The organism is Embleya sp. NPDC055664 (assembly GCF_053618075.1).
In genome coordinates this window covers 56350-103890 of record NZ_JBSHGZ010000040.1, presented here as the reverse complement: position 1 = coordinate 103890, position 47541 = coordinate 56350, and the positions used below count along the sequence as shown (strand labels likewise).

The 47541-nt window shown below is 71.4% G+C and carries 39 protein-coding genes and 1 pseudogene (1 of these 40 only partly in view); 16 read left to right on the top strand and 24 right to left on the bottom strand.

Features of this window, described 5'->3' with window-relative positions; all coding sequences use genetic code 11:
* Positions 1-91: 91 nt before the first annotated feature.
* The 3 genes from ACWGR4_RS40540 to ACWGR4_RS40530 form a co-directional block, all read right to left on the bottom strand.
* Complete coding sequence (locus ACWGR4_RS40540) at positions 92-757, bottom strand: GNAT family N-acetyltransferase (RefSeq protein ID WP_452134312.1); 666 nt, start codon at positions 755-757, stop codon at positions 92-94.
* A gap of 61 nt (positions 758-818) precedes the next feature.
* A complete protein-coding gene (locus ACWGR4_RS40535) occupies positions 819-1772 on the bottom strand; it encodes an N-acetyltransferase (protein ID WP_452133516.1) in 954 nt (317 codons plus the stop codon).
* A 112-nt stretch (positions 1773-1884) separates the two neighbouring features.
* The gene (locus tag ACWGR4_RS40530) at positions 1885-2685 is read right to left on the bottom strand and encodes a TauD/TfdA dioxygenase family protein (protein ID WP_452133517.1); all 801 of its coding nucleotides are present in this window, start codon (positions 2683-2685) and stop codon (positions 1885-1887) included.
* 123 nt (positions 2686-2808) lie between these two features.
* Between ACWGR4_RS40530 and ACWGR4_RS40525 the strand changes: the two genes are divergently transcribed.
* Positions 2809-3453, top strand: a complete 645-nt coding sequence (locus ACWGR4_RS40525) for a TetR/AcrR family transcriptional regulator (RefSeq protein WP_452133518.1) — start codon at positions 2809-2811, stop codon at positions 3451-3453.
* Between the two features lie 193 nt (positions 3454-3646).
* Positions 3647-4159: pseudogene (locus ACWGR4_RS40520) on the top strand (AAA family ATPase); the annotation flags it as partial.
* Here the strand turns inward: ACWGR4_RS40520 and ACWGR4_RS40515 are convergent.
* From ACWGR4_RS40515 to tap, 3 genes are all read right to left on the bottom strand, one after another.
* Positions 4139-5539, bottom strand: a complete 1401-nt coding sequence (locus ACWGR4_RS40515) for an SMI1/KNR4 family protein (protein ID WP_452133519.1) — start codon at positions 5537-5539, stop codon at positions 4139-4141. The pseudogene ACWGR4_RS40520 and the gene ACWGR4_RS40515 sit on opposite strands and share 21 nt — an antisense overlap.
* Before the next feature lie 103 nt (positions 5540-5642).
* Positions 5643-6209: a telomere-protecting terminal protein Tpg gene (gene tpg / locus ACWGR4_RS40510; protein ID WP_452133520.1), complete on the bottom strand. Its 567-nt coding sequence runs from the start codon at positions 6207-6209 to the stop codon at positions 5643-5645.
* An 8-nt stretch (positions 6210-6217) separates the two neighbouring features.
* Positions 6218-8551, bottom strand: coding sequence for a telomere-associated protein Tap (gene tap, locus ACWGR4_RS40505; RefSeq protein ID WP_452133521.1), 2334 nt, complete (start codon positions 8549-8551; stop codon positions 6218-6220).
* A 196-nt stretch (positions 8552-8747) separates the two neighbouring features.
* On the opposite strand from tap, the gene ACWGR4_RS40500 reads away from it, so the two are divergent.
* Complete coding sequence (locus tag ACWGR4_RS40500) at positions 8748-10568, top strand: sugar-binding protein (RefSeq protein ID WP_452133522.1); 1821 nt, start codon at positions 8748-8750, stop codon at positions 10566-10568.
* 11 nt (positions 10569-10579) lie between these two features.
* Here ACWGR4_RS40500 and ACWGR4_RS40495 read toward each other — a convergent pair whose 3' ends face one another.
* A complete protein-coding gene (locus ACWGR4_RS40495; protein ID WP_452133523.1) occupies positions 10580-11620 on the bottom strand; it encodes a methyltransferase in 1041 nt (346 codons plus the stop codon).
* 374 nt (positions 11621-11994) lie between these two features.
* Between ACWGR4_RS40495 and ACWGR4_RS40490 the strand changes: the two genes are divergently transcribed.
* From ACWGR4_RS40490 to ACWGR4_RS40470, 5 genes are all read left to right on the top strand, one after another.
* Positions 11995-12513: a GNAT family N-acetyltransferase gene (locus tag ACWGR4_RS40490; protein ID WP_452133524.1), complete on the top strand. Its 519-nt coding sequence runs from the start codon at positions 11995-11997 to the stop codon at positions 12511-12513.
* 88 nt (positions 12514-12601) lie between these two features.
* Positions 12602-13609, top strand: a complete 1008-nt coding sequence (locus ACWGR4_RS40485; RefSeq protein ID WP_452133525.1) for a sigma-70 family RNA polymerase sigma factor — start codon at positions 12602-12604, stop codon at positions 13607-13609.
* Positions 13610-13768: 159 nt separating this feature from the next.
* Positions 13769-14191 carry an SgcJ/EcaC family oxidoreductase gene (locus ACWGR4_RS40480; RefSeq protein WP_452133526.1) on the top strand — a complete coding sequence of 141 codons (423 nt, stop codon included), beginning with the start codon at positions 13769-13771 and terminating at the stop codon, positions 14189-14191.
* 153 nt (positions 14192-14344) lie between these two features.
* Complete coding sequence (locus ACWGR4_RS40475; RefSeq protein WP_380007614.1) at positions 14345-14608, top strand: hypothetical protein; 264 nt, start codon at positions 14345-14347, stop codon at positions 14606-14608.
* Positions 14609-14741: 133 nt separating this feature from the next.
* Positions 14742-16070, top strand: coding sequence for an FUSC family protein (locus tag ACWGR4_RS40470; protein WP_380007617.1), 1329 nt, complete (start codon positions 14742-14744; stop codon positions 16068-16070).
* 68 nt (positions 16071-16138) lie between these two features.
* On the opposite strand, the gene ACWGR4_RS40465 is transcribed toward ACWGR4_RS40470, so the two are convergent.
* Together ACWGR4_RS40465 and ACWGR4_RS40460 are read right to left on the bottom strand one after the other, a co-directional pair.
* The gene (locus ACWGR4_RS40465) at positions 16139-18451 is read right to left on the bottom strand and encodes a HelD family protein (RefSeq protein ID WP_380008060.1); all 2313 of its coding nucleotides are present in this window, start codon (positions 18449-18451) and stop codon (positions 16139-16141) included.
* A gap of 179 nt (positions 18452-18630) precedes the next feature.
* Positions 18631-19251, bottom strand: a complete 621-nt coding sequence (locus tag ACWGR4_RS40460) for an L-threonylcarbamoyladenylate synthase (RefSeq protein ID WP_380007620.1) — start codon at positions 19249-19251, stop codon at positions 18631-18633.
* Positions 19252-19533: 282 nt separating this feature from the next.
* On the opposite strand from ACWGR4_RS40460, the gene ACWGR4_RS40455 reads away from it, so the two are divergent.
* From ACWGR4_RS40455 to ACWGR4_RS40445, 3 genes are all read left to right on the top strand, one after another.
* Entirely contained in the window at positions 19534-19701 is a 168-nt protein-coding gene (locus ACWGR4_RS40455; RefSeq protein WP_452129367.1) for a hypothetical protein, read from the top strand.
* Positions 19702-20312: 611 nt separating this feature from the next.
* Positions 20313-20843 carry a pyridoxamine 5'-phosphate oxidase family protein gene (locus tag ACWGR4_RS40450; RefSeq protein ID WP_452134311.1) on the top strand — a complete coding sequence of 177 codons (531 nt, stop codon included), beginning with the start codon at positions 20313-20315 and terminating at the stop codon, positions 20841-20843.
* A 109-nt stretch (positions 20844-20952) separates the two neighbouring features.
* A complete protein-coding gene (locus ACWGR4_RS40445) occupies positions 20953-21912 on the top strand; it encodes an ROK family protein (RefSeq protein WP_452129369.1) in 960 nt (319 codons plus the stop codon).
* 10 nt (positions 21913-21922) lie between these two features.
* On the opposite strand, the gene ACWGR4_RS40440 is transcribed toward ACWGR4_RS40445, so the two are convergent.
* From ACWGR4_RS40440 to ACWGR4_RS40405, 8 genes are read right to left on the bottom strand one after another with little or no spacing between them, the layout of a single operon-like run.
* Complete coding sequence (locus tag ACWGR4_RS40440; RefSeq protein WP_452129370.1) at positions 21923-23473, bottom strand: GMC oxidoreductase; 1551 nt, start codon at positions 23471-23473, stop codon at positions 21923-21925.
* A 56-nt stretch (positions 23474-23529) separates the two neighbouring features.
* Positions 23530-25002: a GMC family oxidoreductase N-terminal domain-containing protein gene (locus ACWGR4_RS40435; RefSeq protein WP_452129371.1), complete on the bottom strand. Its 1473-nt coding sequence runs from the start codon at positions 25000-25002 to the stop codon at positions 23530-23532.
* Positions 24981-25433 carry a hypothetical protein gene (locus ACWGR4_RS40430; RefSeq protein ID WP_452129372.1) on the bottom strand — a complete coding sequence of 151 codons (453 nt, stop codon included), beginning with the start codon at positions 25431-25433 and terminating at the stop codon, positions 24981-24983. The genes ACWGR4_RS40435 and ACWGR4_RS40430 overlap by 22 nt, the downstream gene beginning before the upstream one ends.
* Positions 25430-26848, bottom strand: a complete 1419-nt coding sequence (locus ACWGR4_RS40425; protein WP_452129373.1) for an aspartate aminotransferase family protein — start codon at positions 26846-26848, stop codon at positions 25430-25432. Before ACWGR4_RS40425 ends, ACWGR4_RS40430 begins: the two co-directional genes overlap by 4 nt.
* Positions 26845-28233 (bottom strand): NAD(P)/FAD-dependent oxidoreductase, encoded by a 1389-nt coding sequence (locus ACWGR4_RS40420; protein WP_380007643.1) that lies wholly within the window; start codon positions 28231-28233, stop codon positions 26845-26847. The genes ACWGR4_RS40425 and ACWGR4_RS40420 overlap by 4 nt, the downstream gene beginning before the upstream one ends.
* On the bottom strand, positions 28230-29204 hold the full coding sequence (locus ACWGR4_RS40415; protein WP_380007646.1) for a glycosyltransferase family 2 protein: 975 nt from the start codon (positions 29202-29204) through the stop codon (positions 28230-28232). Before ACWGR4_RS40415 ends, ACWGR4_RS40420 begins: the two co-directional genes overlap by 4 nt.
* Positions 29205-29223: 19 nt before the next feature.
* On the bottom strand, positions 29224-30459 hold the full coding sequence (locus tag ACWGR4_RS40410) for a DegT/DnrJ/EryC1/StrS family aminotransferase (protein WP_380007649.1): 1236 nt from the start codon (positions 30457-30459) through the stop codon (positions 29224-29226).
* A 44-nt stretch (positions 30460-30503) separates the two neighbouring features.
* The gene (locus ACWGR4_RS40405) at positions 30504-31754 is read right to left on the bottom strand and encodes a GNAT family N-acetyltransferase (protein WP_452129374.1); all 1251 of its coding nucleotides are present in this window, start codon (positions 31752-31754) and stop codon (positions 30504-30506) included.
* A 414-nt stretch (positions 31755-32168) separates the two neighbouring features.
* On the opposite strand from ACWGR4_RS40405, the gene ACWGR4_RS40400 reads away from it, so the two are divergent.
* The gene (locus ACWGR4_RS40400) at positions 32169-32480 is read left to right on the top strand and encodes a hypothetical protein (RefSeq protein WP_078982114.1); all 312 of its coding nucleotides are present in this window, start codon (positions 32169-32171) and stop codon (positions 32478-32480) included.
* A 132-nt stretch (positions 32481-32612) separates the two neighbouring features.
* On the top strand, positions 32613-35816 hold the full coding sequence (locus tag ACWGR4_RS40395; RefSeq protein WP_452129375.1) for an amino acid adenylation domain-containing protein: 3204 nt from the start codon (positions 32613-32615) through the stop codon (positions 35814-35816).
* 77 nt (positions 35817-35893) lie between these two features.
* On the opposite strand, the gene ACWGR4_RS40390 is transcribed toward ACWGR4_RS40395, so the two are convergent.
* Positions 35894-37117 carry a hypothetical protein gene (locus tag ACWGR4_RS40390; RefSeq protein ID WP_452129376.1) on the bottom strand — a complete coding sequence of 408 codons (1224 nt, stop codon included), beginning with the start codon at positions 37115-37117 and terminating at the stop codon, positions 35894-35896.
* A 171-nt stretch (positions 37118-37288) separates the two neighbouring features.
* Here ACWGR4_RS40390 and ACWGR4_RS40385 point away from each other — a divergent pair, with 171 nt between their 5' ends.
* The gene (locus tag ACWGR4_RS40385) at positions 37289-38599 is read left to right on the top strand and encodes a hypothetical protein (protein WP_452129377.1); all 1311 of its coding nucleotides are present in this window, start codon (positions 37289-37291) and stop codon (positions 38597-38599) included.
* Positions 38600-38699: 100 nt separating this feature from the next.
* On the opposite strand, the gene ACWGR4_RS40380 is transcribed toward ACWGR4_RS40385, so the two are convergent.
* From ACWGR4_RS40380 to ACWGR4_RS40355, 6 genes are all read right to left on the bottom strand, one after another.
* Positions 38700-39368, bottom strand: a complete 669-nt coding sequence (locus ACWGR4_RS40380; RefSeq protein WP_380007664.1) for a DUF5825 family protein — start codon at positions 39366-39368, stop codon at positions 38700-38702.
* Entirely contained in the window at positions 39358-41256 is a 1899-nt protein-coding gene (locus ACWGR4_RS40375) for a RiPP maturation radical SAM C-methyltransferase (RefSeq protein WP_452129378.1), read from the bottom strand. Before ACWGR4_RS40375 ends, ACWGR4_RS40380 begins: the two co-directional genes overlap by 11 nt.
* Positions 41257-41261: 5 nt before the next feature.
* Positions 41262-43028, bottom strand: a complete 1767-nt coding sequence (locus tag ACWGR4_RS40370; RefSeq protein ID WP_452129379.1) for a multinuclear nonheme iron-dependent oxidase — start codon at positions 43026-43028, stop codon at positions 41262-41264.
* On the bottom strand, positions 43025-45043 hold the full coding sequence (locus ACWGR4_RS40365) for a B12-binding domain-containing radical SAM protein (RefSeq protein WP_452129380.1): 2019 nt from the start codon (positions 45041-45043) through the stop codon (positions 43025-43027). Before ACWGR4_RS40365 ends, ACWGR4_RS40370 begins: the two co-directional genes overlap by 4 nt.
* A gap of 25 nt (positions 45044-45068) precedes the next feature.
* Complete coding sequence (locus ACWGR4_RS40360; RefSeq protein WP_380007676.1) at positions 45069-45236, bottom strand: hypothetical protein; 168 nt, start codon at positions 45234-45236, stop codon at positions 45069-45071.
* Between the two features lie 62 nt (positions 45237-45298).
* A complete protein-coding gene (locus ACWGR4_RS40355) occupies positions 45299-46084 on the bottom strand; it encodes a Stf0 family sulfotransferase (protein WP_452129381.1) in 786 nt (261 codons plus the stop codon).
* 281 nt (positions 46085-46365) lie between these two features.
* Here ACWGR4_RS40355 and ACWGR4_RS40350 point away from each other — a divergent pair, with 281 nt between their 5' ends.
* Entirely contained in the window at positions 46366-47310 is a 945-nt protein-coding gene (locus ACWGR4_RS40350; protein ID WP_452129382.1) for a carbohydrate-binding protein, read from the top strand.
* A gap of 99 nt (positions 47311-47409) precedes the next feature.
* Positions 47410-47541, top strand: the start of a protein-coding gene (locus tag ACWGR4_RS40345; RefSeq protein ID WP_452129383.1) for a 2,4'-dihydroxyacetophenone dioxygenase family protein. Its footprint extends 402 nt past the window's final position; the window shows 132 of its 534 coding nt (coding positions 1-132); the start codon lies at positions 47410-47412; its stop codon lies off the right edge, out of view.

The window sequence follows — 47541 nt, the reverse complement described above, 5'->3', positions numbered from 1 at the left end:
AGCTACCTCGCCGCCCTCCATCTTCGCGCCGCGATGATCTGGCTCAACGCCCTCACCCACACCACTCATTGATCACGACTGGATACGCGGCCTAGTCGGCGAACGAACCGGCTCCGCCCGCGCGGGCGGGCGGAGCCGGCAATTCTTGGCGGCCGGCGTCCACCTTTGCGGACGTCGGTTCGCCATCTCCGCGCTCGTCGTCGCCGACACGGGACTCGTCCTCGGGCGCGTCGTGGTCGAACGCGCGGTTGATCACCTGGTACATCACGAAGTCCTGCCAGCGTCCGGCGATCCTGAGGTATTCGGGCGCCAGGCCGTACCGCGTGAAGCCGTTGCGTTCCAGCACCCGCTGCGACCCGACGTTGTCCGTCAGCGTCTCCGCCTGCACCCGGTGCAGCCGCAGGTCGTCGAAGGCGACCCGCACCGTCTCGCGCACCGCGGCCGTGGCGAGGCCGCGGCCGTTGGCGTGCGCGCTCACCCAATAGCCCATGGCGCACGACTGCAGCGCCCCGCGCACGATGCCGTTCAGCGTCATCCGGCCGACCACGTCCCCGGCCTCGTCCACGATCACGCGCAGGTGCACCCGGCCGGCCGACGCCTCGGCCAACGCCTCGCGGATCTGCGCCGCCTGCGTGTCCAGGGTGAAGAAGTCGTCGGCGCGCAGCGGCTCCCAGGGGGCCAGGAACTCGCGGTTCCGGACCACCAACTCGGTCAGCGCGGGTACGTCGTCCATGGTCAGCCGCCGGGTCACAAGCACGAGCCGAGCATGCCACGAACCCTGCCACCGGCCGCGACCGGGGCATCGGGCGCGGCGACGGTCAGGTCGGGTACGTGAGCGAGCCGGCGTGGAGCCGGTGTTCCCAGCCTCGGTCGGTGCGGGCGAGTTCGCGGAAACCGGCGGCGGTCAGCCGGGTGATCCACGTGGTGTCGGCGGCGGATTCGTAGTCGAGCACGCGCTCCGTGCCGGCGAGGTGCAGCCATTCGGCCGCGTGGGCGAGCAGGTGGCCGGTCAGGTCGTCCGCGTCGGTGTCGGGTGCGACGTGCAGGTTGCCGATGTCGGCCAGGCCGCCGCCTCGGGCGCGGCGTTCGGGTCGGTCGAGCATGGTGTCGACCTCGATGTAGCCGAGTTCGCGGTCGCCGTGACGGGCGGTCAGCCGGGTACCGCACTCGCCGACGGATCGACTCACGACGAAACGTTGCGCCGAGGGGTCGGCGGGCGCTCGGCGGAGATCGGCGACCTCAGCGATCAGGACGACCTCGGTGTCGCCCGTGTGGTGGAACCCGGCACGCTCGAAGACGGCCCGAACGTGCGGCCACGGTCGCGGCAGGCCGTACACGCCGGGCGCCGGCAGCGCGCCGTCCGCGTACCGCGCCCGCACGCCCCAGCGGGCCGACTGCGCCAGGCACGCCTGCATCAGCAGGTCGGCGGCCCGCTCGGCGTCGGGCCGCAAGGAGGCGGCCGGCCGGCAGACGAACCAGTCGACCACACTCGCGTCCCGGTAGTCGGTGCCGACCTCGGCATCGTCGCGATAGCGCAGCAGGTGCGCCGCGGCCACCACGCACCGGTGGTGTTCGGCCACCAACGTGACCCGTTCCGCGACCCACGGATCGGTGACGAACTCGCCGGGCCGCCGGGTCAGGCAGTCGAGCACTGTGTTCACGGACACGGAGACACCGGGGACCACGGCGGCGACGTGGGCGTTGACGAGGTCGGTGAGTTGGTCGCGGTCGTCGCGACGAAACAGGCGCACCGTGGGAGCGGACGAAGGCATGCGGAGGACTCCGTTGAAGATCCGACAGAGAAGCCGCCATGCGATGCGGTACCCGGCCGACGATACCCCAGACTCGGACCGAACCGGCCGACCACGCCTCGTTCCACCGGGCTCAGCGCGGTTCGTCGCCCTCGATGACGATGCGGTGCATGACGCGCGGGCCCCGGTAGTCGTACACCGCGTAGTGCTGGGTGCTGCGGTTGTCCCACAGCGCGATGTCGCCCGGCCGCCACGCGAACCGCACCTGGAAGTCGGGCCGGGTCACGTGCTCGAAGAGGTGGGGCAGCAGCAACTCGTTCTCGCGTTCGTCGAGTTCGACGATCCGGGTGGTGAAGATGCGGTTCACGTACAGGCATCGGCGACCGGTCACCGGATGTGTGCGCACCACGGGATGCACGACCGGCGGCAGCGCCCGCGGGTCGCCGCCGCGGTGCGAGCGCGACTTGGTGACGTCGTGCTCCGCCGTGAGGCCGTCCAGCAGCGCGCGCATCGGCGCGGAGAGGGCGGTGTACGCGCTCTCCATGTCGGCCCACAGCGTGTCGCCGCCGAGCGGCGGCAGCGACACCGCGCGCAACATCGTGCCCATCGGCGGGCGGGCCAGGAACGTCGCGTCGCTGTGCCAGATGTCGGCGTTGGAGACCTTGGGCCCGTCGCCGTCGGTGGCCAACACCATGACCTCCGGCAGGTCGGCCTCGGGCGGCTCGCCGAACGGAAAGCGCTGGAGCGCCCCGAATCCGGCCGCGAAGTCGCGCTGGCGGCGCGCGGAGATGTCCTGGTCGCGGAAGAACAGCACCTGGTGGGTGTGCAGCGCGTCGGCGAGGCCGGCGTAGGCGTCCGCGCCGAGATCGCGGTTCAGGTCGATCCCGGCGATCTCGGCGCCGATGGCGGGTGTCAGGGGGCGGACGTCGAACACGGGTACTCCAAGGTCTTGTTTGTTCGATGCGATCGATGCGATCGATGCGATCGATGCGATCGAGCCTTGTGAGACAGACTGTCTTAATCAATCGACTGAGACGGAATGTCTTACACTCCTCCCGTGGATGTCAAGACCCGAACCCGCGCACGCATCCTGGACGCCGCCGAGCGCCTGTTCGCCGAGCGCGGCATCGCCGCCGTGTCGCTGCGCGAGATCGGCGCCGCGGCGGGACAGCGCAACAACTCCGCCGTGCAGTACCACTTCGGCACCCGCGAGGCACTGGTCCGCGCGCTGTACGAGGACCGCCTCGCGCCGCTCAACCTGCGCCGCCTCGACCTGCTCGCCGCCCTCCCCGACGAGCGCCGCAACGACCTCGCGGCGCTCGTCGACATCCACCTGCGACCGCTCGCCGAGGCCATGCGCGACGGTGCGCGCGAGAGCCACTACGCCCGGTTCGTGCATCGCTTCACGCTCGAAGGCGAGGTGCTGTCCCCGCCGCTGGGTTCCGACGTCGCCGGCGGCGTGCGCGCCGTCACCGCGCTGATCGAGGACACCCTCACCGCCGCCGAGCCGGACACCCCACCCGCCGTACACGCGACCCGGCTGCGGCTGATGTTGCTCCTGGTCACCGCGACCCTCGCCGACAGCGAACGCCGCCTCGATCAGGGCGCCGAACTCCCCCTGCCCTTCGAGGACTTGCTGACCGAACTCGCCGACGCGGCGGTGGGCGTACTGGATCCCACGGGAGCCGTGCGCCGATGCTGATTCCGCGGGGCGGCCGGACACACCGCGCGCCGTGCCGTCGCCGAGGACACCGCGATTCCTCTCCTGTGGCCTGTGACATCCGGATCAGATCACCCAGCTGCGCGGCGGACGAGAACGACGTGATCCGCGAACCGTGGTGGCGCGACTGACAGGTGCGGCGCGCCTCGCGAACCACACCGGTACCGTCGAGCCCATGATCGTATGGCTCAACGGCACGCACGGCGCCGGCAAGACGACGACCAGTGCGCTCCTGCAACCACTGCTCCCGAATTCACGGGTGTTCGACGCCGAGAAGGTCGGCGAGACGCTCATGGACATCAAGCCCGGGCTGCCGGCAACGGACAACTTCCAACACTGGCCGCCGTGGCGCGAGTTGGTCGTCGAGACCGCCCACCGCGTACTCGACTACACCGGCGGCACCCTGGTCGTGCCGATGACCGTCCTGGTCGAGCGGTACTGGCGCGAGATCAGCACGGGCCTGGCCCGACACGCCGTCCCGATACGGCACTTCGTCCTCCACGCCGACCAGGACACCCTGCGCCGGCGCATCGAGGGCGACACCCTCCTGGGCCCCTCCCCCTTCCGTTTCAAGTACCTGGAGCCCTACGCCGAGGCGGCCCGCACCTGGCTGCACGCCGAGGCCGAGGTCGTCGACACCACCCACCTCACCCCTACCGCGGCGGCGCTACAGATCGCCGAGGCCGTCGGCCGCGGGGCCGAGGTCGCCGGTGAGGGCGGTTCGGGTGATCGGCGGGCGACCCCACAGGGCGAGGAGTTCGTCGGCCAGGGCCGCGACGGGTAGTGGGTCGTCGTCGTGGCTCGCCTTGATCGAGGCCGCCTGCAGACCGCGCGGGACGACTCCCGCGTCGAGGAGGACACGCCAGTCCCGCGGCGCGAGTTCGAGGTATTCCAGCCCGGTGAGCCCGGCGATCTCCCGTGGGTCGGCGATCGTGTCGGGGTAGGCGGTGAGGGTCCGCAGCCGCGGCAGGCCGATCAGCGGTGCGAGGCTGAGCGGCGGGTCGTTCCACACACCGATGGACACGACTTCCAGCCCGGGATGGGCGGCGGCCTCCAGGCTGCGCACGCTCGACGCGTTGACCCATGCCACCGCCGGTGACTCCCGCCCCGCTCCGCGCAGCCCGGATTCCGCCCGCCGGCGTCGGTCGAGCATCATGTCGGTGAGGGAGTCGGCAACGAGCCCGGCGCCCACGCTCTCCTCGTGGGAGAGGATGATGACCTGCCCGGTGTGGCCGCGGGGACCGGGGGTCAGATCGACGGCCAACCGGTCGCCGCCGCCGTTGTCCCCGAAAACGATCCAGCCCGGGGAACCGACCAGCCCCTGTACGGCGGCGTCGGGCCGGAGGTCGATCGCGTCCATCGCCGCGAACCGCCAGAGGAAGTAGCGGGTTGCCGCCTCGGCGACATACAGGTCCGCCAGGCCGAAGAGTTCGCAGCGGACGGCCTCGGACTGGCGCCGCGCCGCTTCGTCGTCGTCCTGCCAATCCTCCCAATGCGACCGCGTCACCCGATAGAGCGCTTTGAGTTCGTCGGGCAGGGCGATGCCCAGGCGCGTCTCGGCGGCGGCGATCTCGGCCTCGGTGGCGCCGACCGCGTCGGGCAGTCGTTCGCGAAGTGTGCGCTCCAGCAGTTCGGGGTCCGCCGACGGTGCCGGCCGCGCCCCCGGCACCGCATCGGGCAGGCGGTGCCAGGGCTGCGGCAGCGAGCCCTCGACCAGGACGAGCGCTCCCGGATGCGGTCCGACGCCGGACTCCACGGCCGGGCCGTACTCGAGTATGTGCAGCAGCGCCCGTCCCGCCGGATCGACCTCCACGGTGAACGAAACGGTGTCGATGCCGTCCTCTGCCAGAGCATCGCGCACCCGCCCCACGGCGTCGTGCTCGTCCCGACGGGTCCGCGACACCCCTTGCTTGATCGGTACGCTCCAGCCGCCCCGTCCGATGTGGCCCGCCACGCGGGCGCCCGGGACGGCGAGGCGCTCCGCCCGGCTCGCCCGCACGAGGCGCAACATGGGCTCCCAGGTCGCGAAGTCGTCGATCGAGCGAGCCGGGTTCCGGTGATCATCCATGCCCGGACCGTACGCCGAGCCACCGACGCTCGACCACGATTGTGCCTCGGCGCGACGGTGCTCGGTCGCGGACGGCGCTCGGCTCGGCGCGGGTTCGGCTCGGTCAGCCTCGGATGTCGAACTCGCAGTAGTCGACGTCGGTGAGTTCGACCGCCTCCAGGTCTTCGGCGCGGGTGCCGCTCTCCTGGAAGTAGGCCTGGTGCAGGCCGGCGGCGACGATGCGCTCCAGGTCGCGTTCGGGGGCGCCGGCGTGGTGGGCGTCGAACAACTCCCGGGCGCGGTCGGGGGGAAGGGGTTGGGTGATGCGGCGCATGCGGGGGTCGTCGGTGGACCCGGCGGCCGAGGAGAATCCGAATCGGGCCCTGGTCTCGACGATCACGGCGCCCGCGGCGGCGGCGCGTTGTTCGGCGCGGCGGCGGACGCGGGGTTGCCACAGGCGGCGGACCTCCGCGTCGATCCGGGCGTTGACGGGTCCGGGCGGATTCTTGCGGTCGCCCTTGAGATAGCGCTCGACGGTACGTTGGCTGACGCCGAGGAGCGCGGCGACGATGCGGGTGCGGTTCTGGTTCTTGCTCATCAGGAACCGTACGCGGGCCTTGGTGGACCGGGGCGGTTTGCGGGTGAGGACGTGTTGGGCGGCCTGGTCGAGGCCGTCGCCGATCTTGCCCATGCGGGTTCCTATTCGCCTTCGGCGACGGCGTCGACGCCGTCCTTGATGTGGCGGGCGGGGTTTTGTCCCTCGACGAGCATGCGCAGGGCCCATTCGAGGGGGCGGGTGCCCTCGTGTTTGACCATGCCGGGGCTGACCCCGAGGCGGAAACCGCCCGGGATCGGCTTGCCGTCGGCCGTGCGCGGCAGGACGTCCAGGGGGGAGGGCCCCTCGGAGAGGTAGACGACGCAGTCGGAGAGCACCGCGATGGGGTACAGGTCGGCGGTGGTGGCGAGTTTGCGGATCTTGCGGTGCATGCCGACGCGGGCGTTGGCGATCACGGCGGCGCGGATGTCGGGGCGCCAGGTCGGTCGCTCCAGCGCGGGCCAGCGGTCGCCGGGGCGGTAGCGGGCGCCCTGGGGGCGTTCGCGGAGCTTGCCGATGCCGCCCTTGACGGTCGCCTTGATCGCGGCCAGGACGATCGCGCGGGCGGGGTCGGCGCGCTTGTGCTCGGCCATCGCGGCCAGGAACGCGGTGTCGTCGAGGTCGGGGGTGACGCCGAGGTCGGCCATGGTGGCCAGATAGGCGTCCCGCAGGCGGGTGTACCAGGGGTCGAGGTAGGCGCCGTGCTGCGGACGGATCCACGCCTCGAACGGGTCGATCTCGGCGCCGAGTTCGGCGGCGTAGGCGACGGTGGGGGTGGCATACCAGCCGGGGCCGGTCGGGGGCAGGCCGGTCGGGGTGAACGGGTTGGGCAGGCGGGGGTCGAGCTCGATGCCGGAGAGGTCGACATACCAGCAGCCGGGGAGCTTGCGGTCGAAGGTGGGTGCCTCGACGTGGACCGGGGCGCCCAGGCCCACCGGCAGGCGGGAGGCGGCGGCGAGGAAGGCGGTGTTGACATCGAGGCCGACGGCGTATTCGCGATTGCCCTCGTCGTCGCCGACCAGGTGGATGGGGCGGTGCCAGTCGTAGGCCTCCTCCACCAGCACGTCGGCGCCGCCCCGGTTCTGCGCGACCGGGTGCTCGTCCGGGGCCTCCGGCGGCGCCGGGTCGACGGCCTCGGTCAGCGAGCCGCCGACCGGGCCGGAGCGCCAGTTGCCGGTGCTTTCGTCCTTGACGGCCTGGGTCGGCGGGCGCAGCTCGGTCATCAGGGTCAGGCCGGCGACGGCCGTGGAGCCGCGGGGAGTGACCACACGGGTGGCGTAGGTGCCCAGGAGTTCGGCCAGTCGCGGTGCGGGCAGGTCGGCGGCGCCGGCCCAGGAACGGGTGTCGAGCGCGTCCCAGCCGAGGAAGGCGAACTGCACGCACTGCCGGCGGCCACCGTCGGCGGGCGGTCGGTAGACCTTGGTCCAGGGGCCGAAGCCGCGCCGGGTCAGCCGCCAGCCGTCCTTGGTGACCTGCTTGACCAGCTTGTGGTCGTCGGGCAGGCGCAGGTTGCGGCGGTCCTCCAGGTCGGCGGGTACACCCAGCCGCTCGCCGGCGGCGGCGGTGACCACGACGAGCGGGTCGGCGTCGCGGCCGGCGCGGTGCAGGCGCTCGGCGCCGAGGCCGACGTCCAGGGCCCAGGCGACCACGGCGGGCAGCGACTTCGCGGGACCGGGCAGGACCCGACCGTCGACCAGGTACGCCACGAGCCGACCCTTGTCGGCGTCGAGGACGGCGAGGGGGCCGGCGGGGAACCGGGCTGCGGGCGGCGCGTCGGAGGGGGGCGTGTCGGCCTTGGCGGCCGTACGGGTGCGGGGCGGCGACTTGGGGGAGGCGGCCGAGGGGGGCGTGGTGGAGCGAGCCGCCACAGGCGGGGCGGAGCGCGACGGCCGCCGGGCGGCGGGCGGCGGGGCGGCAGGGGGCTTGTCGACGGCGGGCAACTCCGCTGCGGGCGTCTCCGCCGCGAGCGTCGGCGGCACGGCCGGCGACGGCGGCGCGCTACGTACCCACGGCGCGGCGGCCGTCCTCGCCCCGGCGCCGCCCGGGTCGAGCGCCGCCGTGAAGGTGGTGTCCGCGGCGGCGGCCGTGTCCGCTGCGGTCCCGGCCTCGTTGGACCCGTCGTGTTCGTCGACCGGCCCGGTGGCGCCCTCCGCCGCGTCGCCCCCGCCCGGGGCCGGTCGCGGCGCGGGGTAGCGCTCGGCGAGCCCCGCCAACAGGCGGGCGTACGCCTGGCGTTGCGGCGGGCGCGGATCACTGCGCCCGGCCTCCCAGGCCACGACCGTCACCCGCTGGACCCCCAGCGCGTCCGCGACCCGCTGCTGCGTGAACCCGGCGGCCTTGCGCAGCCTCGCCCGCTCGACCGGCGACGGGAGATCACCGGGTGCCTCGGCCAACAACGCATCCACGGCGTCGAACAACGCCGGTTGGGGCTCGGACATGCTCCACCTCCACCGGCGAATCTATCAACGAGCACACTCCGGACCCGACATAGACCTTACATTGCGCCCGACCTCGCGACTTCGAGCGCAACGGGGGCCGCCGAGTCCCCCGCAAGGGTGAGTCCCGGCATGGGGCGACGCATACCCAGGGAAGCTGCCGACAGCCACTGTCTTCATTGCAAGAAGGGCCCCTCCGATGCCGTACCAGCCTCGGCGTGTCCTGCGCTCCGCCCTCGCCGCCATCACCGTGACGGCCGGCGTCCTGTGCGCGGGCGGCTGCGTCATGCGGGCGGACCCGGTCACGCGCGCCGGTGCGGCGGCGGCCACGAGGGCGGCCCACACCGACGTGTTGTTCGTCGGCGCGCATCCCGACGACGAGTACCAGTCGCTGGCGACCTTCGGGCAATGGCGGGAGCGGGACGGGCTGAGCACCGGGGTCGTCACCATCACCCGCGGCGAGGGCGGCGGGAACGCCGTCGGCCCCGAGGAGGGCGCCGAACTCGGCATGATCCGCGAGGGTGAGGAACGCGAGGCCGTCGGGCTCACCGGCATCCGCAACGTCTTCTATCTCGACAAGCCCGACTTCTGGTACACACTCAACGCACCCCTGGCCGGCAGGGTCTGGAACCGCCCGCCCCAACAACCCACCGACACGCTCGAACGACTGGTCCGCCTCATCCGCGCCACCACCCCGAAAACCGTGGTCACCATGGACCCGCGCCCCGTCAACCAGCACGGCGCCCACCAGCAGGCCGCACGACTGGCCATCGAGGCGTTCCACCTGGCCGGCGAGCCACAGGCGTTCCCCGAGCAACTCACCGAGGAGAAGTACTCCACCTGGAAACCCGATCGCCTGCTCACCCAGAGCTGGGGGTTCCGGGGACCGACCGGCGAGCAGTGCTCCACGCAGGAGGCCACGGACCCGAAGTCCGGACTGCCCGTGATCGGCGTCTGGTCCGGCGCGCGCTCCGCCGAGCACGACACGACGTGGGCCCAGGTCGAACGAGACGCCGCCCGCACCTACGTCACCCAGGGCTTCGGCTCCCTGCCCGCCACCGTCGACACCCCGCCGGACCAACTCCCCTGCGAGTGGTTCACCGTCCTGGCCGACGGCGGCACCACCAACACCGCCCCGGAACACGACCAGCCCGAACTGCTGCCGGTATATGCCGAGTTCCGCGACTGGACCTGGAAAGTCAACATGCCGTGGCTGGCCAACGACGCCCAGCCCACCCACCCCGAGTCCCCAATCACCACCATCCCCGAGGTCGACGGGGCCCCCTCGGTGGACGGCACGGCAGGCGCGGGCGAATACCCCGGCGACACCCTGAGGTTGACGCACTGGGAGGGCTCCGAGTGCGCCCCCGCGGACTGCTCGGCCGAGGCCCACCTCGCCCGCCACGGCGACGACCTGTACGTCCTCGTCCACGTCACGGACGACACGAAAGGCGCCGCCCTCGACGCGCAGGCCGACTGCAAACGCCACTGGCGCACCGATTCGATCGAGATCGACCTCGACCCGCAGGGCCGCTCCGACGACACCTCCACCACCTTCAAGGCGGCCGTTTTCCCCTTCACCGCCCCCGACTCGGGACCGTGCGCCGAACGCGACGGCGACAACCGCCAAGGCCCCGCGAACACCACCGCGCCCGGAATGACGATCGCCTCCACCGTGACCGAGCCGTATACCGGCTACACCGTCGAGGCGAAGATCCCCCTCGCCGACCTCCCCGCCGCCGTCGACCCCGAGCGCCTGACCGCCAACATCCTCGTCTACGACTCCGACACCCAGGACAACACCGGTCGATCCCGCCTCGCCTGGTCCCCCTACGGCAGCGCCCAGGCCGACCCGTACGTATGGGGCACCGCCCACCTCCCCGCCTACATCCCATCCCCCGGCCAACCGGAAATGCCCGCCGAAATCCCTCTGGAAGCGACCCAGAGTGCAAACTCCCCCGCCTCCGTCGCCCAGTCCCGCCGCACCGGAATCCCCCTCGCGGGCGGCCCACGCCGATAGCCGACCGCCGCCTACGCGCCCTCGGAGGCGGCCCCCTCCACGATCGACAACACGGTCGGGGTGGGCACGACCCGGACCAACCGCAGGCCCGCCGCGTCGAACAGTCGGGCGAAGTCCGCCTCGGTGCGCTCTCGGCCGACCAGGGACGCCATCATCATCAGGTCCAGTGCCTTGCCCTGGTGTGGTTCGTTGCCCTGCGGCAGCACCGCGTCGACGACGAGGACCCGACCGCCGGGAGCCATCGCCCGGCGGCAGTTGCGCAGAATCCGCACGCACTGCTCGTCGTCCCAGTCGTGCAGGATGCGCTTGATCAGGTACACGTCTCCGGCGGGAACCGAGGCGAAGAAGTCGCCCTCCGCCGTGGCCCAGCGGCCGGCCAGTTCCGGGGCGTCCAGTCGGTGGCCGGCCAGGACGTGGGCATGGTCGTACAGGATGCCCCGCAGCCGCGGGCCGGCCCGCAACGCGGCCAGCAGGAAGCCGCCGTAGCCGCCGCCCACATCCACGAGCGTGGCCGCCTCGGGGAAGGCGTAGCCGGCGGCGATCGGCACGTTCTCCGCCTCCGACATGGAGTCCATGCCCGCGTGGAAGACGGCGGCGGTCTTCTCGTCCCGGGCGAAGTGCTCGAAGAACGGCACGCCGAAGATGTCCTCGAAGGCCGAGGAACCCGTTTCCAGGCAGCGGGTCATCTCCCCGCTCGGCAGCCACATCGTGCGATCCGTCAGCATCAGGACCGCCGCGCGTGCCGAGACGGGCGCGTCCGAACGCAACGAGTCCCCCGCCGGGGTCAGCCGGAACCGGCCCCGGTCGTCCTCCTCGAACAACCCCCGGGTGGCCAGGAGTCGCAGCAGCCGATACAGGTTCTGTTCCCGAGTGCCCGTCAGTCGTGCCAGTTCCGCCACATCGAGGGGTCCGTCGGCCAGATGGTCCGCGACCCCGACCGCCGCCGCCGCGCGCAACGCGGCCGGATACAAAAACCCCAGGGCCTCCTCGACGAGGAGGGCGGCACTGCGCCGCCCGGCCTCCGCACCCGACTCGCGGGAATCACCGTTCATGCAATCGCCTCCGAACGCCCGAACCATCCGAGTCACACATCGAGCACGACAACAACTCGCCCACTCACGGCGGGTTCCCCGCCGCCGCACTCTTCCCCTCCATCACGATACGAAGGTCCATCATGACGTTCCGTGAGGCCCGACGGGACCCCGACGCACACAACCGTTGCCGCCGCCCGAAGGCCGCCTCCGACCGGAAAGCCTTTGCCCGAGCCGGCCCGGGTTGCTACCGTCACCCCCGCGCGGGAGGCGCGCGATCAGCGGGACAGGGAGGTTGATGAATATGGCCGCCGTCGGCTCTCTTCGGCATTCCCTCGTCCGTCCCGCGTACTGACAGAGCGCGGGGCGGGTCGTTCAACGACCAGGAGTGACACGTGACTTCCTCCACTTCATCGGCCCGCACGCAGCCGACCACCGACCGCCTCGTCCTTCGGCCCTGGACCGCGGCCGAAGTCGGCGCCGTCCTCGACGGCACCGGATCGGCCCACTGGGCCGACGACTTCCCCGCCGACGGCGACCGCGTCATCGCGAGCCTCTTCGACGACAACCCCGCCTGGCTCGGCGAACACGGCCACCGCCTGATCATCGAGCGGGACAGTGGCCTTGTGGTGGGCTCGATCGGCCTGTTCTGGCCGCCCCACGAGGGGACGCTCGAAATCGGATACGGCATCGTGCCCTCCCGCCGCGGCCGTGGCTACGCCCCCGAAGCCACCTTGGCCTTGGCGGAGTTCGCCCTCGGAGTACCCGGCGTCCACACCGTGTCCGCCACCGTGGAGCTGTCGAACCCGTCCTCGGTCCGCGTGCTGGAGAAGGCCGGCTTCCGCCGCTGGACCACCGACGAGAACACGGCCCGGTTCCGACTGACCCATCCGGACGCCGGCAACCGGCGCTGACCCCCGGGCCCCGGAAGCACACACGGCTTCCGGGGCCCATCCCGCATCCCGAAACCGCGTGGTGGCCGGCGCCGGCAGGGCCGGGTGTTTGCGATATGGTTCGCGGCCGGAACAGCGGGGACATCGGCCGGGGGCGACCATGGTGGAGGACTTCGGCGGGCGGATCGAGCCGTATCGGCAGGAACTGCTCGCCCACTGCTACCGCATCCTCGGTTCGGTCCACGACGCCGAGGACCTGGTTCAGGAGACCTGCCTGCGGGCCTGGCGGGCCCGGGATCGGTACGACCCGGCCCGCGGTTCGCTGCGGACCTGGCTGTATCGGATCGCGACGCATGCCTGCCTGACGGCGTTGGAGACCCGCAGTCGCCGACCGCTGCCCTCGGGAATGGTCGCCGACAGTCGGCCGCTCGATCCGCTGGTCCACGGCGGCGAGGTCACCTGGCTGCAACCGATGCCCGACGCGCTGCTGCACCTGGGGGATCCCGCCGGCGCGGCCGTCGATCGCGACAGCCTGCGGCTGGCCTTCGTCGCCGCGTTGCAGCACCTCTCGGCGCGGCAGCGCGCCGCGCTGATCCTGCGCGAGGTGCTCGCGTTCTCCGCCGCCGAGACCGCGGACATCCTCGGTACCTCGGTCGCCTCGGTCAACAGTTCGCTGCAGCGGGCGCGGGCGCGGCTGAACCGGGCGGGTGTCCTGGAGGACCGGGTCGACGAGCCCTCGCAGGCGGAACAGCGGGCCTGCGTCGATCGCTACATGGCGGCGTTCGCGAACGCCGACGTCGAGGGGCTCAAGCGGCTCCTGACCGACGACGTGCTGATGGAGATGCCGCCGATGCTCAATTGGTTCGTCGGGCGCGACAACTACGGGCGGTTCATGGACTGGGTGTTCGACAAGGCGGGCACCACATGGCGCCTGGTCCCCGTCGCGGCGAACGGCCAGCCGGGGTTCGCCGCCTACAACCTCGGCGCCGACGGCGTGTTCGAGCTGCACACGCTCCAGGTGTTCACCGTCACCGCCTCCGGCATCGGCAGGAACACGGTGTTCCGGGACGCCGAGGTGTTCGCGTCGTTCGGCCTCGCGCCGCGGTTCGGGGTCTGACGGGCGGCGGGGCGTGTCTTCGATCCCGCCGAAAAAAGTTCGTCCGGGCGCGATGAGTTCGGATCCCGCCGCCGGTATGTATCCGCGGAGCCACACACGACTCCCCGTGCGTCGCACAGCGCGACGATCCGCGGCAGTACGACCGGAACGAGGGACACCATGACCACGACCGCCAACCACCCGCAAACCGCGGACGAGACCGCCGTCCTCCAGGTTCTCGAGGGCGTGTACGACGCCTGGGACGCGCACGACGCCGACGCGTTCGTGGCCGACTACACCGAGGACGCCTGCGCGATCCTGCCGGGCTCCTACCGCCGGTCCCGCGAGGACGTGCGCCGGAGCATGGCGGCCGGCTTCGACGGCTTCCTGAAGGGCTCGACGACCGACAACAAGATATTGGGCATTCGCTTCCTCAACGACGACGTCGCCCTCGTGGTCAGCGAGTCGAACGTCATCTTCCCGGGCGAGACCGAGGCACCGGCCGACCGCGCCGCGATCGCGACGTGGGTCCTGACCCGCCGGGACGGCAGGTGGCTGCTCGCGTCGTACCAGAACTCCCCCGCCGTCGTGACCACGGGCTGACGACGGCAGCGGCGACGCTGAACACATGACCTCGGGACGTTCCCGCCGCGTACCCCACCCGGGTACGCGGCGGGTGGGGCCTCGGCGACGGGCGGGACGGGCGGGACGGCCGCCTCGCCGGCGCGATCCCGTCGATCGACGCAGACTCGAAGGATGGAGATCCGCCAAGCGCACGGCCACGTGACGCTCCCCGACCGCGACGACGTCGAGGTCACGCTCGACCTGTACGACTGGCCGGTCGACGGTGACACCCTCCCCCACAGGTGGACCGCCGTCATCGACGGCCCACCCGTCCTGGAGGCGGGCGTGGAGGGCGTCCTGCACCTCGACACCGAGCCGACCGCCCTCGGCCACCGCTTCGTCGTCGTAGCCGGCGGCGACCACACGACCCGACTCCTCGGCCGAGACCCCCGCTGACCCACCCCACCGAACCGGCGACCCGCCCGTCGCTCGGGGTCTGCGGACAGGTGTGACGGTCGCGGACAGGGCATACGTGGGGGATCGAAAGCTCACCGTCCGACCGCGTGGAGCACGTGGAGAAGGGAGCCGAATGCCGTCCGACGTCGATCTCTCGGCGGCGCTGTCCAGGGTCAAGGAGAGCGAGACCTCGCTGGTCGCGCAGGTGCTGCGGACCACCGTGGCGGCGGTGACCTCGTACGTCGCCGCGCTGCTGTTGACCGGCCCCGATCCGCAGCCGATCCTGTCCCCGCTCACCGCGCTCCTGGTGGTCCAGGTCACCTCGTACGCGACGTTCACCACGGGTGTACAGCGAGTGGCCAGCGTGGTGGCCGGGGTGCTGATCGCGGTGGTGTTCAGCGAGGCGGTCGGGCTCAACTGGTGGAGTCTGACCCTGCTGCTGTTGGCCTCGCTCGGTCTGGGGCACCTGATCCGGCTCGGCGATTCGATCAACGAGGTGGCGATCAGCGCGATGATCGTGCTGGGCGTCAGCCAGGTCGCCGACACCGCGTGGGACCGGATCGCGGAGACCCTGATCGGGGCCGCGGTCGGCATGGTGTTCTCCCTCGTCCTGGCGCCGCCGGTACACGTCCGGCCCGCGAACGAGGCGGTGATGTCGGCGTTCGACGCCCTGACGCAACTGCTGGACACGATGGCCCGGGAGATCGGCGAGGACGTCAGCCACGCCCGGGCGCACGGCTGGCTGGAGGAGGCCCGCCGGATCGACCGGGACATCGTGCGCGTGGACGCCACGCTGTCGACGGCCGAGGAGGGCACCCGGCTCAACCCGCGCGGCAGACGGGCCACGGTGCGGGTGCTGGCGCTGCGCAGCGGCCTGGACACCGCCGAGATCAGCGCGGTGGCGCTGCGCATGGTGTGTCGGGCGCTGAGCGGGCTCTACGCGCGGGGTGAGCACGGCGAGCCGGCGTACACCGAGATCCCGTTGGCCACCGCGCAGTCCCTGCGCAGCCTGTTCCACTCGCTCGCGGCGCTGTTCGCGGCGTACGGCCATCTGGTCGTGCTGCACGGGCGGGCCCTGCCGGAGGAGGCCGCCCGGGCCGAGAACACCCTGCGCGAACGGCTGGCCGAGGCGCTGGTGGACCGCTCGCGTACCGAGGCGATCCTGCTCGCCGACTCGATCGAGAACCCGGATCGCTGGGAGCTGTACGGCACGCTGCTGACCGCCGTCGACAAGCTCGTCGACGAGACCCGCCCGGCGGGCACTCCGGGCGACCTGGCGCAGCGCATCGAGGAGCGGCGGCGCCGACTGGCCGAGGAGCGCCGGTTGCGCGCCGTGGTCGTCCGGCCCGGTCCGGTCCTGCGCGAGCGCATCCGGCGGGTGGTGGCGCCCACCGACCGCCTCCTCCGCGCCCCGCGCCGGCTGCCGCGGCCCCTGCGGCACACCCTGCGTCGCCGGACCTGACGGCCGGGGGTGCCGGGTGGGGCGCCGGCCACGCGCGTGTCGAGCCCGTGGCCGGCGCCCCACCCCCGTCACCCCGCCTGGGCGAGGCCGGTGAGGCCGGGCGGCAGGTCGCGGGTGTGCACGACGCCGAGGCGTTGCGTCGCCCGTGTCAGGGCCACGTACAGGTCCGCCAAGGCGAACGCGGCCGGCTCCACGACGATCACCGCGTCGAACTCCAGGCCCTTGGCCTGTTTGGGGTCGAGCAGCACCAACGGCCGGGTCAGGTCCGGCTCGACGCCTCGCTCGGCGTGCGGGATCGCCGTCGCCAGTGCATCGATCAGCTCGCGCGGCGCGATCACGGCGACGCGGCCGTCGACGGGAACCCGCGCGTCGGCGCCGCCGGTCGCGTCACCCGGGCCCGCCTCCGGGGCGACCCCTTCGTGCGCGACCGCCCACGCCACCGCGGCCGGCAGGTCCGCGGTGTGCCGCGACCACGGCTTCACGCCGGTCGAGCGCACCGAGTCCGGCGGCTCGAATCCGGGGTCGACGGCCCGCACGACATCGGCCGCGACCTCCATGATCTCGGTCGGCGTACGGTAGTTCACATCCAGCCGCACTCGCTCCCAGCGGCCCTCGACGAACGGCACCAGGATGCGCTCCCACGAGCCGCACCCGCCCGGCTCCGAGGTCTGCGCGGGATCGCCCACCAGCGTCATCGACCGGGTGGGGCTGCGTCGCATCAGCAACCGCCAGGCCATCGCGGACAGTTCCTGGGCCTCGTCGACCACGATGTGGCCGTACGCCCAGGTGCGGTCCGCCGCCGCGCGTTCGGCGGAGGTGCGATGGTCGAGTTCCTCCTGGCGTTCGGCGAGTCGTTCGGCGTCCACGAGGTCGTGGGCGCTCAGCACCTCGGACTCCTCGTCGTCGCGATCCTCGAACTCCTGCGTGCGCGAGCCGTACGACAGGTCGAGCACACCCTGCGCGTACGCGATCCGCCGCCGGCGTTCGGCCGCCGCCAGGGCCTTCGCCAACGAGTCGTCCTCGCCCAGGAGTTCGGCGGCCTCGTCGAGCAACGGCACGTCGGCAACGGTCCATTCGACGGCGTCGCGGGTCCCGAAGACCGGGTCGTACCCGATCGGCCGGCGGATCGCCGCCGCGTCCTCGTCGGACAGGTAGACCGGTTCGGCGAGGTAGTCCGCGACCAGTTCCTGCGGCGTGAGGCGCGGCCACAGTTCGTCGATGGCCGCCTGTACGGCCGGACTCTCGGCGACCGACATCGACAACTGCGCGATCTCGCCCGAGCCGAGGAAGTTCGGTCCGCCGAACGGGTCGGCGCCGAGCCGGTCCACCAACTGCTCGGTCAGGCCGTCGATCACGCGCGACGCGAACGCCGGGCGGGCGAGGTTGTGCGGCAGCGGCGTCGCCCGCGCCTTGCTCCGGGCGGCCTCGGCGATCGCCGCGTCGAGGTACAGGTCGCCGTCGTCGTGCTCGATGAACAACGGCGTCTCGGGCACCGTCTGCCGGTCGGCCACGAAGCGGCGCAGCACCTCGGCCATCGCGGCCCGGCCCTTGACCTCGGCGGCCTCCGGGGTGTCGACGGCGGTCGCGGTCACGCCCGGGAACAGCTCGCCGGGGGTGGCGAATTGCACTCCCGTCTCGCCGAGAGAGGGCAGCACGTCCTCGATGTAGCCGAGGAAGGCGGGGTTGGGGCCGACCACGAGCACGACGCGGCGGGTCAACTGCTCGCGGTTCGCGTACAGCAGGTACGCCGCGCGGTGCAGCGCGACGACGGTCTTGCCGGTGCCCGGGCCACCCTCGACCACGAGCACCCCGCCATGCGGCGCGCGGATGATCCGGTCCTGCTCGGCCTGGATCGTCTGCACGATGTCGTGCATGCGCCCGGTGCGGGCCGCGTCGAGCGACGCGAGCAGCACGGCGTCGGCGTCCGAGCCCTCGAAGCCGGTACGGGTGGCGTCGGTGAGGTCCAGGATCTCGTCGTGCAGCCCGGTGATCCGGCGCCCGGACGTGGTGATGTGCCGCCGGCGCCGCAGCCCCATCGGGGTGTGCCCGGTGGCCAGATAGAACGGTCGGGCGACATCGGCACGCCAGTCGATGACCAACGGCGTGTGCTCGGCGTCGTCGCGGCGGATACCGATACGCCCGATGTGATGGTCGGCGCCGTCGCGGAACAACAATCGGCCGAAACACAGGCCGTTCGCACCGGCGTCCAACGCCGCCAACAGGCCCGACTGCTCGAAGACCGCGATGTCCCGCTCGACGCGTGCCTGCCGGGTGCCGTCGTGCTCGCGCCCGAGCGCGCTCTTGACGGCGACCTCCGTCCGGGCACGCAGGTCCGCGAGGTGCGCATACAGCACATCGACGAATTCCTGCTCGTGTCGCAATTCGGCGTTTGACAATTCGACTCCCGGACGGATATCATGTCGTCATTGAGCTTTCCGAATACCATTCGGAATCGGTATTCAGAACCACCAAATATACCTCGCGAAAAGCCCCGGACGTCAAGTCGTCCGGGGCTTTTCCGTGCGCCGCCTCGTCCGCCGTCGGGGCGGCCGGTGCGCCGCTACTCGAAGCGCGCGGTGTCGCCCGCCCCGCGGCGGACGATCTCGGCCTCGTCGCTGGAGAAGTCGATGACGGTGGTCGGCTGGGTGCCGCATTCGCCCGAGTCGACCACGGCGTCCACCACGTGGTCGAGCCGTTCCTTGATCTCCCAGCCCTGCGTCAGCGGCTCCTCCTCGCCGGGCAGGAGCAGCGTGCTGGACAGGATCGGCTCACCGAGTTCGGCGAGCAGGGCCTGGGTGACGACGTGGTCGGGAATCCGCACGCCGACCGTCTTCTTCTTCGGATGCAGCAACTGCTTCGGCACCTCCGACGTCGCACGGAGAATGAAGGTGTAGGGGCCGGGAGTCGACGCCTTGATCGCCCGGAACACGTCGTTGTCCAGGTGTACGAACCGGCCCAGCTGGGCGAAGCTCTCGCACACCAGGGTGAAGTGGTGCCGGTCGTCCAGCTCGCGGATCGCGCGAATCCGGGCGATGCCCTCACGGTTGCCCAATTGGCATCCCAGCGCGAAACACGAATCCGTCGGATACACGACGAGCGACCCGCCGCGGATCAGGTCGACCACACTGCCGATGGTGCGTTGCTGGGGGTTCTCGGGATGCACATCGAAATACTTCGCCATGCGCAGACCTTACGGCGACCCGGACCCGCCCCCGACCAAAGCCCACCACCCGACGGCGGCCGTTCCGTCGGAGGTCGAGGGACGGGGGGCTTGTCCGGCGTCACTTGTGGGGCCCGCCGCACGATCCGAGGCGTAGCAATCCGGTGACATGGCGGGACCCAATTCGTCGAGTCTTCCGGACTAACGTCGATCTTGCACGGCGCGCCACCGCCTCCCGTCCCAACGCCTGAGGCAGTGGGCAACGTGCGCGTCCTCGACACCAATTGCTCGGGAGAAAATCGCATGTCCCTCGTAACGACCCGCCGTACGAACACCGTCCGTACGCTGGCCGCCACGGCCAAGGCGGGCGACAACACCCCGCCGCCCGTCCCGGCCACCCCACCCGCGACGGCCGCCGCCCCCAATGGGCCCGCCACCACCGGGCCCGGCCCGCGTACCGCCCCGCGGTGATCGTGTACCTGCCTGGCGCGGTCGAGCCCTCCGAGGCGATGCGGGCCACCACCTGCCCGCGGTGCGCCGCGACTTTCACCGGAACGAGACCCTCACGCACGCGGAACCGGCCGACCGTATCGGCACGTTCGGCTACGCCAACGCGCTCCCCGAAGCCGAGCACGAGGTCTTCTTCGCCCACCTGCGCACGCACCTGGCCCCGGGCCCCGGACCCCGACAGCGGCGATCACCAGGAGATACAACGGGAGTTGCAACGCGAGCTGCAACGCGAGCTGCAACGCGAGCCGCTACGGGGAACAGGACGAAGGCTGCGACGTGAGCTGCAACGGAAGCCGCGACCCGCGACATCCGGACACCCAGAGTAGTCATACCGCAACAAATCGTCGCCGACGCCACGCCCATCCTGTGGGAGTTTCACACGCCGGCTCGGAATCAGGCCATTCGACCGCCGCTCCTTGATCGATTGCGCAATGCACAGGAATGGAGCAGCAGCGTTCCGGATTCCACGACCTCGGCAGGCTTATGGTGATACGCGCCCGTTGTTAGAGTGACACGGTAAATGCAGCGAGCCGGGCGGGGATTCTCTTCGCCGAATCAGCCAGCCGACGGAGGTGCACGTGTCGTTGTCCGATGAGGATCTTCGAGTCATCGCCGGAGACGTTCTGCGATCTGTTCGCTATCTCACCCTGGGGACCGCCTCTCGGGGCGGTGAATCGTGGATGACCCCATTGGCGCACGCCTGGGACTTCGAGGACCACTTCTATTGGATATCGGCCGCCGACTCCCGGCACTCGCGCAACATCGACGAGAATCCGGCCGTTTCGGTGCTGGCCTACGACCTCGGCACGACCGGGACGGACCAGGCCCTGTTCGGCAGCGGAACCGCCCGGCTGCTGAGCGACGACGAGGTCGCCGAGGGCTGCGCCGTCTACTACGCGCGGCGCTACCCCGACCCGGAGGTGCGGGTGAAGCGCGAGCGCCCGGCGGACGACTTCCGCGGGGCGTCGCCCAATCGGCTCTACCGCGCCCGCATCGACGCCTACTCCCTGCTGCACCCGGACGGCCACCCCGTGCACGGTGGCCTGGTCAGTCACCGCGTGACCGTTGCGTTCAGCACCGCGCAGCTGCAAACCACCGGCTGAGCAACCGGACGAATCGGGCGCCCGGGCGGCTCGGGCGCCTTGTATCGTGACGCCCTCGGGGACGCGCGGGTGGGCCGGGACGGGCCGCCCCGAGTGAGGAGTCACGGTCATGCGGACGTATGCCGGTGAGAACGTCGTGCTCGGTCTCGACCTCGGAGGCACCGCCTTCAAGTCGGCGTTGATCGGCCGCGACGGCACCCACGAATTCGTCGGCCGGCACCGCAGCGGGCGCGAACTGGGCCCCGACGCCGTGGTGGACCACGTGCTCGAGCACGCCGCCGCCTCGGTGGCCGAGGCGACCCGGCGCGGCGCCGTGGTGCGCGCCGTCGGGGTCGCCGCCTGCGGGGTGGTGGACGAGGCGGCGGGGGTGGCCGTGTTCTCCTCCGCCCTCCGGTGGCGGGACGTGCCGCTGCGCGACCGGGTGGCCGAGCGGCTGGGCCTGCCGGTGGCGCTCGGGCACGACGTGCGCGCCGGCGGTGTCGCCGAGGCCCGCCTCGGCGCCGGCGTCGGCCACGACGTCTTCCTGTTCGTGCCGATCGGTACCGGCGTGGGCGCGGCGATCATGATCGGCGGACGGCCGTTCGTCGGCGCGCACTGGCGGGCCGGCGAGATGGGCCACACGATCCTGCGGGCGAACGGCCGCGTCTGCGGATGTGGTCAGCGCGGATGTGTGAGCACCGTGGTCGGCGGGCCCGCCATCGCGCGCCGCCATCACGAACTCGCGAACCACGGCGACGGGTCGGCCGTCGATGCCGTCGACGTCGCACGCCTGGCGGCCGAGGGCGATGCGATCGCGATCCGGGTGTGGTCCGAGATGATCGACGGCCTGGCCGACACCTTGGTGACGTCCGTGACGATGCTCGATCCCTCCGCCGTCGTGCTGGGCGGGGGGATCGGGCGCTCGGGTGACCTGCTGCTGCGCCCGTTGCGCACGGAACTCGAACGGCGATTGACCTTCCAGGTGCCGCCGCAACTGCTCGGCGCGCGCTTCGAGGACGAGTCGGGCTCGTTGGGCGCCGGCCTGCTGGCCTGGGACCTCCTGGCCGGCGATCCCCCGTCCGGCGCCTGAATACCCGCCCTCAACCGGCGAGTTCACCGTCCGCGGCGATCCGGAAGGCATTCGCGGCGATGGTCAGGCCCGGGTTCACCGCGGCCGAGGACGGGAACACCGCGCTGTCGGCCACCCACAGATTGTCCAGGTCGTGCGCCTTGCCGTAGGGGTCGACAACGCTGGTGGCCGGGTCCTCGCCCATCACCGCCGTACCGCACTGGTGGGAGTTGACCGCGACACCCATGCGTCGGGTGAAGACCATCGGGTATCCCGATCGCCGCATCGCGTCCGTGGTGCGCCGCACCAGTTCCCGATGCGGCGCCAGGTTGTTCGGCGACCAGTGCACGACCACCCGATCCGCCCCGTCGACGGTGATGCGATTGTTCGGCGTGGGCAGGTCCTCGCTGGTGAGGTACAGGTCGACGCTGTGCGCGGCCAGCGCGCCGAGGATCGGCGCCGGCACCCGATCGCCGAGCACGCGGGCCATCGGGGCCTGGAGCTTCCCGAGCGTTTGTACATTGCCCAGCGGCCCGTGCGGACCCCCGTCGCGATACCAGTCGTTCCAGCCGAGGGTCTTTTGGAAGACCGTGTCGTTGCGGCGGCGCGGGTCGACCGCGACCACGAACGTGCTGTTGTGCACCATGTAGTTGCGGCCCACCCGCCCCGAGCCGTCGGCCAGACCGCGCCCCGACCCGGCCCCGGACCGCAGGAGCAGCGCGGCGGTGTTGACCGCCCCGGCTGCCAGCACGAATCGTTCGGCCACGACGCGCAGTTCCCGGCCGTCCCGGGTGGCGACGGCCTCGGTCACGCGGGTGCCGCTCGGGTCGGTGCGCAGCCGTACCACCGTGGTGCGGGTCAGGAGTTCGACGTTGCCGGCGGCCAGCGCAGGGCGCATCGCGCACACGTCGGCGTCGCTCTTGGCGTCGAGCAGGCACGGGAACCCGTCGCAGGTGGCGCAGCGCACACAGCCTCCCCCGGTACGCAGATCCACCCCGATCGGCATGTCGAACGGCGTCAGTCCCTGGCCGCGCAGGGAGTCGGCCAGTTCTGCGATGGCGGGTTCGTGGGCCACCGCGGGAAACGGGAAGTCGCCCGACCGCCACGGCTCGGTGGGGTCCTGCCCCGGGGTGCCGTGCACCCGGTAGACCCGCTCCGCGCGGGCGTAGTGCGGCTCGATGTCGCGATAGTCGATCGGCCAGGCCGGGGAGACGCCCTCGTGCAGGTCGACCGCGCCGAAGTCCGTTTCCCGAAATCGCGGCAGTGTGGCCCCATATACCTTGGTGTTTCCGCCCACGTAGTAGTGCACGCCCGGTCGGAAGGGCCGGCTCGTGCCGTCGTACCAGCTTTCGCTGTTGCGATAGCGGCCTTGCGTGAAAACGGCTTTCGGCGACCAGTTCTCGTATTCGCGCGGCAGGAAATCCCCCCGCTCGATCACCGTGATCCGGGCTCCGAGATCACGCAGCGCGTAGGCGAGTGTTGCGCCTCCCATGCCGGAGCCGATGATCGCGATATCGCACCGAATCTCGTCGGAACGCGGTGCCGGCAGGCCGGGCAGCTGTGCGGGAGGGGTATTCGACACGTGGGTGTTTTCCTTTCCCGGATTCCGCGTCGGGGCAGTCTGGGTAGTCGGGGCAGTCAGGGCAGCCTGGGCAGTGCCAGATACCTGGCGGTGATCTCGTGGGCGAACGCCATGATGGTCCCCTGCGGGCTCACCCCGGTCGCGCCGGGCAGCACCGACGCGTCGCACAGGTGCAGTCCGCGCAGGCCGTACGGTCGGCCGTATCCGTCGCACATGCCGCCGCGTTCGGGCAGGCCCATCGGGCACGACGCCATGGCGTGCACCGAGACCAGGTCCCAGCGTCGCGGGTCGGCTCGCGGGACGAACGCCTCCGCCTCCGCGTCGGAGCGCAACACGCGCCGCTCGGGTGCGTACAGCTCGACCGCGCCCGCCGCGAACAGCACCCGCGCCGCCTGCCGCAGTCCGTACCGCAACAACTCCCGGTCGCTCGCCCGCAGATGATGCCGCAGAAGCACGCCCCCGCCGGGCAACGCGGTGACGCGGACGCCGCCGGACACCCGGACCTGCACCGTGTACGTCCCGACGTGGTCGATGTCCGCGAGCAGCCGGGCCGGCACATACGGCGGATGCCCGGCGAGGCTCGCGGCCAGGGTGCCGGGGGTGAGGTTGGCGGGCATGACCAGGATGCCCAGGTCGGCGAACTCGTGGAGCTGGGTGGTGAAGATGGTCCCGTCCCGGGCCGCGACGGGGTCGGCGAAGCGCGCGTTCACCCGCAGGTTGACGTGGATCGCGGTGTGCCGCCCGGCCCGGCGCGCATGGATGCCGCTGCGTTGCAGCAGGGCGGGGGTGCCCAGGGCGCCGGCGGCGAGGAAGACGACGTTCGGCCGGTAGGTCGTCCGCCGTCCGTCGGGGCCGACCGCGTATACCGCCGTGACGGTGCGCCCGTCGTGCCCGATGCGGACCGCGCGGGTGCCGGCGTCGATGTGCGCGCCCCTCCGCCGGGCCTGCGGGAGATAGGTGAGCGCCATGCTCTGCTTCGCGCCGGTCGGACAACCGGTGGCGCAGCGGTTGCTGTGTCGGCATCCGCGCACCGCGCGGCGGGCATCCTGTCGGCGCCAGCCGAGGGCGTCCGCGCCGACGGCGAGCAGCCGCGAGTCCCGGTTGGCCGGCGGGCGTTGCGTGTGCGTGATCACCGACAACCGGCGGGTGATCCCGCGCAGGTGTGCGTCGAGGTGTTCGGCCCGATATCCGTCGATGCCCGAGCGCAGCGCCCAGCGGTCGAGCAGGTCGGCGGGCGGGGGCCACAGCAGGCCGCCGTTGACCACGGTCGTGCCACCGACACAGCGCCCCTCGCCGAAGGCGATCGTCGGGCGCCCGTGGATCGGGGACAGTCCCGCGTTGCGGTACAGCCGCCGCATGTTCTCGGCGGGCGACGCTTCGGCGATGTCCGCGACGGACACCTCGGGCCCCTCCTCCAGCACGATCGGTCGCCGGCCCGCGCGCGCCAGTTCGAGCGCGGCGACGGCCCCACCGGCGCCGGAGCCGATCACGAGGGCGTCGCAGTCGATCACCGCGGGTCGTTCGGCCATGCCCGCTCCGGAAGTTCGGTACCCGCGGCCCGCGCCGGCACCGCCGGCCGCACACCGTCCAGCGCCCCGTAGCAGGCGAGGGCGCCGGCGGTCCGCATCACGGTGCCCAGCACCGGCAGCCGTTCCAGCCGCGCCGCACCCACCAACAGCACGTCCGGGGACGCGAGATCGAGCCGACGCCCCGTCACGAGCCAAAAGACGGACGGCACCAGGCGCAGCAGCACGCCGAACGCGGCCCGATGGGGCGGCGCCAGCGCGGCCAGGCTGCCCGCGACGTGCACGTCGGCGAGCGCGGCGGCCTCGGGCTCGCGCAGCGGCGGATATCGGACCACCCACACGCGCGCCAGGCCGCTCGCCCGCAACGCCCGGGAGGTCCGCGCGAGTGCGCGCCGGCCCGCCGCCGGGTCGGGGGCGGCGTCCCCGCCGCTCACGCGGTCACCCTGTCCTTCACGAAGGCGGTGACCAGCCGGGTGATGCCCTTGTCCAGGACCCGGTCCAAGGCGGTGAGGAAGAGGTCGATCTCCTCGTCCTCGGCGATCAGCGGCGGTGCGGCGATCAGCGGCAGTCCGTGGTTGGAGCCGTAGTAGGTGAGCACGTCGTGGTCGTGGTAGAGCGCCGAGATCACCGCTCCGGTGACCAGTTTCGCGCGCAGTTGCGGGTCCCGGGCGAAGGCCCCCGGGAGCAGCCGCGTGATGCGGTCGAGCCGGGCCGGGCCGGCGTTGAGGAACACCCCGTGCAGCGCGCCGCGTCCGGTGCTCGCGGCGACGAGGCGGTGGTGTACCTCGGCGAGTTTGGCCAGTCCGTTGCCGAGGCGTTCGCCGATGTGCCGGGCCCGGGCGGGGTAGTCGTCCTCGACCGCGATCGCGACGGCTTCCAGGGCGGTGACGGTCTCCTCGCCGAAGCCGTGGTAGGTGGTGCTGTGCAGGGTGGCGTCGGCGAGGTTGTCGTAGGCGCGGCGGAAGACGTGTTCACGGGCCACGTAGCCGGAGATGGACGCCTTGCCGCCGCCGAAGGACTTGGAGGTGACGAGCACGTCGGGGATCAGGTCGCGGTGGCGCATGAAGTGGAACAGCGAGCCGGTGCGTCCCCATCCGGTGAAGACCTCGTCGAAGACGAGCACGATGTCGAGTTCGTCGCACATCCGGCGCACTGCGCGCAGGAACTCCTCGGAGCACTCGCGCAGTCCGGAGGCGCTGAACGGTTCGAGCACCACCGCGTACACGTCGCTGCCGCCGTCGCCGGTGCGGTGTCGGTCCAGGGCGAGGGCGAAGGAGTCCACGTCGTCGTAGGCGAAGCGGTCGGTGCCGGGCAGGCTCGGGAAGGGGAAGTGGATCTCCGGCGACGCGGTGAGGCTGCCCGCGCCGAGGAGTTTGCCATGGAATGCGATGTCGGTGTGCAGCACCGTGCCCCGCCGGCCGCGATGGTATTTGTACGCCAGTTTCAGGGCGCCTTCCACGGCCTCCGCCCCGGAGTTGGGGAAGTAGGCGATGTTCAGGTCGCCCGGCAGGAGCATCGCGAGGTTGTGGCCGAGCGCGGCGACGTACGGGGAGAGGTAGTTCTTGTGCACCTCCATGCTCTTGCGTTCGGCGAAGCGGCGGCGTGCGGCCAGGATCCGCGGGTGGTTGTGGCCGTGGTTGAGCACACCCACCCCGCCGGTGAAGTCGAGGACGCGGCGGCCGTCGCGCAGGGTGATCCAACAACCTTCCGCGTGATCCACGAGGTCGCGGCCGAATCCGAACGAACCGATCAGGGTGACCTGGCTGCGGCTGACGTGGCGCCGGTGGAGATCGTGCACCTCGTCGATCGACAGGCGCTCGCAGGCCTCGGCGTCGAGCAGTTCGCTCACGTCCCGTCTCCCGTTCGTAGACTGGCCAGACCGGTGCGTTCGTGGGCCCGCACCCGATCGGCGACGAGCCTGCCCGCGTTTCTGCCGTGTCGCACCGCGTAGTTGGTGCCGCGGTCCTCGGGGAAGACCTGCGCCATGCCGGCCATGTACAGGCCGGGTACCGCGCATTCCACGCCGGGCACGATCCTCGAGTAGTTCCGGGTGATCACCGGTTGTGCGTGATCCGCGCGCCAGACGTGGTAGCCGCGCACCCATTCGTCGCGAAAGCGCGGGAACATCCGGCGCAGGTGGGGCAGGCTGTACCGGAACACCTCCTCGTCGCTCATCCGGTACAGCGCCGAGTCCTCGGGGAGGTATTTGGAGAGGTAGACGATGTGTCGGCCGCCGTAGTGGCCCGGATCGTCGAAGTTGGTGTGCTCGATGACGCCGACGTAGGGGAACGTGGGGTCGGTGACGTTGAGCCAGTAGGTGTCGGAGAGCGCGTGGGTGTTCTCCAACACCAGGCAGATGTTGGCCAGGTAGGGGATGCTGCCCAACTGGCGGCGCAGCGCGGGTACGGCGAGGTGTTCGTCGTCCTGGCCGGTCAGCATGTCGGCGAGCACGCTCGGCGCGGTGGTCACCAACACCCGCCGGGCAGAGACCACTTCGTCGCCGACGCGGACCCCGGTGACACCGCCGTGGTCGACCAGGACGGCGGAGACCGGGCTGTGCAGCCGTAGTCTGATGCCCAGTTCGCACAGTCGGGGCCGCCAGGCGTCGAGCAGAGCGCCGCAACCACCGCGCAGGTAGTGCAGCATCTCGCGCCCGGATCTGCTGCGGCTGCCGCCGCGAAGGTGCAGTTTGGTCCACATCCATGTGGCCCCGACCTGGGGGGCGTAGGTGCCGAACTTGCCTTCCAGGAGTGGTTGCCACACCAGGTCGAACACCCGGCGTCCGCCGATGCGTACGAGCCATTCCTCGGCGGTGAGTGCTTCGAGTTGGCGCCAGTGGCGTACCCGCGCGGCGCGCATCACCATCAGTCCCAGGCGCACCCGGTCGGCGGGCGGCAGCGGGGCGAAGCGCAGCACGTCGAGCGGGCTGGACAGGCGGTGGATGGTGTTGGCGTGGTAGAAGCCGGTGCGGGCCGGCCGGCGCTCCACCAGGTGGCCGCGGCCGAGTTCGGCGCACAGCCGGAACATGTCGTGATCGGACTCGAACCAGTGGTGGTAGAAACGTTCGAGTTGTCCGTCGCCGACGTCGAAGGTGCCGGCCAGGCCACCGATGCGGTCGTCCGCCTCGACGATCAGGGTTTTCAGGCCCGCGAGTCCCAGTTCGTGCGCGGCGGCGAGGCCGGTGAATCCGGCGCCGACGACCACCACGTCGAACCGGGTGTCGTCGCGGCTCACGACGCCTGCTCCTCGGGTTCGGCGAGCGCGGTCACCGGGGTGACCGCGTGTTGCCGGTCGCGCCGGGCGACCACGTAGGACGGGCGGCCGCGCGTCTCGTGGTGGACCAGGCGCAGGTATTCGCCCAGCACGCCCAGGAGCAGCGCTTCGCCGCCGAAGGTCCACGCGGCGACCGGCATCGGCCGCCGGCGCACCGCGGAGGTGAGCGCGACGCCGCCGAGCCAGGCGACGCCGACGGCGGTCGGGAGCCGGGCGGGCGTGGCCGTGCAGGTCATCACGCCCCGGTGGGACAGGCTCGCCATCTTGCGCAGCGTGTACTTGGATCGGCCGGCCGAGCGCGGGGCCCGCCCGTATTCGATGCTGGTCTCGGCGAAGCCCGCCCAGCCGACGAGGCCGCGCAGGAAGCCCGGGTCGCCGGACAGTTCGGTCAGGGTCTGCACGACCGAGCGGTCGAGCAGCCGGAAGTCGCCGGTGTCCAGGGCGACGGGATGGTCGGCGAGGGACTTGAGCAGGCGGTAGTAAACGTAGGCGGTGGCGACCTTGAACCGGGTGTCGCCGTGCCGCGCGACGCGGCGACCGGAGACGACGGGCCAGCCCTCACCCCAGCGTTCGACCATGGCCGGGATCAGTTCGGGCGGGTCCTGGAGGTCGGCGTCGAGGGTGACCACGGCGTCGCCGCGGGCCTCGCGCAGTCCGGCCATCATGCCGGGCTGGTGGCCGAAGTTGCGGGTCAGTTGTACGAGTTGCACGTGGTTGTCGGCGCGGGCCAGGGAGGTCAGGACGTCCCAGGTGTGGTCCCGGCTGCCGTCGTCGACGAAGACGATCTCGTGGTCGTATCCGTCGAGTGCCCGCATGACGGTGGAGATGCGGCGATGTGCCTCGGCGACCACCTCTCCCTCGTTGTAGCACGGCACCACCACACTGATCAGCGGCGTGTGCGGCGCGGGTCCGTCCGCCTTTCGCTGCGACACGGTGCGGACTCCTTCCGGTTCAGCCCAGGACGGCGTCGCGCGTCGCCCGGAACTTCTCGGCGGCGGCTGCGACGTCGTGCGGGCGGCTGAAGACGTCGACTCCGAAGTCGGCTCCCAGGTAGGTGTCGGTCAACCCCACCGTCAGGGCCACGGACCTGCTCAGGACGTCGTCGGTACGGGGCAGCGCGCCGGGGCGGTAGGTGTGTCCGCGGGCCGGGGGTTCCACCGGGCGGAAGGGGCAGGACGGGTGGTCGGGATCGGCCAGGGCCCGCAGTTCCGGCAGGCCCCCGTAGTGGTGTTTGGGCGAGTGCAGCAGGGTCTTGGAGCCGAGGCCGGAGGCGACCTCATCGGCGGCCTCGCGGTCGTCGAAGACGTAGACCGCGACGGTGGCGCAGTCGCCTGCGGCGTCGTGCAGGACCCGTTCGGCGACGCCGTCGCGGGTGCCGATCGCGTCGGTGAGGTCGCGTTTGAGCGCGCGTGTGCGGGCCAGGACGTCGTCCAGGCGTGCCAGTTGCGCGCGCGCCACTGCCGCGCCGAACTCGCCCATCCGCAGGTTGAGACCCAACAGCACGTCGCCGGGGCCGGTTTCGCGCGCGTAGGGGAACCAGCCGTGGTGGTGGAAGGAGTAGGCCCGCTGGAACGTGGCGGCGTCGCGAGTCAGCAGGAGACCGCCGTCGCCGCCGGTGACGACCTTGAAGACGTTGAGCGAGAAGGCCCCGGCCTCGCCGATGCCGCCGAGCGGGCGGCCTCGGTAGGTGCCGCCGCACGCCTGTGCCGCGTCCTCGATCAGGAGCAGGTCGTGCTCACGGGCGATGCGGGTCAGGGCGTCCATGTCGCAGGAGGCGCCCAGCATGTGCACGGGCATGATCGCGCGGGTGCGCGGGGTGATCCTGGCGAGCACGTCCGCCGGATCGAGGGTGAGCGATTCGTCGATCTCGGCGAGCACGGGCGTCGCGCCGCTGTAGGCCACGGCGGACAGGCAGGCGACGTACATGTATCCGGGGACGATCACCTCGTCCCCGGGTCCGATGCCGAGCGCGGCGAAGGCGGTCAGCAGCGCCGAGGTGCCGCTGTTGACCGTCAGGCAGTGCGGGGACGCGAGCCGGCTCGCCGCCTCCCGTTCGAGCCGGCGGCACTGCGAGTCCTGTGCCACGGGTTGGGAGTGCACCCCGACCGTGTTCTGCCAGGCGTCGAGGACCTCCGCGATGTTGCGTCGTTCCTCGTCACCGAAGGACGCGTACCCGGGACCGGGCATGCGACCGCCTCCTCACGTCGTGTTCGTGGCCGGTGCGGTGGGACTCAGAACACCGTCGGGCAATACGGCGCCGGGTCGTGGTGGAACGCCCGGGTCGCGGCCCGGAGCGCGCCCGACCGGTGTTCGACCACCCGCCCGGCCGCGGCCAGTTGCGTCAACGAGGTGCCGCCGAGGTACACGGCACCCAACTCGCGTACGGTCAGGGCCAGATCGGCCGGGGCCGAGGTACGCGCGCACTCGGCCTCGTGCGTGCCGGTGCGCAGTCGCCAACGGCCCTCGTTCCACGGGCAGATCGGGTCGGCGACGTCCAGCACCAGATCGACCTCGGCGCCGTATCCGCGTCCGGCGAGGGCACGTTCGACGTCCACCGGGCGGGTGTAGAGCTGATCGCGCGCGACGGGCGCGGCGCTGCGCGGGTCGTCGAGCAGGGCCAGGATCGCGTCGTCGACCGGGCGGTCGGCGATCACCGTGCCGCCGAGGTCGATGTCGAGCAGGGCCCGCCACAGACTCGCGTACGCGGCCGGGTCGTTCGCGAACAACTCGCGGACGTGCACCTCGTAGCGCGGGTAGGAGTTCTCCCATCGGGCGGTCAGCGAGTAGAGGGCGTATCCCCTCGCCGGCTCGCCGTCGTCGGCCCCGGCCAGCATGCACAACAGCCGTCCCGCGCCGCCGCGCCGCTCCGGCAGGTCGAGCACCGCCCGGCGCATCCAGGTGCCGTCGCGCCGGGGCATGCCCGGCCGCCGATCGATGGCGTGCTCGTAGATTCGGGTGATGTCCGCGCCGCATCGAGCCGGGTCCAGGACGCGCACGGACAACGGCGGGTCGGCGGGCGGGGCGGTCAACTCGCTTGAGGAGCGGGGTATTTGGATCCGGACGGCGCGGGTGGCGGAGCCGAATCCGAAGCGTCCGTAGATGGCCGGCTCGGTGGTGTGCAGCGCGGCGACCGCCTCCTCACCGCGGTCGTGCAGGCCGGCCAGGGTGCGCCGGATCAGGCCGCGCATCAGGCCGCGCCGGCGGTGCGTGGGGTCCACGGTGACGTAGCCGATGCCCGCGATCGGCTGCCGACCGCCCGGGACGCTCATGTCCAGCGAGTACAGGGCGAGCGTGGCGCAGGTCTCGCCGGCGCGGTGCGCGAGCAGCGAGCGCTTCGGCTCGAATATGTCGCCGATGATTTTTCGATATTCCGGAACCGCCTCGTATCCGCCGTAGGCGAGGGCGACGACATCGGCGAATTGGTCCCATGAATCCGGCGCACGGAAATCGTACCCGTCGACACGTGATCGGCTCTGATCCACAGGCAAAGGCACCTCGCAGGCATGCGAAAGAGTTCGGGGTGCACGTCTCAACGACGACCCGAACGGGAGAATTGCCGAATTGCGGCGGCCCACGGCCGACCGACCACCGAGTGATCTTTATCGACCGCCGGCTGATCTTTACAGGCCATCGGCCAACAATCATGCTTCACGTCGGGCCTGCGACTGTCAAGGCTTGTCGAGGATTCGTTCGGGAAGCGACCGTGCGGGGTTCGCTACCGATCGATCGAGCGGGAATTGATCCTTCCGTTCCGGTGCTCCGAAATCGGAACAGATCATTCTGCCGAATTCCATGAAGATTGCCGGGGTGCCTTGTGATCTACGGAACCGATCGCTAACACTCGAACGCGACGCCGACGTGCGGATACGCGTCTTCGCTGCGACCGAGGAGATCACATGAGCAATCCGAGGTTTATCGCCGGCAACACCGCCATCGACGACTGGCAGCAGCACGTGGAGGAGGACAACGGCACCGGGATCTACATCGACGTGGACACCAGCGCGGGCAACTTCTCGGAAACCCCGGTGTACACGGCGAATCTGTGCGGGCGCGACTCCATGTGGACCACCACCGGTGGAAACACCATTTACACGCCGACCGCCAAGGGCTTCCGCATCTACGTGCGCTGGCAGGACGGTCGGCCGCTGCCGGTGGAATACGCGGTGAGCCACGGCTGGTATATCAGCTGGGTGGCGACCGAGGTCTGATCCGGCGTTTCGAAATTACTGACGGGAAAGCCCTCGGCGACCCATCGGCGAGGGCTTTCCCATCTTTTTCGGCGTCGCGGCCGCCGCTTGTCACGAGTTGTTCGCACCCATGCGACAGGGGACTTCATCGACATGCAGAGGTTGCGCGAGACACAGGTTGCACAATTCCTGGGCCGAGCCGTCTCCCTCCCGCCCGACCGGACCGTCCTGGACCTCGTCGAGGATTGGGCATCGCGAGCCCCACACGCCCCGGCCGTGGAATGCGCCGGCCGGGTCCTCGACTACGAGCGCATGACTCGGATGGCGAGCGCGCTGGCCCGTGATCTGCACGAACACGGCGCCGGACCCGGCGACCTGATACCGCTCGCCGCCCGCAACGGCCTCGGCCTGCCGGTGGCCATGCTGGCCGTCCTCAAGACGGGCGCGGCGTTCGTGCCCCTGGACGCGACCTGGCCGGAGCAGCGGCTGCACGGCATGATCCGCGCGTGCGACCCGAAGGTCGTGCTGTCCGTCGCCGGCCCGGACACGGAGCGGGACACCGGAGCCGGCACCGCGCGGGACACCGGAGCCGGCACGAGCCGGGACGCCCGGCCGACGTGGGGGGACGACTCCGACGCCCCCGTGACCCTCGCGGTCGACCTCGACCGGCTCGGCGCCCCGACCGCCGACCGCTTCGGCCCGCCGGCCCGCCCCGACGACCTCGCGTACGGCTTCTACACGTCCGGGTCCACCGGCGTACCCAAGTGCGCCCTCAACACGCACCGCGGCCTGCTCAATCGATTCCTCCACATGACCCGCCGGTTCGTGACCGACGACCCGGAACGGGTGCTCCAGAACAGCCGGCACACATTCGACTCGTCGCTGTGGCAACTCCTGTGGCCGCTCACCCACGGCGGAAGCGTCGTCATCCCGGAACCCCGCGGCATGCTCGACCTCGCCGCCACCGTCGACGTGATCGCGCGGCACCGGATCACGATGACCGACTTCGTCCCGACGATCTTCAACAGTCTGGTCGAACTGCTGCACTCGCAGCCGGAGTTGGTGCCACGACTCGGCTCTCTGCGACGGCTGCTGATCGGCGGCGAGGAGATCAACGCCCGCGCCGTCCGGCTGTTCCACGAGATGTTGCCCGACGTTGCGCTGATCAACACGTACGGCCCCACCGAGGCCGCGATCGGGTCGGTCTTCCACGACGTGACCCGCGACCGGCGCAGTCCGCTGCCGATCGGCCGTCCCATCGACAACACGTGGGCGATCGTCCTGGACGAGCACAACCGGCCGGTCGCGCCGGGCGAGATCGGCGAGATCCACATCGGCGGCGAGTGCCTGGGCCTCGGCTATCTGGGCGATCCGCAGCGCACCGATGCGGCTTTCGTCGCGAACCCGTTCACCGAGCTGCCCGGGTCGCGCATGTATCGCACCGGCGATCTCGGGCACCACGACGCGGACGGCGTGCTCTTCTTCGGCGGCCGACGCGACCAGCAGTTCAAGGTCGGCGGGGTGCGGGTCGAATCGGGCGAGGTCGAGCAGGCGATCGCCACGCACCCCGGCGTGCGCGAGGCGAAGGTGGTGGCGCACGAACACGGCGGCTCCACGTACCTGGCCGCCTTCGTCACCGTCGGCCGCGACACCTCGACCGACGACCTGATCCGCCACGCGCGCGCGACGCTCCCGGCCGAATTGACCCCGAAACGCTTCGTGATCCTGGAGAACATGCCGCTCAACGGCAATGGGAAGGCCGATCGCGGCGCCCTGAAACGACTGCTCGACCGCCCGGCGCAGGCCGGAGCGCCCGCCGCCCCGGTTCCGCCGGGCACCGCCGGCGGCGCGACCCGGCCCCTGTCGACCGCGGAACACGCGCGGCAGGCATTGCTCGACCTGTGGGCCGAGGTGCTCCCGGAACCCGTCGTACACGCCGACAAGGACTTCTTCGACAGCGGCGGCGACTCGCTCAGCGCCCAGCGACTCGCCCTGGCCATCGCGGCCCGCTTCCGGACCCGCTTCTCCGTACGCGACGTGGTCGCGGCCCCCACCGTGACGGACCAACTCGCGGCGCTGCGCGGCCGAACCGGGCCGAACGGCAACGGAAACGGCGGCGGCACCGGCGCCTCGACCGCCGCACGGCGGACCCGCCCGGGTCCCGCCGAGCACTTCGGCCACGATCCGGTGCTCCCGCCGGACATCCGACTCCCGTACGCGCCACCGGAACCGCGCGTCGAGCACGTGCTGCTCACCGGCGTGACCGGCTTCGTCGGCGCACAACTGCTGTACGACGTGCTTCGCCTGCCCGGGGTCGCCGCGTACTGCCTGGTCCGCGCCGACGACGCGGAATCCGCCCGCAGGCGCGTCGCGGACAACCTGCGCCACTACGGCCTCTGGCGCGACGAGCACGCCGAGCGCCTGCGCGTCGTGGTCGGCGACCTGTCCGCCCCGGGCCTGGGCCTGGACGACGCGGACGCGCGCCGCCTCGCCGAGCGCGTCGACACGATCGTGCACGCCGGCGCCCTGGTCAACCTCGTGCGCGGATACTCGGCGCACCGCCCGGCGAACGTCGAGGGCACCGTGGAGATCCTGCGGTTCGCGACGCGGTGCCGGCCCAAAGCGCTGCATTTCGTGTCCACCCTGGCCGCGCGCGGCCGGGCACCGGTCCCCGACGGCCCCGGGTCCCGGGCGCCCGAGGCGCCGTGGCCCGCCGCCGACGCCGCCACGACCGGGTACGGGCGGTCCAAGTGGGTGGCCGAACGACTCGTCCTCCAGGCGGCGGAGCGCGGCCTGCCGACGGCGGTGCACCGGCTCGGCGAGGTCATGCCCGCCACCGACACGGGTGTCCCGAACACCGGCTCCCGTACGGACCTGTTCATCCGGGCGTGTCTGCGGGTGGGCGGGTATCCCACGAACCCGCTGCTCCTGGACTACACGCCCCTGGACACCGTCGGCGCGCTGCTGGCCGCCGCCGTGGCGCACCACGAACGCGGCTGGTTCCACCTCCTGCATCCCACGCCCGTGCAACTCGGGGGGCTGCTGGGGGCGTTCGGCGCGGCCTTCGGGCTGGAGCCGGTCGGATACGAGACGTTCTGGGCGGCCCTGCACGACGCCTCGCTCGCCGCGCCGGGAGACCGCACTCTGGCGGGGGCACTGGCCGTACTGCCGGCGCCCGACGGGGATCCGCAACCGCACCGGAATCGGCTGGCCGACGTGTTCCAGGACGGCACGGCGCTGTTCTCCGTCACCCGCGCCGAACGGCTGGCCCGGCGGATCGGCCTGCGACCGCCCGTCATCGACGCGAACGTCTTCGACCGCTACGTCCACTACCACCGGATGTCGACGCGCTCGTGACGCGGCCGACGACCCGACGGGGGCACCGACGCGAGCCCCACCCACCGCCCGAAACCGGTCGGTGGGGCTCGAACAGCTCAGCGGATGGCCCGCCCGGGCTTGCGCACCAGGACATGGCCGGTGCCGGCCGCCGCGTACACCGGGGGACGCGGCCGGACCCACGTGTGGGCGAACGGCATGTCGTAGGCGCCGACGGAGCCCACCAGGACCAGCTGCCCCGGGCGCAGCGACGAGGGTCCGTCGACGGCTCGGGCGAAGACGTCGCCCTCGTAGCAGTTGTTGCCGTACACCGCGTACGGCTCCCGGGCGGAATCGGCGGCGGGCGCGTCCCGCGTACCGCCCGCGTCGTCGGTGTCCGAAGGCACGAACTCGATCGGGTGGTTGCGCGACTTCACCGTCCGGGCGAGGTTGGTGCCGGCGTCCAGCACCAGCAGGTCGGGGCCCTCGGCGCGGCGTTTGCGGACGGCCACCCGGGCGACGAGCACGCCGTGTTCCTCCGCCAGGCTGCGCCCCGGCTCGACGATCAGGTGCACGTCCCGGGGCCGCAGCCCGAGCAGCCCGCACTCCTCGGCCACCTCGGCCGCGAACTCCGCCCAGGGCGCCGCCGGATCGGCCGTGTCGCCGCGCGGTGGAAACCCGCCGCCGATATTCAGGACGAAGGGCTCCGGGGCGTCGTGGGCCAATTCCGGCAACGTCTCGCGCCACAGTCGTATCGCGGCGCGGTACGTCCGCGGGCCGCCGACCAGGGTTCCCACGCCCAGATGTACGCCCCGCACCCGCACTCCCGCATCGGCCAGAATGCGCCGGGCCCACGGCACCTCGTCGGGCATCAATCCGAATCGCGACCACTCCCCCGAATCGGTCCTGATGGCCAGGCGTAAACATACGCGCGGTCGTGGACCGCCCTCGGGAATCGCGGCGGCGACGTGTTCGATCTCCGCCGCCGAGTCGATCTGTATGCCGACCCCGAGCGTCAGGGCCCGGGTCAATTCCGCGGCATGTTTCACCGGCCCGTCGAAGAGAATGCGATCGGGCGGGAAACCGTCGTTCACGGCGGTTTCGAGTTCCGGGCCGGAGACCACTTCGGCGGTCGCCCCCAGTGTGCACAACAGCCGCGTGAACGCGGTCAGTGGATTGCTCTTGTAGGAATACGCCAGGGTGAACCGCGGAAACCACTCGCGCCATGCCTTGTCCATCGCCGAGAAATCCCGCTCGACCCCGCTCGGATCGACCACGTAGAAAGGTGTCGGTATTTCCCGGGCGATCCGCTCGGCCGCGGCTTTCAGCCGATTTTCGATCACGACCAACCTCCGAATTTCCCGTCGGATACGAGGGAAGGTTTTCACCGTAGGACACCGATCCTGCGCATGTCGAGCCTCGAAAAGGGGAACTCCGATCGGCGCCGGCCGCACCCGCGGGCGGCTTTTCGGCAAACCGTATCGAGGTAACGACCGGAGTGTTAATGTCCCGGAATGAATGATGCCTTTCCCATATGGGATCCCGAGCGTGACCTGATCGCCATACCCGGCGCGCCCGGCTCTTCGGGACCTTACGCACAGTTGGTGGGGGCGGCCTTCGAGAGGGTGGGCGCGGGTCTGGGGGCCGAGCGGGTGTTGAAAGCGGGGGCGCTGCTGCCCGCGGTCTCGGTGTTGGAGCGCACGGCGGAGCCAATCCTGCGCCGCCGAATCCTTACGGTGGTGCAGTGCCTGGAGCGTGTGGTCGAGCGTTATCCCGACGACCCCCGACTGTGGGACTTCCTGGAGGTCCCGGCGGTGTTGCACCGGTGGATCATGCGGCACGACCATCGAACGCGGCCTCGGGTGGACTTCTGTCGGCCGGACCTGGTCGGCGCGGATCTGGGTTCCGTACGGGTGTTGGAGTTCAACCCGAGCAGCCCGGGAGGTGTCATGGTGACGGGCACGGTCAACCGCATGTGGCGGGGATCGCCGATGGGGGACGTCCTGGCAGGGTGGGGCGTGCCCGACGCACCGATGGAACAACCGTCCTGGTTCGCGGACTGGGTACTCGCCCACGGTCGTGAACGCGGCGTTCCCAACGCACGGACCCAACGGATCGCGCTGATCCGCGGTCGGCGCCGGTCGCGGTTCGAAGTCGACGTGATGCGGGCCCAGTTCACCGCGCGGGGCCGGGCGTTGATCCCGGTGGACGCCGACGACGCCGCCGCCCTGTCGAAGTTCGCGTTGGCGTACCTCAAGTACGTCCCGGCCGACGCCGCCGAGGTCGAGCGGTGGGACGTGTTGTGCGCACGGTTGACCGCCGGCGACCTGGTCGCGCCCAATGCGTTGGCCGAGCGCTGGGTGGCGGAGAACAAATTATGCCTGGCCGTGATGTCCGATCCCCGGTTCCGACACCTGTTCACCCCCGCGCAGCACACGGCGCTGCACGCGCTCGTGCCCTGGAGCCGCAAACTCGGCGACGGCGTCTCCGTGGCCGAGGCGATCGCCGGTCGTGTCGACCTGGTCGTCAAGGCCCCCTACGGATTCCGCGGCCAGGCCGTACACATGGGGGTCGACACGGACCCGCGCACCTGGACGGATCTGCTGCGAGATCCGGCGCGGCGGGGATGGCTCGTTCAGGAACGTGTCGCGCCCTCGTGCGTCGACACCGATGGAGGGCGATACATGCGCGACCTGAAGGTCGCGGTTCTGCGTGGGCGGGTGATCGGCTACGGGTCGCGGATGGGCCGTAACCATGTTCTCAACGGAGCCCTCGGCAGCGCGATGGCCGCCGTGTTCGCCCCACACACCCTCGACACGGCCTGAGGCCGAACGACGCCCGAAGGTAAACTCCGTCAGTCCTTGCGGCCGGTCGCCGCGACCGTCACACCCAGCCCGATCATCGCCGGCCCGCCCACGGCTCCGGTTACGGCGGTCCCGTGCCGTGGGGGCTGTGGCGGACGCGGTACGGGGTCCACCACACGTATCGGCCCACCCGGTGCAGCAGGCCCGCGTCGTGGTAGCGCGCGGTCACCGCTTCGGTCGGGTCCGTCGTGGCCACGCCGCGCAGCAGCGGCTCGATGACCTGTGCGTAGCGGGGGTTGCGGATGACCAGGCGGCGGAACGGGTCGGCGCGGTGGTCGCGGACCTCGATGAAGCCGGGGCCGTGGCGGTAGCCGAACTTCGCGGGGCGGAAGTCGGCACGCCAGGCGGCGGCGAGGCGGTCTGTGTCGCCGTCTCCGTCTCCGTCGATCACGGTGGTCGGCGGGTGCAGGTGGCCGAGCGGGCGCCAGTCCCAGGGCCCGGCGGGCGGGCGGAGCGCCCAGTCGACGGCGATGCCGTGCGCGGTGAGTTCGCGGACGACCACGAGTCCCGCCACGGCCACCGCGCCGTCGGCCTCGACCCCGCCGTCGGACAGGTCGATCGCGGCGTGCAGCCGGGCCAGGCACGCACCGCCCGCGGCGAGCCGCGCGACCTCGTCCAGGGGGTCGCCGGCGACATCCGCCTCGCCGAGGTACATCCCCGGTATCCGCATGGCCTCCGGGTCGCGATCGCGCCACAGGGCCAGCCGTACCGGCGGGAGGTCAGTGCTCATCGGCGGCCAAGGCGGGTACGAGCGTCGGCCGGCGCGGCCGGATCGGCGCCGGGTTGCGTGCGGCCGGCGCGACCTGGACGACCTCGCCGCCTTCGGCGAAGACCACGCCGAGCGAGCGCCACCGGGCAAGCAGGTCCTCGACGGCCGCCGCGGTGACCCCGTCGTGGCGCGCGGCGGTCTTGCGCAGCAGCGCCGCCGGGCTGTGCGGGGTGTCGAGCAGCCGGAACACCGTCGTCTCGATCGGGTCGACGAGTTCGAGCAGGTGCCAGTCGAAGCCGGGTCGGGTGTCGACCAGGACGATGTGGTCCCCGAGGTCGTGGTGGGTGAGCCGACTGCGCGGATGCGCGGCGATCCAGTCGGCGATGGCCGGCCGCAACCGATCCAGGCACGCCGCCGAGATGCCGCGCCGGGGCACATCGAAGATGTAGACGAGATCGGCGAGTTCCGCCTCGGGCAGGTCGTAGATGTGCCGGTAGTGCGCGGCCGGTCGGGGTGGGCCGAAGCCCAGTTCGGGCCGGTCGAAGTACGGACTGAAACGCTCGACCTTGACCCGGGTGGCACCGGCGGGCGGCATGAGGTGGTGCAGCGCGGGCAGTTGGTCGATCACGTCGTCGTAGTCCTCGTCGGTCTCGCCGGGAAAACCGTAGAGGTGGTTCCAGCTCACCTCGGTCCCGACGGTCTGCGCGTCGCGGAGCAACCGCACGTTGCGACAGGCCGTCACGCCCTTGTCCATCAGCCGCAGCACCTTGCTGCTCAGGTTCTCGATCCCCGGTTGCACATGGCTGATCCCGGCCGCGTACAGGGTTTCGAGTTGGTCCCGGCGCAGGTTCGACTTGATCTCGTAGCCGATCCGCAGGTCGTATCCGGACTCGGCGAGGCGCGGGGCCATCGAGCCGAGGTAGGCCATGTCGATGATGTTGTCGGTGACCCACACGTCGAGGATGCGGTGTCGTTCGACCAGGGCGAGGAGTTCGGCGACGAACCGGCCCGGGTCCTTGCTGCGGAACTCCATGAACGAGCCGTTGAGTCCGCAGAACGTGCAGTGGTGCTTCGCGCCCCACCAGCAACCGCGCGAACTCTCGACGACGAGCCGGGGTTCGACCCAGGAGCCCGCGGTCGACCTCGCGTGTCGTTCGAAGTAGTCGCCGTAGTCGGGCGCGACGAGCGCACCCGGGGGCAGCGGCGCGGCCTCCATCGGGTTGACCACACACGCGCCGTCCGACGTGCGCCAGCACAGACCCGCGATGTCGGCCAGTGCCTTCTCGTCGCGGTCGCCGTCGATGGTGGCGGTGAGCAGTTGTGGGAAGGCCACCTCGCCCTCGCCGCGCACGACGGCGTCGATGTACGGGAAGTTGCGGTGCAGCGCGGCACCCTGCGGGCCGTCGCAGTTCGCGCCGCCGAACACGGTGAACGTGTGCGGCGCCAGCTCCTTGACGATGCGCGCCGCGGCCAACGTCGCGGCGTTTTGCGCGAACGTGGTGGTGAAGCCGACCACGTCCGGCGCCTCGGCGACGATCCGGGCGGCGCTCTCGCGGACGAACCTCGGGGCGAGTTCGTGCAGTTCGAGCGTCCTGGCGGTCATGCCGGCGGGCACTCGACCGGTCAGGCGGGCGGTGAACTCCGGTACCTGCCAGCGCGGGCGGTCGTTCAGCGCGGCCGAGAAGATCCATTCGCTGAGCCCGGAGAAGTAGGAGTTGGCGCAGAACTCGTATTCCTCTGCGGTGAAGCCGGTGTGCGCGACCAGCCAGTCGACGTAGTCGAGGTTGGCGTGCACGACGTCGACGTGGGCGTCGGGGAAGACGTCGAGGACGCGGCGGCGCAGGATGCCCAGGGCCAACGAGGGCATGTCGATCGACGACCACGGCATGTCCACGAGCACCACGCGCATGTCGCTCACCAGCGCCCGCGCCGGCTCAGCGCGGCGCGGGCGGCGTCGCCCGCGGGCGTCGGGGTGGTCTCGAACGCCGCGGCCACCCGCGCGGAGACCGGGCCGTGCGCGAGTCCGGTGGGGGTGGCGAAGTACGCGTAGAGCGTGGTCTCTTCCGGGGGGCCGGCCACGCCCGGGCCCCAGCCCGCGATGGCCGCCCGGGTATACCGGCGCAGCGCCGCGTGGCCGTGGTCGGTACGCACGACGCCCTCGACCCCGATCAGGAACGACAGCGGCTGCTCGTGGCAGAGCGCGGTGAACAGGGAGAGCATCAGTTCGTGGTCGACGGTCTCGCGCACGGTCGTGGCGGTCGCCTCGGGCAGATCGAGCAGGAATCGTGCGAACGCCTCCTCCACCGACAGGCCGGGGCCGAGGTGGGGGACCAGCCGGAAGGCGCCGAAGTGGGTCGAGGTCAGGAACCCGTCGAGCAGGTCGGCGTCGTCGTGGCCGGCCGCGCGGAGCGTGTGCAGGCTGCGCGGGAACGAGCCGGCGAGCCCGCCGGCGCGGCCGAGCCGCCAGATCCGGGAGCGGAACCTGCGTGCGGCGGCGTCGAGTTCGTCGAGTTCGACGGTCTCCAGACACTCCAACTCGCCCGGGTTCGTCGCCACCTCGGCGGCGCCTTCGTCGGCCAGGCGGGCGCGCAGGTCGCGGTCGAGCAGGAGACGCATGAGCAGGTCGGCGAGTTGCCCGCCGGCCAGGCCCGTACCGGTCGCCGGCGGAGCGGAGGTCGTCTCGCGCGGTGGCGCGGAGGTGCCGACGAGGCGGTCGTCGCCACGCCGCCATGCGTCGGCCAGGTCCCGCAGGCGCTCGAAGTTGGGCCGGGACCGCTCCACCAGCCGGCCGTCCTCGCGGTACATCGGGTCCTCGTAGCTGACCCCGAGCAGGTTCGGGCAGCGCGGCAACAGGTATTCGGTGAGCTGTAGTTGCTCGTCCAGGAGCACGCCGTGGTGCAGGTCGCGGAACTTGCCGCCGACGATCTGGCAGCCCGACAGGTGCAGTTCGCGACAGCGGTCGAGGGGTAGGGCCTCGATCCCGTCGAGCATGTGGCGGCCGGTGCGGCCGCGCAGCCACTGGTAGCTGAGCAGATGGCCGACATCGAGGGTGACCCACACGTCGGCGTCGTCGGCCAGCCTGGCGAAGTACTCGAACGCGTCGAGACCGCCGAGGTGGAAGGACCCGCCCTCGGTGAAGCCGGGGAACTCCACGTGCAGCGGCGCGGCCAGGCGCCGGGCGGTGTCCGCCGTGTTGGCGGTGGCGATCTGCAGGCCGCGTTCGGTCAGCGGCGGCGGCAGCGGATACGGCAGCGGGCAGCCGCGCAGGCTCCAGATCCCCAGGTCTTCGACAACCCAGGACAGGTCGTGGCGGGCGGTGAGTTCGTTGGTGAACTCGATGGTGGGGCCGCGATCGTAGCGCTCGGGCGAGCCCATGTTCAGCTCGGTCTGGTGCAGTGCGCGGCGGGTCCCGGTGGGCAGTGCGGCGAAGAAGCGGTCGTAGGCGGGGGCGTAGTCGGCCATGCGTACGGCGGCTCGCGAACGCGGCTGGAACGAGGGGCAGGCGTAGGCGAAGTCGTGGCCGTGGCGCCGGAAGAACGCGCGCACGCGCGGCGAGATGTTGCCGCCGTCGGGCGTTTCGACGAAGCCGATGCCCCGATTGCCCAGGGTGCCTCCGCTCCACGGCATGTCCATGACCAGGCCCAGACCCAGCCTGGTCGTGGTGGCTGACGTTGGTGTCACGACGGCCTCCCGGCGTACTCGACGTCCGCCTCGATGATGGTGCCCGGATGGGGTCGGCCGGCCAGCGCGCCGACCAGGCGGCCGAGGAGCAGCCGGCCGCGTGCGGTACGCGCCGCGAGCAGACCGTCGGCACGCTGCGCGACGTCGCGGCGCGGCAGCGCGTAGAAGCGTTCCCGAACCAGATCGGCGATGGCGATCCGGTCGTGGACGCCGTCGAGTTCGGTGGGGACGATGCGCACCCACGGGTGTGGCTCCACCAGTTCGGCCTCGCGCGGGCCGGTCCCCGGGGCGCTGCTCGGGGGCGAGAGCCGGCCGGCCCGGCCCGGGGTGACCGTGCGGAAGACCCGCTCCAGTCGATCCAGCGCCTCGGCGCGGGCGGGACCGCCGCCGACCGCCATCGGATAACCGACCCGGCCGCCGAGGTAGTTGAGTTCCGGATTGCCGGTGAGCGGCCCGGAGGTGTCCAGCGCCAGGCCGAAGTGCTCGGGGTGCCGGGCGAGCCGGCTGCCGGGCTCGGCGATCAGCAGCTCCAGCGCGTCGATGCCGATCCGGTCCTGGTTGTCCGTCAGGAAACGCAGGGATTCCTCGAACTCGTCCGGCGTCTCGTCGAGGACGTGCCCCATCACGGACAGTCGCATGGTGATGCCCGCGTCGGCGAGGTTGTCGACGATGCGCTGGTAGTCGGCCGCGCGCACGCCCCGGTCCAGCACGTCGAGCAGGCGCTGCGAGGTGCCCTCGTAACCGATGGCGATCTGCGCACAGCCGAGGTCGGCCAGCTCGCGGCAAAACCCCGGGTCCAGCAGGCCGGGTTCGAGGCGGGCGCGCACATCGAAGCGCACCCGGACGCCGCGGGCCCGGGCCAGCCGCATCGCCCGGGCGATCAACCGGAGGTTGGTGTTCTCGTCGGCGATCGCGACGAGTTCGGCGCCGGTGTCCCGGACCACCGACTCGACGGCGTCGGCCAGTTGCGCGGGAGTGCCCTGCTGGTAGCCGCCGCGGGCCAGGGAACGATTGCCGTAGGAGCAGAAGGCACACCGGCCCCAGTAGCAGCCCACGCAGGACACGATGGCCAGTTGGGTGGTCTCCGAGAGGTAGGCGTGGATCGGCAGGTCGGCGAAGTCGGGCGGGCCGAGATCGCGAAACCGCAGTCGTACCGGGCGCGTCGAGCACTGCGCGGCGCCGTCGGGCGAGAGCCAGGTCATGCCGGGTACGTCGGCCTGTGCGGCGGTGCCGTCCAGCGCGTCGAGCCAGCGTTCCAGCGGCTCCTCGCCCGCCGTGTGGCACAGGGCGTGGACGGTGTGCCGCACGCCGACGAGCGCGGCCAAGTCCTGGTGACGGAGCATCACCTGCTGGCCGCCGAGGCAGACGTGTGCGTCGGGTCGCAGCCGCCGCACCCAGGCGGCGATCAGCAGTGCCGGTGCCACCTGGCTGAAGAACGCCACGGACAGGCCGACCACGCGGGGCCGGTATCGGGCCAGCAGGTCCACGACGTGACGGTGGAGCCGCTCGACCGCGACACCGGACGCGGCGGGCGGCACCGCGGCGGCTACGCGCACGGCGTCGTCGAGTTGCCCGAGGTCGCGCCAGGTCCGGGTGAGGAGCGTGTCGCCGACAAACAGCTCGACGGCGTTGCGCGCGAGCCGAAGCGCGTCGAACGCGGCGGATGCGTGGGCCGGTTGGGGCTCGTGAGGCGCGTCGGCCGGTCGCTCCATGGCCCTGGCGCGGATCTCGCCCGCGTGCTCGATCACGACGTCGGCCATGGCCTGCCGATACCAGCCGTCCAGACCGGTGCCGCCACGGGCCGCGACCGCGGCGGTCAACGTCTGCGGGTGTCGCAGCACGTCGTGCACCAGGCCGATGTTGAGATCGGCCTGGTGGACGCGCCGACCCCGACGCCGCAGGTGGCCGGTCAGGTAGGGCAGGCTCAGGTACGGGAAGAACCTGGCCTCGGTCTGCGGCGGAAAGATCAGGAGGACGTCGACCCGATCACCGCCGCCTGCCCGTTCGGACGGCACATTCCCACCTCGGCAGTCCGGGGTCTCAGATGGAGACGTCTTCCTCGTTGTTCGCCGCGATGTAGGTGTAGGAGTGGTAGGCCCCACCGACCTTCAACTCGCTGGTCTCGATCACTTCGAGGTCGTCGAGCTCGGCGAACTCTTCCTCGTCGGCGGCGGTTTCTACCGTCACCTCGGGCGGTGCAACACTCATGATCCCTCCCCTGGCGCGCGATGGTGGCTGACGCCTTCACGGTAGCGGTGTGGGGTGGTGTGTCAACAGCCGTATGACAAAAGCAAGTTGCGCTCGGAGGAATCGGCCTCGTCGAGAAAGCGCGCGACCCAGCGGCTCGTCGTCTCGTCGGCCTGGCGCGCGATACCGGGCGCGGGGATGCGCTCGGGCACCTCGACGTCGAGAAAGGCCAGACACCCCCGCACGCCGTCCTCGTACTTCACGAGCAGGTCCTCGTAGACGACGACGTGGGGTGTGATGCGGTGGCGGTCGAAGTACCGCGCCCAGGTCGCCGCGTCGTGATCGAGCATGCGCAGGTGCCGGCGGATGCCGTCGTGGTCGTAGCGCGGGGTCGAACTCGCCCGCCCCGTCGGCAGGTAGGTCCCGTCGACGATCCACACGCCGGTCTGCTCGGCCACGGTGTACGAGATCGCCTGCCGCAGGCGGTCCCGGCGCACCATGTGGATGTAGCGCGGCACGCACAGCAGTTCGTGCGGATCGACCTCCAGGGTGGCCAGGTGACCGGCGTGCACCTTGATGCCGAAGACGCCGTTGGGACTGGTCCGGCACCGCATCAGGGCGCGGACATGGGCGGCGGGCAACCCGTCCGGATCGTCGGCGTCGAATCCCCAGCGCTCGAAGTAGTCGAGGACGTGGGCATCGGCCAGGTAGTCCTCGGGGAAGCCGGCCACGCCGGTATGCCACAGCGCACGGGCAAGCATGTTGCTGCCGCAGCGCGGGCTCGACGCCAGGACGTAGCGAACCGGCGGCGGGCCGGCGAACGGCGGGAAGTCGTACTGCTCACCGTTCGTCGAGTATCGCAGCGCCACGACCACCACTCCCGCTCCTCGCCACCGTCCCGAACAGCCCTGTGACGCGCGGCTCTTGTGATGCTATCGGCAGATGTGATTACCCCCGGAGCAGAACCGTCCCCTACCTTGAGGCCGTCCGACCGGAGCTGTACGAGAACGTCCCGCTCGACGGTGGTTGGTTCGGACCCTGCGGCGGTGCCCGTCCTCCGGTTCCGCACCCCCTTCCCCCCTTCCCGAGGAGACGCATGTCTCGCCGCGTCACACCACGCTTACGTCCCCGTCCCTTCCCCATCGGCCTGGTGACCGCTCTGATCGCCACGCTCGTCGCCTTCCTCGCCCTGGCTCCGGCCGGGCCCGCCGGCGCGTCCGGCTCGCGGCCGTCCGGCGCCGTTCCCTCCCCCACCGCGCCCCACCAAGGGGTCGTGGCGCAGAACTCCTCCGACGCGCCGACTCCCGGGCGCGACAAGGCCGTTCAGGCTTTCGTCGAGCAGCGCGCCAAGCTGCGCGCGGCCCTGACCGGGGACCCCGCGAGCGCCCCGAACGACGCCGCGACCGCCGCCTCCGGCGCGAGCCTCGCGCCGACGCACAACTTCTGGGGCATCTTCCCGCAGGCCGGCACCCACGACGGCATCACCGCGACCCACAGCGTTGATCCCTCGTACAAGGTGAGCAACTCGCAGAACTTCACCTACGCCCCGACCACCAAGGCACTGAACTCGTGCATGGAGGTCGTCACCGCCTACTGGAGCCAGGGCGCCGAGATCTGGGCATGGGACTGGTGCGGCACGAGCGGCCCCGCCAAGACCGTGAAGGTGGACGCCGCGTTCCTGGCGAAGTACACCACCACCGTCAACGGAATCACCTCCTACAGCGTGCAGTTGAGCAAGGACGCGACCTCGGGCAACGCGTGGTCGTCGTTCCTGTACAACTACAAGACCCAGGCGTGGGAGTCGCTGTTCCGCTCGTCCGGCACCGACCAGAGCGCACTGAACTACGGCTGGGACATCTTCGAGATCTACGCCACGGTCAACCCCGCCACCGGTAAGGGCTACTACTGCACCGAGGCCCGCAATACCACGTTCGACAGCACCGACATCAAGCTCCGCCGGGGCGGCGCGTGGCAACTCGCGACCCCCACCGACTCCCCGTGGACCAGCACCAGCCCGCGAGGCAGCGACTACCTGTGCCCGTCGCTGACCTTCACCCGAGCCGCGCAGAACCACCACTGGACGGTGCACCCCTGATCGTCCGCACGACCGGGCGCCGGACGGGTGGGCTCGACCCCCGTCCGGCGCTTCGCCCGCGCCGCGCGCCACCGCGCCGTTCCACGATTGGACACCGAGATGCCAGAGGCCCCCCGCGGCGAGTTCCGGAAGGAACTCAGGCCGATCGAGAACTCGTTCAAGCCGGACGCCCTCCCGGAGGTCTACCTGCCGCAGGTCGCCACCGACGACGACCGTTACTACGCGCCGTTC

Excerpts from the sequence above, each read along its gene's own strand:
- ACWGR4_RS40480 (WP_452133526.1), top strand. The coding sequence starts at position 13,769 with ATGACCACGACCGCCAACCACCCGCAAACCGCGGACGAGACCGCCGTC.
- ACWGR4_RS40400 (WP_078982114.1), top strand. The coding sequence starts at position 32,169 with ATGAGCAATCCGAGGTTTATCGCCGGCAACACCGCCATCGACGACTGG.
- ACWGR4_RS40535 (WP_452133516.1), bottom strand. The coding sequence starts at position 1,772 with ATGCCTTCGTCCGCTCCCACGGTGCGCCTGTTTCGTCGCGACGACCGC.
- ACWGR4_RS40380 (WP_380007664.1), bottom strand. The coding sequence starts at position 39,368 with ATGAGCACTGACCTCCCGCCGGTACGGCTGGCCCTGTGGCGCGATCGC.
- ACWGR4_RS40375 (WP_452129378.1), bottom strand. The coding sequence starts at position 41,256 with ATGCGCGTGGTGCTCGTGGACATGCCGTGGTCGTCGATCGACATGCCC.
- ACWGR4_RS40470 (WP_380007617.1), top strand. The coding sequence starts at position 14,742 with ATGCCGTCCGACGTCGATCTCTCGGCGGCGCTGTCCAGGGTCAAGGAG.
- tpg (WP_452133520.1), bottom strand. The coding sequence starts at position 6,209 with ATGGGCAAGATCGGCGACGGCCTCGACCAGGCCGCCCAACACGTCCTC.
- ACWGR4_RS40410 (WP_380007649.1), bottom strand. The coding sequence starts at position 30,459 with ATGCCCGGTCCCGGGTACGCGTCCTTCGGTGACGAGGAACGACGCAAC.
- ACWGR4_RS40500 (WP_452133522.1), top strand. The coding sequence starts at position 8,748 with ATGCCGTACCAGCCTCGGCGTGTCCTGCGCTCCGCCCTCGCCGCCATC.
- ACWGR4_RS40445 (WP_452129369.1), top strand. The coding sequence starts at position 20,953 with ATGCGGACGTATGCCGGTGAGAACGTCGTGCTCGGTCTCGACCTCGGA.
- ACWGR4_RS40475 (WP_380007614.1), top strand. The coding sequence starts at position 14,345 with ATGGAGATCCGCCAAGCGCACGGCCACGTGACGCTCCCCGACCGCGAC.
- ACWGR4_RS40455 (WP_452129367.1), top strand. The coding sequence starts at position 19,534 with ATGTCCCTCGTAACGACCCGCCGTACGAACACCGTCCGTACGCTGGCC.
- ACWGR4_RS40360 (WP_380007676.1), bottom strand. The coding sequence starts at position 45,236 with ATGAGTGTTGCACCGCCCGAGGTGACGGTAGAAACCGCCGCCGACGAG.
- ACWGR4_RS40460 (WP_380007620.1), bottom strand. The coding sequence starts at position 19,251 with ATGGCGAAGTATTTCGATGTGCATCCCGAGAACCCCCAGCAACGCACC.
- ACWGR4_RS40385 (WP_452129377.1), top strand. The coding sequence starts at position 37,289 with ATGAATGATGCCTTTCCCATATGGGATCCCGAGCGTGACCTGATCGCC.
- ACWGR4_RS40495 (WP_452133523.1), bottom strand. The coding sequence starts at position 11,620 with ATGAACGGTGATTCCCGCGAGTCGGGTGCGGAGGCCGGGCGGCGCAGT.
- ACWGR4_RS40395 (WP_452129375.1), top strand. The coding sequence starts at position 32,613 with ATGCAGAGGTTGCGCGAGACACAGGTTGCACAATTCCTGGGCCGAGCC.
- ACWGR4_RS40515 (WP_452133519.1), bottom strand. The coding sequence starts at position 5,539 with ATGGATGATCACCGGAACCCGGCTCGCTCGATCGACGACTTCGCGACC.
- tap (WP_452133521.1), bottom strand. The coding sequence starts at position 8,551 with ATGTCCGAGCCCCAACCGGCGTTGTTCGACGCCGTGGATGCGTTGTTG.
- ACWGR4_RS40435 (WP_452129371.1), bottom strand. The coding sequence starts at position 25,002 with ATGGCCGAACGACCCGCGGTGATCGACTGCGACGCCCTCGTGATCGGC.